Source organism: Pelomonas aquatica (assembly GCF_026712205.1).
Classification (GTDB): Bacteria; Pseudomonadota; Gammaproteobacteria; order Burkholderiales; family Burkholderiaceae_C; genus Pelomonas; species Pelomonas aquatica.
In genome coordinates, this window is sequence record NZ_JAPPUW010000003.1 from 162,783 (window position 1) to 219,125 (window position 56,343).

Annotated in this window: 48 protein-coding genes and 1 pseudogene (2 of these 49 running past the window's edge); 27 read left to right on the top strand and 22 right to left on the bottom strand. The window is 69.7% G+C overall.

What is annotated here, in order from left to right; all coding sequences use genetic code 11:
• From NYP07_RS04510 to NYP07_RS04520, 3 genes are all read left to right on the top strand, one after another.
• Window positions 1-282, top strand: partial view of a hypothetical protein gene (locus NYP07_RS04510; protein WP_268147890.1) — the 3' portion only. Its footprint begins 60 nt before the window's first position; only the last 282 of its 342 coding nucleotides appear in the window; its start codon lies off the left edge, out of view; it ends in the stop codon at window positions 280-282.
• Between the two features lie 208 nt (window positions 283-490).
• On the top strand, window positions 491-817 hold the full coding sequence (locus tag NYP07_RS04515; protein ID WP_268147892.1) for a hypothetical protein: 327 nt from the start codon (window positions 491-493) through the stop codon (window positions 815-817).
• Window positions 818-938: 121 nt separating this feature from the next.
• A complete protein-coding gene (locus NYP07_RS04520) occupies window positions 939-1,298 on the top strand; it encodes a hypothetical protein (protein WP_268147894.1) in 360 nt (119 codons plus the stop codon).
• A 3-nt stretch (window positions 1,299-1,301) separates the two neighbouring features.
• Here the strand turns inward: NYP07_RS04520 and NYP07_RS04525 are convergent, their stop codons facing one another.
• Window positions 1,302-2,732 carry a wax ester/triacylglycerol synthase family O-acyltransferase gene (locus NYP07_RS04525; protein ID WP_268148068.1) on the bottom strand — a complete coding sequence of 477 codons (1,431 nt, stop codon included), beginning with the start codon at window positions 2,730-2,732 and terminating at the stop codon, window positions 1,302-1,304.
• A 122-nt stretch (window positions 2,733-2,854) separates the two neighbouring features.
• Here NYP07_RS04525 and NYP07_RS04530 point away from each other — a divergent pair, with 122 nt between their 5' ends.
• The gene (locus tag NYP07_RS04530; protein WP_268147896.1) at window positions 2,855-3,106 is read left to right on the top strand and encodes an acyl-CoA-binding protein; all 252 of its coding nucleotides are present in this window, start codon (window positions 2,855-2,857) and stop codon (window positions 3,104-3,106) included.
• A 69-nt stretch (window positions 3,107-3,175) separates the two neighbouring features.
• Here the strand turns inward: NYP07_RS04530 and NYP07_RS04535 are convergent, their stop codons facing one another.
• A complete protein-coding gene (locus NYP07_RS04535; RefSeq protein ID WP_268147897.1) occupies window positions 3,176-3,502 on the bottom strand; it encodes a polyhydroxyalkanoic acid system family protein in 327 nt (108 codons plus the stop codon).
• Window positions 3,503-3,615: 113 nt separating this feature from the next.
• Between NYP07_RS04535 and NYP07_RS04540 the strand changes: the two genes are divergently transcribed.
• The 3 genes and pseudogenes from NYP07_RS04540 to NYP07_RS04550 all read left to right on the top strand — a co-directional run bounded on the left by NYP07_RS04540 (window position 3,616) and on the right by NYP07_RS04550 (window position 5,485).
• Entirely contained in the window at window positions 3,616-4,383 is a 768-nt protein-coding gene (locus NYP07_RS04540; RefSeq protein WP_268147899.1) for a tetratricopeptide repeat protein, read from the top strand.
• A 682-nt stretch (window positions 4,384-5,065) separates the two neighbouring features.
• Window positions 5,066-5,215 (top strand): annotated as a pseudogene (locus tag NYP07_RS24100) (hypothetical protein); the annotation flags it as partial.
• Window positions 5,216-5,269: 54 nt separating this feature from the next.
• On the top strand, window positions 5,270-5,485 hold the full coding sequence (locus NYP07_RS04550; protein WP_268147902.1) for a hypothetical protein: 216 nt from the start codon (window positions 5,270-5,272) through the stop codon (window positions 5,483-5,485).
• 407 nt (window positions 5,486-5,892) lie between these two features.
• Here NYP07_RS04550 and NYP07_RS04555 read toward each other — a convergent pair whose 3' ends face one another.
• Complete coding sequence (locus NYP07_RS04555; protein WP_268147903.1) at window positions 5,893-6,360, bottom strand: hypothetical protein; 468 nt, start codon at window positions 6,358-6,360, stop codon at window positions 5,893-5,895.
• A 242-nt stretch (window positions 6,361-6,602) separates the two neighbouring features.
• On the opposite strand from NYP07_RS04555, the gene NYP07_RS04565 reads away from it, so the two are divergent.
• The 3 genes from NYP07_RS04565 (at window position 6,603) to NYP07_RS04575 (ending at window position 9,306) form a co-directional block, all read left to right on the top strand.
• Window positions 6,603-6,905 (top strand): transposase, encoded by a 303-nt coding sequence (locus NYP07_RS04565; protein WP_268147904.1) that lies wholly within the window; start codon window positions 6,603-6,605, stop codon window positions 6,903-6,905.
• Window positions 6,902-7,693, top strand: coding sequence for an IS3 family transposase (locus NYP07_RS04570; RefSeq protein ID WP_268147905.1), 792 nt, complete (start codon window positions 6,902-6,904; stop codon window positions 7,691-7,693). The genes NYP07_RS04565 and NYP07_RS04570 overlap by 4 nt, the downstream gene beginning before the upstream one ends.
• Window positions 7,694-8,175: 482 nt before the next feature.
• Window positions 8,176-9,306, top strand: coding sequence for an IS1595 family transposase (locus NYP07_RS04575; protein WP_268147906.1), 1,131 nt, complete (start codon window positions 8,176-8,178; stop codon window positions 9,304-9,306).
• Here NYP07_RS04575 and NYP07_RS04580 read toward each other — a convergent pair.
• On the bottom strand, window positions 9,296-9,850 hold the full coding sequence (locus NYP07_RS04580) for a hypothetical protein (RefSeq protein WP_268147907.1): 555 nt from the start codon (window positions 9,848-9,850) through the stop codon (window positions 9,296-9,298). The genes NYP07_RS04575 and NYP07_RS04580 overlap by 11 nt on opposite strands.
• A 161-nt stretch (window positions 9,851-10,011) precedes the next feature.
• Between NYP07_RS04580 and NYP07_RS04585 the strand changes: the two genes are divergently transcribed.
• Window positions 10,012-10,941 (top strand): aldo/keto reductase, encoded by a 930-nt coding sequence (locus NYP07_RS04585; RefSeq protein ID WP_268148070.1) that lies wholly within the window; start codon window positions 10,012-10,014, stop codon window positions 10,939-10,941.
• A 10-nt stretch (window positions 10,942-10,951) separates the two neighbouring features.
• Here the strand turns inward: NYP07_RS04585 and NYP07_RS04590 are convergent, their stop codons facing one another.
• The 5 genes from NYP07_RS04590 to NYP07_RS04610 all read right to left on the bottom strand — a co-directional run bounded on the left by NYP07_RS04590 (window position 10,952) and on the right by NYP07_RS04610 (window position 16,249).
• Window positions 10,952-11,491 (bottom strand): GNAT family N-acetyltransferase, encoded by a 540-nt coding sequence (locus NYP07_RS04590; protein ID WP_268147908.1) that lies wholly within the window; start codon window positions 11,489-11,491, stop codon window positions 10,952-10,954.
• Window positions 11,457-12,515: an aminopeptidase gene (locus tag NYP07_RS04595; protein WP_268147909.1), complete on the bottom strand. Its 1,059-nt coding sequence runs from the start codon at window positions 12,513-12,515 to the stop codon at window positions 11,457-11,459. Before NYP07_RS04595 ends, NYP07_RS04590 begins: the two co-directional genes overlap by 35 nt.
• Window positions 12,512-14,542 (bottom strand): molybdopterin-containing oxidoreductase family protein, encoded by a 2,031-nt coding sequence (locus NYP07_RS04600; protein ID WP_268147910.1) that lies wholly within the window; start codon window positions 14,540-14,542, stop codon window positions 12,512-12,514. Before NYP07_RS04600 ends, NYP07_RS04595 begins: the two co-directional genes overlap by 4 nt.
• Before the next feature lie 61 nt (window positions 14,543-14,603).
• Window positions 14,604-15,503 carry an alpha/beta fold hydrolase gene (locus NYP07_RS04605; protein ID WP_268147911.1) on the bottom strand — a complete coding sequence of 300 codons (900 nt, stop codon included), beginning with the start codon at window positions 15,501-15,503 and terminating at the stop codon, window positions 14,604-14,606.
• Between the two features lie 11 nt (window positions 15,504-15,514).
• Window positions 15,515-16,249 (bottom strand): SDR family oxidoreductase, encoded by a 735-nt coding sequence (locus tag NYP07_RS04610; RefSeq protein WP_268147912.1) that lies wholly within the window; start codon window positions 16,247-16,249, stop codon window positions 15,515-15,517.
• A gap of 110 nt (window positions 16,250-16,359) precedes the next feature.
• Here NYP07_RS04610 and NYP07_RS04615 point away from each other — a divergent pair, with 110 nt between their 5' ends.
• Window positions 16,360-17,274 (top strand): LysR family transcriptional regulator, encoded by a 915-nt coding sequence (locus NYP07_RS04615; protein WP_268147913.1) that lies wholly within the window; start codon window positions 16,360-16,362, stop codon window positions 17,272-17,274.
• 1 nt (window position 17,275) lies between these two features.
• Here NYP07_RS04615 and NYP07_RS04620 read toward each other — a convergent pair whose 3' ends face one another.
• On the bottom strand, window positions 17,276-17,725 hold the full coding sequence (locus NYP07_RS04620; RefSeq protein ID WP_268147914.1) for a carboxymuconolactone decarboxylase family protein: 450 nt from the start codon (window positions 17,723-17,725) through the stop codon (window positions 17,276-17,278).
• Between the two features lie 93 nt (window positions 17,726-17,818).
• On the opposite strand from NYP07_RS04620, the gene pdxR reads away from it, so the two are divergent.
• Window positions 17,819-19,267, top strand: coding sequence for a MocR-like pyridoxine biosynthesis transcription factor PdxR (gene pdxR, locus NYP07_RS04625; protein ID WP_268147916.1), 1,449 nt, complete (start codon window positions 17,819-17,821; stop codon window positions 19,265-19,267).
• Here pdxR and NYP07_RS04630 read toward each other — a convergent pair.
• Complete coding sequence (locus NYP07_RS04630) at window positions 19,264-20,661, bottom strand: sensor histidine kinase (RefSeq protein WP_268147918.1); 1,398 nt, start codon at window positions 20,659-20,661, stop codon at window positions 19,264-19,266. The genes pdxR and NYP07_RS04630 overlap by 4 nt on opposite strands.
• Window positions 20,658-21,314, bottom strand: a complete 657-nt coding sequence (locus tag NYP07_RS04635; RefSeq protein WP_268147920.1) for a response regulator transcription factor — start codon at window positions 21,312-21,314, stop codon at window positions 20,658-20,660. The genes NYP07_RS04630 and NYP07_RS04635 overlap by 4 nt, the downstream gene beginning before the upstream one ends.
• Window positions 21,315-21,409: 95 nt before the next feature.
• Between NYP07_RS04635 and NYP07_RS04640 the strand changes: the two genes are divergently transcribed.
• Window positions 21,410-22,489 carry an ABC transporter ATP-binding protein gene (locus NYP07_RS04640; RefSeq protein ID WP_268147922.1) on the top strand — a complete coding sequence of 360 codons (1,080 nt, stop codon included), beginning with the start codon at window positions 21,410-21,412 and terminating at the stop codon, window positions 22,487-22,489.
• On the opposite strand, the gene NYP07_RS04645 is transcribed toward NYP07_RS04640, so the two are convergent.
• From NYP07_RS04645 to NYP07_RS04665, 5 genes are all read right to left on the bottom strand, one after another.
• Complete coding sequence (locus tag NYP07_RS04645; RefSeq protein WP_268147924.1) at window positions 22,474-23,379, bottom strand: glycoside hydrolase family 16 protein; 906 nt, start codon at window positions 23,377-23,379, stop codon at window positions 22,474-22,476. The genes NYP07_RS04640 and NYP07_RS04645 overlap by 16 nt on opposite strands.
• Window positions 23,376-24,749, bottom strand: a complete 1,374-nt coding sequence (locus NYP07_RS04650; RefSeq protein WP_268147926.1) for a GH1 family beta-glucosidase — start codon at window positions 24,747-24,749, stop codon at window positions 23,376-23,378. The genes NYP07_RS04645 and NYP07_RS04650 overlap by 4 nt, the downstream gene beginning before the upstream one ends.
• Before the next feature lie 5 nt (window positions 24,750-24,754).
• Window positions 24,755-25,573, bottom strand: coding sequence for a carbohydrate ABC transporter permease (locus tag NYP07_RS04655; protein ID WP_268147928.1), 819 nt, complete (start codon window positions 25,571-25,573; stop codon window positions 24,755-24,757).
• Window positions 25,570-26,466 carry a carbohydrate ABC transporter permease gene (locus NYP07_RS04660; protein ID WP_268147930.1) on the bottom strand — a complete coding sequence of 299 codons (897 nt, stop codon included), beginning with the start codon at window positions 26,464-26,466 and terminating at the stop codon, window positions 25,570-25,572. The genes NYP07_RS04655 and NYP07_RS04660 overlap by 4 nt, the downstream gene beginning before the upstream one ends.
• A gap of 119 nt (window positions 26,467-26,585) precedes the next feature.
• Window positions 26,586-27,854: an ABC transporter substrate-binding protein gene (locus tag NYP07_RS04665; protein ID WP_268147932.1), complete on the bottom strand. Its 1,269-nt coding sequence runs from the start codon at window positions 27,852-27,854 to the stop codon at window positions 26,586-26,588.
• 135 nt (window positions 27,855-27,989) lie between these two features.
• Here NYP07_RS04665 and NYP07_RS04670 point away from each other — a divergent pair, with 135 nt between their 5' ends.
• The 10 genes from NYP07_RS04670 (at window position 27,990) to NYP07_RS04710 (ending at window position 40,888) form a co-directional block, all read left to right on the top strand.
• Window positions 27,990-29,042: a LacI family DNA-binding transcriptional regulator gene (locus tag NYP07_RS04670; protein ID WP_268147934.1), complete on the top strand. Its 1,053-nt coding sequence runs from the start codon at window positions 27,990-27,992 to the stop codon at window positions 29,040-29,042.
• A gap of 361 nt (window positions 29,043-29,403) precedes the next feature.
• The gene (locus tag NYP07_RS04675; RefSeq protein ID WP_268147936.1) at window positions 29,404-32,418 is read left to right on the top strand and encodes a TonB-dependent receptor; all 3,015 of its coding nucleotides are present in this window, start codon (window positions 29,404-29,406) and stop codon (window positions 32,416-32,418) included.
• A 111-nt stretch (window positions 32,419-32,529) separates the two neighbouring features.
• A complete protein-coding gene (locus NYP07_RS04680) occupies window positions 32,530-34,062 on the top strand; it encodes a tryptophan halogenase family protein (RefSeq protein WP_268147938.1) in 1,533 nt (510 codons plus the stop codon).
• Window positions 34,059-34,787 carry a SapC family protein gene (locus NYP07_RS04685; RefSeq protein ID WP_268147940.1) on the top strand — a complete coding sequence of 243 codons (729 nt, stop codon included), beginning with the start codon at window positions 34,059-34,061 and terminating at the stop codon, window positions 34,785-34,787. The genes NYP07_RS04680 and NYP07_RS04685 overlap by 4 nt, the downstream gene beginning before the upstream one ends.
• Window positions 34,788-34,789: 2 nt before the next feature.
• A complete protein-coding gene (locus tag NYP07_RS04690) occupies window positions 34,790-35,797 on the top strand; it encodes a cupin-like domain-containing protein (RefSeq protein ID WP_268147942.1) in 1,008 nt (335 codons plus the stop codon).
• Window positions 35,794-37,341, top strand: coding sequence for a tryptophan halogenase family protein (locus NYP07_RS04695; protein WP_268147944.1), 1,548 nt, complete (start codon window positions 35,794-35,796; stop codon window positions 37,339-37,341). The genes NYP07_RS04690 and NYP07_RS04695 overlap by 4 nt, the downstream gene beginning before the upstream one ends.
• A gap of 346 nt (window positions 37,342-37,687) precedes the next feature.
• A complete protein-coding gene (fusA, locus tag NYP07_RS04700; RefSeq protein WP_268147946.1) occupies window positions 37,688-39,700 on the top strand; it encodes an elongation factor G in 2,013 nt (670 codons plus the stop codon).
• Window positions 39,701-39,855: 155 nt separating this feature from the next.
• Window positions 39,856-40,167, top strand: coding sequence for a DUF6968 family protein (locus NYP07_RS24105; RefSeq protein WP_378989522.1), 312 nt, complete (start codon window positions 39,856-39,858; stop codon window positions 40,165-40,167).
• Window positions 40,168-40,274: 107 nt separating this feature from the next.
• Window positions 40,275-40,568, top strand: coding sequence for a YlcI/YnfO family protein (locus NYP07_RS04705; RefSeq protein ID WP_268147948.1), 294 nt, complete (start codon window positions 40,275-40,277; stop codon window positions 40,566-40,568).
• Window positions 40,565-40,888 (top strand): type II toxin-antitoxin system RelE/ParE family toxin, encoded by a 324-nt coding sequence (locus NYP07_RS04710; protein WP_268147950.1) that lies wholly within the window; start codon window positions 40,565-40,567, stop codon window positions 40,886-40,888. The genes NYP07_RS04705 and NYP07_RS04710 overlap by 4 nt, the downstream gene beginning before the upstream one ends.
• Before the next feature lie 516 nt (window positions 40,889-41,404).
• On the opposite strand, the gene NYP07_RS04715 is transcribed toward NYP07_RS04710, so the two are convergent.
• The 5 genes from NYP07_RS04715 to NYP07_RS04735 all read right to left on the bottom strand — a co-directional run bounded on the left by NYP07_RS04715 (window position 41,405) and on the right by NYP07_RS04735 (window position 52,831).
• The gene (locus NYP07_RS04715) at window positions 41,405-43,246 is read right to left on the bottom strand and encodes a glycoside hydrolase family 35 protein (RefSeq protein WP_268147952.1); all 1,842 of its coding nucleotides are present in this window, start codon (window positions 43,244-43,246) and stop codon (window positions 41,405-41,407) included.
• On the bottom strand, window positions 43,243-44,958 hold the full coding sequence (locus NYP07_RS04720) for a DUF3472 domain-containing protein (RefSeq protein ID WP_268147953.1): 1,716 nt from the start codon (window positions 44,956-44,958) through the stop codon (window positions 43,243-43,245). Before NYP07_RS04720 ends, NYP07_RS04715 begins: the two co-directional genes overlap by 4 nt.
• 103 nt (window positions 44,959-45,061) lie before the next feature.
• Window positions 45,062-46,414: a Gfo/Idh/MocA family protein gene (locus NYP07_RS04725; RefSeq protein ID WP_268147955.1), complete on the bottom strand. Its 1,353-nt coding sequence runs from the start codon at window positions 46,412-46,414 to the stop codon at window positions 45,062-45,064.
• Window positions 46,415-46,419: 5 nt separating this feature from the next.
• Window positions 46,420-49,389 (bottom strand): TonB-dependent receptor plug domain-containing protein, encoded by a 2,970-nt coding sequence (locus tag NYP07_RS04730; RefSeq protein ID WP_268147957.1) that lies wholly within the window; start codon window positions 49,387-49,389, stop codon window positions 46,420-46,422.
• A gap of 31 nt (window positions 49,390-49,420) precedes the next feature.
• Window positions 49,421-52,831, bottom strand: coding sequence for a TIM-barrel domain-containing protein (locus NYP07_RS04735; RefSeq protein ID WP_268147959.1), 3,411 nt, complete (start codon window positions 52,829-52,831; stop codon window positions 49,421-49,423).
• Between the two features lie 465 nt (window positions 52,832-53,296).
• On the opposite strand from NYP07_RS04735, the gene NYP07_RS04740 reads away from it, so the two are divergent.
• The 3 genes in view from NYP07_RS04740 to NYP07_RS04750 are tightly spaced (at most 24 nt apart) and all read left to right on the top strand, a layout consistent with a single transcriptional unit that may run on beyond the window.
• The gene (locus tag NYP07_RS04740) at window positions 53,297-54,472 is read left to right on the top strand and encodes an SIS domain-containing protein (protein WP_268147961.1); all 1,176 of its coding nucleotides are present in this window, start codon (window positions 53,297-53,299) and stop codon (window positions 54,470-54,472) included.
• A complete protein-coding gene (locus tag NYP07_RS04745; RefSeq protein WP_268147963.1) occupies window positions 54,459-55,400 on the top strand; it encodes an ROK family protein in 942 nt (313 codons plus the stop codon). The genes NYP07_RS04740 and NYP07_RS04745 overlap by 14 nt, the downstream gene beginning before the upstream one ends.
• Window positions 55,401-55,424: 24 nt before the next feature.
• Window positions 55,425-56,343: the 5' portion of a D-tagatose-bisphosphate aldolase, class II, non-catalytic subunit gene (locus NYP07_RS04750; protein WP_268147965.1), read on the top strand. 428 nt of this gene lie beyond the right edge of the window; the window shows 919 of its 1,347 coding nt (coding positions 1-919); its start codon is at window positions 55,425-55,427; the stop codon falls past the right edge of the window.

The following is a 56,343-nucleotide window of genomic DNA, read 5'->3' on the forward strand; positions in this document are numbered from 1 at the left end:
AACGCGACGCCCGAGCAGGCCGAGCTGCGCGCCGAATGCGCGAAGAGCTACACCGACACGAGCAGCGTCGCCACGCCGGTCGCCGCCAACGAATACCAGTTCGTCTACGCCAACGGCAAGTACAAGGGCGAGGCCCGGCCGGGCAAGCTGCTGGCCTGCACCGAGCAGCAGTACGCCGCCTACCTGGACAAGGCCGACCCGGCCAAGGTGATGGCCGCCTACCCGACCGCCGCCGGCCGCCCGGCCGCCCCCAAGAAGAAGGCCGAGCCCTTCCGCCTCTGATCGGCCGACGGCTCCGCAAGCAGGGCGCTCCACGGAGCGCCTTTTGTTTGTCCGTCGCGCACGAAGGAAGTCCACAGAACTACCTAGCCGCCGGCCCGCAAGCCGTGGCGGCACGCGGGCCAGCCGCCTAATGTTTCCGCACCGGCGCCTTGACGCCGGAGCAGCGCCCGGCTCCGGGCGCTGCGGCAGTCACGCAAAGGGGGTTCCCATGAAGATCCGACTTCTGCTTTTCTCCGCCCTCGCCTTCACCTGCGGCCAGGCCCTGGCCCAACAGCCCGCCGCACCGGCGGCAAACGGCCAGCAGGGCAATGGCCGCCCGCCCTGCACGGCCTCGCACGACGCACCGGCCGCCACCGGCTGCGCCATGCCCGCCGACCCCGGCAAGATGATGGCGGATGAGCCCACGGCCGCCGGCCCGCGGACCGCGATGCCGACCCGCCAGCAGGTGGTCGCCGAGATCGACCGCGCCCGCCGTGCCGGCGAGATGGACTTCGCCGCCGCGGAGGTCAGCCTGGATTCGCCGCGCCACCGCTGAAGCCGCCCGGCCACTCCGCCGCAGGGGCGCGTCGAGCGCCTTTGCCTCCCGTCGCGCACGTGCATTTGCGGTTCGCCAGGCGTAATCTCACGCTCACCACCTTGCTGTATGGAGGTCAGCCATGAGAGCCGTCGCATTCGCATTTGCCGCTCTGCTTCCCATGCTGCCCGCCTCGGCCGCCGACACCCCCGCCGAGCGCGCCCAGGCCGAACTGCGCGAGGGCTGCGCGCAGAGCTATGCCAGCTACGTCGCCTACTACCCCGAAGGCAGCCAGGCGCCGGCCTTCAGCGGCGAGCGCTCCAAGGGCGACAACCGCTACTACAACGACGCCAAGCCCTGCAACGAGGCGCAGTACGCCGCCTATCTGCAGAAGGCCGACCTGGGCACCGTCGCGATGGCCTACCCCACGGCCGCAGGCAATCCCAAGGGCGGCAAGGCCAAGAAGCCCGCGGCCGGCGCATCGGCGCCCGCCAGGCCCTAGCCGTCAGCCCGCGTCGCGCTCCCAGGGCATCATCAGCGCCAGCAGCAGCAGCTTCTCGAACTCGGGCGCGAAGTTGGCGGTGATGGCCTCGGGGTCGGGGCACAGGCCGGTGTCGGTGATGAGGCCGAACTGCACGCGGCCGGCATAGGTCAGGATGCTTAGCCCCAAGCCGATGTCGCCGGACTGCGGCACCCAGAACATCAGCTTCTCGACCGTCGAGCCGCAGAACTTCAGCGCCTGGGCCGGGCCGGGCACATTGGTCATCACGGCCGTCGCCTTCTTCGCGAAGATGTTCAGCATCGCATGCTGCACCGGCTTGATGAGCAGGCCAGCCACCGACAGCAGCCCGAAGGCCATCACCGGCTGGAAGCTGCCCTTGAGCTCGTTCATGCGCGCGCGCACCGCGAACAGCCGCTCGACCGGGTTGGCGATGCCGATGGGCAGCACCAGCGGCACGAGGCCGAAGCGGTTGCCGAGCTGCCAGGCCTGCTCCAGCGGGCGCAGGTTCACCGGCACCATCGCGCGGATCTCCTTGCCCGCCGTGTCCTCGCCCTTGTCCGCCAGGTAGCGGCCGATGGCGCCGGCCGCGCAGGCCAGCAGCACGTCGTTGATCGACGCGCCCAGCGCCTTGCCGACGGCCTTGACCTCGGCAAGCAGAAGGCCGTCGTCCCAGGCCACGGTCTTCTTCGCGCCGGGCTTGCCCTTCAGCCGCGTGGGCGAGTCGTCCGGCATCAGCGCGAAGGCCGCCACGTCGGACACGGCCTGGTAGCCCAGGCGGGCCATCTCCAGCGACGAATCCATCGGCAAAGTCATTGGGTTGGTGCCGCTCATCACCGCGTCCACGCCCCTGGACATGCCCTTGCCCGTCAGCCCGATGGCCTTGACCGTCATGTTCGTCATCGGCCGCAGGAAGGCGTCCAGCAGCCAGTCCGCGTCGTGATGCGCCTCGGCCGGCGCGGGCTCGCGGCTGGGCGGCGCCTTGCCGCCATCGGTGATGGACAGCATCACCGCGATCAGCGCGATGCCGTCGGCGATGCAGTGGTGGATGCGGGCGATCAGCGCGCTGCTGCCGTCGCCCATGTCCTCGATGAGCTGGAACTGCCACAGCGGATGCGCCGGGTCCAGCGGCTGCGAGCACAGCTCGCCGACGCGCTCGCGCAGCACCTCGTCGCGGCCCTGGCCGCGCAGCGGCAGCGGCGCCTCGGCGACAACGTGGCGGGCGATGTCGAAGTCCCGGTCCGCCACCCACTGCGCGCCGACCAGCGAGTCCTCGACCACCTTCTGCCGAAAGCGCGGGTACTTCAGCAGCCGCTCGGCCACGCGCTCGCGCAGCGCCGCCAACGTGATGCCGGGGCGGATGGACCAGACGCCGACGATCATCATCAAGTTGGCCTCGGTGTCCATGCGCAGCCAGGCGGTATCCACCTTGGACATGCGTTCGCTGATCTGGCCCAAATCGGTCTCCTCGGAAGCGTCGTTCTTGCGGCCTAAACTCGTGGGCCTCGTTCGATCGATTGTCACCAAGTCGAACCCCTCGAATCAGCCTGGAGAACCCCGTGAGCCTGAAAGACCAATTCGAAGCCGCCGTCGCCGATTCGAAGAACCTGCCCGAGCGGCCCGACAACATGACGCTGCTGAAGATCTACGCCCTCTACAAGCAGGGCAGCGCCGGCGACGTCGACGGCAAGCGCCCCGGCTTCACCGACATGGTCGGCCGCGCCAAGTGGGATGCCTGGAACGAGCTCAAGGGCACGAGCAACGACGACGCGATGCAGCAGTACGTCGACCTGATCGAATCGCTGAAATAGTCGACCCCTCGCCCGCGGGCCGGCTTGGGAGCGGCCCGGCGCGCGGCCCGCGGTTTCAGGCAACCGGCCTCAGGCCGGTTTCTTTTTGGCCGGCGCCTTCTTCCTGCCGGCCGCCAGCAGCGTGTCGAGTTCCTTCTGGATCTCGCCCTCGATGCTCGCCTTGAACGCGCCGAGCAGGAAGCCCAGCTGGGCCACCAGCTCGAAGCGGTCGGCCGTGACGGTCAGCTCGCCCTTCACGCCAGAACGCGTGAACTCCACGGTGTCCTCGTCCTTGCCCTCGATCACCGTGCACTCCATGTCGAACCTCTGCTCGACATGCTCGGCCCAGGTCCAGGCAATTTCGCGGGCCTTCTTGAGCCCCAGGTCATGGTCTCGGTGGATGTGGATTTCGGCCACGGCGGCTCTCCTTGCTGTCGTGCGGCGCACTCTACGCGAGAAGCCCGTTTGCCCGCATACTTCGGCGCCGCAGAGCAGGGCCAGCCAAGCCCGCCGCCGCCCAGGGAGGAACCATGCGCCTTGTCGACCCGGACCCGCACAGCCTCGACCCGCTCGACGAGGGGCTGGCCCACTTCCGTGCGCCCGAGCCCGACCATGAGCAGGCCGTCTACTGGTTCCGCGTGTCGGCGGACTCGGGCAACACCGAGGGCCTGGCCATGATGGGCCTGTGCCAGCTCGAAGGCCTGGGCCTGCCGCGCGACCCCGTGCAGGCGCGCACGCGCCTGGAGCGCGCGTCCGCCGAAGGCAGCCTGACGGCCAAGTTCCACCTCGGCCGCATGCTCGTCGGCGGCTGGGGCGGCGACCCCGACGCGCCGCGCGGCGTGACCCTCTACACCGCCGCCGCCGCCCTCGGCCATGCCGACGCCACCTTCAACCTCGCCGGCTGCCTGGACGCCGGCTGGGGCTGCCAGCCCGACCGCCTCGCCGCCAAGGCCCTGTTCATGCGCGCGCGCAACCTCGGCAGCCGGATGAAGGCGCCGGGCCTGCGCATCCGCGAGCGCGAGCTGGACGCGGTGCGCGAGCTGGCGCGGCGCCTGGAGAGCGGCAGCGACCTGCCCCACCTCATCGAGGAACGCCAGCACGAGATCACGCTGATGCACGACCTCGCCCGCCACCCCGCCCGCAAGCCGCGCCTGAGCCGCCAGCAGCGCCGCCGGTTGCTGCGTCTGGCCAGCATCACCGCCATCGTCGCCGGCCTCGCCGCGGCCCTGGCCGGCCTGTTCGGCTGGCGCAGCAGCGGGCCGCTGGCGCATGATGCCGGCCCGAGCTCCATCGCATAACCCCAGCCTCATGGTCCGCCCCCTTCCGCTATTAGGTAGCAGGCGCCCCTAGAGCGCCTGTGCCCTGGCTCCTAACCTGGAGCCATGACTCAACCGACCGATTCTCTCCCTGGCGTTGAAGCCGACAGCAAGCCAAGCCGGCAAAAATCTAGCGCGGCCGCAGGCCATCGCATCACTTCATTGATCGGAGAGCTTCGTCAGCGCTCCCGGTATTCGGAAGCAGCGTCCAACGCACTGGCCTTCATGGAGCTCGTGGCGACCCACGGCAGCCTGCCCGAATCGCTTCAATCTTTCCGCCAGGCCTTGAATGCCGCGTTGTCACCCCGCCTGGGTGTGCGGCAACGTGCGGACCGGATCCGCAGCGCCGCGTCGCTGCTGGTTGGCCGCCCAAGGCGTGAAACCTGGGCTGTGGCTGTCGGGCTTCTCTTGCGCGAATACGCGGCGAGTCTGGATGCCCGGCCCGAGGAGCGCATGGAACTCATCCAGCTCTACTTCCGCGAGATGGACCAGGCACCGCTGGCCATCAATGCGGCGATTCCTCGCCTCGCCGTGCCGCCCAAGCAGTCCGTGCCGACCTTGGACGGGCTGACCGAGCTGATCGACGCCCAAGTTCAGGCCTTGTGCATGAGCGCATTGCACGAGGCTGCTGACCACGCACCAGTCGGCATCGGCCATCGTCATCCTGGACGAACTCGACAAGGCACACGACCATCAGCGCGATGGTGTCGGCATCCAGTCCTACCTGCTCGGGCTGGTGGAGCCGGAGACGGCAACGCGGCATCACGATGTCTTCCTGAAGACGGGATGCGACTTCTCCGGAGTTCTGTGGCTGGCAACGGCCAACAGGCTGAGCGACATTGCGCCGGCGCTGCGGACGCGCTTTAGGGTGCTGATGCTGCAGCAACCCAGTCCTGACCACCTTGAGGTGATCGCCCGGAACGCCATCGCCGACGTAGCGGACCGCTGGGGCGTCGAGCGGCAGGTGCTGCCGGACCTGGGAGATCTGGATCTGCCGCTGGATCGGCTGGGCAGCGCGAGACAAGTGCGGCTGGCGACCGAAGGGGCGATCACGCGGTGGGCGCGAGAGTTACAGCGGCATTGAGAGCGGTCGCGCGATGTCTCGGGATCTCTCAAGGCGACCAGCGCTTTAAGGAAGCTGGCTATGAAGAAAAGAGGAGCACTTGATGCGTGGGAATAGATGTCCAAATCGAAAAGGCGTGGCTGGCGCAACGCCGGGCCGATCAGCCGCTTCGAAACCAAGATCAACAAGTGGCGGCATGCACCGCTTCCACCGGGCTTCGAGCCGGTGCGCCTTGGGCAGCGGCTGTACTTTGTCGGCGAGCCGGGCAGGGTAACGGTACAGGAGTTTCCGAGGGTTTCAGTCAGCGGCCGTCTGTATTCCTGTCAAGTCAGGCGGATGACTTTGACGCTCGCGCGTTTTTGGCCGAGGACTCGGGGTAGTCAGCAATAGTGCGGACGCAGGTCAATTCAACTAGGTGGAGGCCGACCCTAAAAACTTCCAATGCGGTTCTTCTCGACCATCCGTGGATTTGACAGGCGATAACTGCATTCCTTGTCGAAGTGACTTCGAGTGAAGTATCTCCCGCCGGCGAAGGCAATCTTCCAGCCAGTCCAAGCATCGCGGTCACCTTTGATCTCGAGCGTCCCCACGTTGGCGTGGTTGGCAAGCTGGCGCAGTCCGTGCCACAGCGCCCAATCGTTCTCAAAGGTCTGCCCCAGGTGATTTAGCAGCTTGACCTCCTTCTCGAAGGACATGCCGCTGAAGAGCACCGCGAATTTAAGGCGCGCCCGCGTACCTTGAACGAAGAACTCTGAATCGGTATAGCTGACGGTCTGCCAGAGCGCGCGTGAAGCCTTTTGCGAGAAGCCCTCGCCGGGATCCAAGTGCTTGACCTCGATGCCGAAGTAGTCGTCGCGAAAGCCCAGGGCAATCAAATGCTGCTTGGGGTATGCCAAAAAGTCGACCTGATTAGTAATGTGCCTCAGCCCCGCCCCGAATCTCGCTGATGCGATGCGGCGAACAGCGTGCCGTGTCGACGATCAGCCGTGCGACGAGGCTGCGCAGATCGAAGCGGCGGTTGAAGCGGTAGGCGAAGGCGGCGAGGTAGGTGTCGGCATGCTGGGCCCAGCCCAGCGTGAACTGGCCCCCGAAAAACGGACGCCACGAGGTCTGCTATTTTTGACCTTGTGGAGGTCTTATGAAGACAGGACCCAATCGGAAGTACACGGCCGAGTTTCGGGCCGCGGCGGTGAGCCAGGTGCTCGAGGGTGGACGGTCGATGGCGGCCGTCGCGCGCTCGCTGGAGATGTCGAGCAAGTCGCTGGCGAACTGGATCTACAAGGCTCGCAGGGGCGAGCCTGCAGTCAAGCGTGAGCCGACACGGCCGGTGTCGGAGCTGGAGGCCGAGGTGAGCCGGCTGCGGCAAGAGAACGCGAAGCTGAAGATGGAAAAGGAAGTGCTAAAAAAAGCGGCAGCGTACTTTGCGCGCGAGTCGCTGTGAAGTACGCGTGGATCGAAGCGAACCGGTCCCGGTTTCCGACGGTGATGATGTGCGAGTTGCTGTCGGTGTCGCGCAGCGGGCTGGACGCCGCGCGCAAGCGGCTGCCGTCGAAGCGGGCGATCGATGACGCGATGCTTCTCAATCAAATTCGACAGGCCCAACGGCATCATCGCGGGCGGTATGGCCGGCGGCGGATGACGGCGGAGATCAGCGCAGCGCGGGGTCGCCCGGTCAATCACAAGCGCATTGCACGCGTGATGCGCGAGCACGGACTGCAAAGCCACAGGCGGCGCGCTTTCCGCGTGGTCACGACGGATTCCAAGCACGACCACCCGGTGGCGCCGAACGTGCTCGAGCGCGACTTCAAGGCCACGGCGCCGAACCAGAAGTGGCTGGCCGACATCACCTACGTGCCCACCGACGAGGGCTGGCTGTATCTGGCGCTGGTGCTCGACCTGTTCGCGCGCGAGCTCGTGGGCTGGGCGATGAGCGAGACGATGCCCCAGGAACTGACGCTGTGCGCGCTGGACGTTGCGCTCGGCCTGCGCGATCCGCAAGGGGCGCTCATCCATCACTCCGATCGCGGGTCGCAGTACGCGGCCAAGGACTACCGGGCCAAGCTCAAGGCAAGGGGCATCCAGGTGTCGATGAGCCGCAAGGGCGACTGCTGGGACAACGCCCCCATGGAGTCCGTCAACGGCACGCTGAAGGTCGAATGCGTGAACCGCGTGCGGATGACTTCAGCGTCAGTGCGTGGCTTCCGCCCCCGCCGCTCTCCGCCCCCTTGATGGCTGTCTTCGCTGCTCACGCCGCCGGTGCTCTCCGTGCCGAGCCTGAGGCGGCGGCTGATTCATGAAATTTGAATTTCTTGAATCATAGGCAGCTTTCCAAAAACCACCTTGTACTTTGGGCTGAAGGGGGACGCGTGCGCCGATTTTTGAGAGGAGCCCGGCGCGCCTCCCCCGAAAACTCGTCAGCCCGATCGGGCTGTGCAACAGCAGTTCAGTACAGGGGGCCGTCAATGACCTAGCAGCGCAAGCCTGAGGATTTCAGCGCACGCAAAAAGCACGAAGCCAGCAGCCCTTTGCAGAGGGGTGCTGGCTTCACTGGTGTGCAACCTGCCGGACGGGTAGGCGCAATCAGTATGTGCCACGGACTATGAGCTGTCAAGGCTCAGGGGGCTGCTCATCCTCAGCCGCCCCAGAACCCGGTGCGCTTCGTAGCGACCTCTCAACCGGTCGCTCCGCATCACTCGCACCAAGGGGTTCGGATGGCACAGCATTTTCTACTTTCGGCCGAGTGCCGAAACTTCTCCAGGCGACAACTCGAAAGCCTCAGTGATGAGCAGCACATTGCGCTGCTGGCGCGCTTGCGATGGGGCAGCGAAACCTGCCAAGTCTGCCCAGCATGTGGCCATATCGCCAAGCACTACTGGCGCACCAACCGTCAGCAGTGGCGCTGCAGAAGTTGTGAGCGCGACTTCAGCGTGACCTCGGGGACTGCGTTCCACGGCCACAAGCTATCAATCCGGGACATCCTCACCGCCCTCTACACGTTTATCAACAGCGCCAAAAGCGTTTCGGCAACGGAGCTGGCGCGGGAGCTGGGCTGCCAGTGGAAGACCGCGTGGCTGCTGACGCAGAAGCTGCGGGAGGCCATTCTCAAGAGCAACCGCTACACGCCAGTCGAGGACATTGCGCAGATGGACGGCGGCTACTTTTGCGGCAAGCGTCGCTCGCCCAACAGGCATGGGCAGCAGCGCGACGAGCGCGCCATCGCCGACAAGATCGAGGCATCGCGTTCTATGCGGAACAAGCGTCGGCTCCAACTGTCCGCCGGCGGTCGCGCCAATGCCAAGCGGAAGAAGAAACGACGGTGCGTCTGCGTTCTGCGTGAGGTCTCTCCCACCAGGGGCGAAGGCGCCCGCCGGACGCTCGTCTACATCGCGCGCAACGAGAATCAGGTAGACATGACCCAGTTCGCCACGTTGTATGCCGCGCAAGGTACCGTCATGATGACCGACGAGAGCAGCGCGTTCGCCGAGCTGCCACGATGGTTCGACCATTGCACGGTCGTGCATTCGCAGGAGTGGGTCAAAGCTGACGGTACGAACGACAACCAGGCCGAGTCGTACTTCTCCCGCCTGCGCCGAGCAGAGTACGGGGTCTTCCATGGCTTCCGGCCGATGTACCTCATCGACTACGCGAGCGAGTTTGCCTGGCGGGAAGACAACCGCGGTCGCACCATGCGCGAGCTCTTCGATGAGCTGCTACGCCTAGTGCTCAAGAACGGCCATTCGACCTGGTTCGCCAAGTACTACCAGGGCAACCGGCGCAGGGAGGAAATCATGGGGCCCGCCGATGGTAGGCGCTTCGCCCGGAAAGTCGCCGTCATGCAATAGGTCGTCCGGTCGGCCCCTTCGGGTGGCTCACGGGGCCAAACGTGCTTTCCCAAGGGATAGTTGGCGAGCTCGCGGACACCGGGTGACCTGCGGGCTGCCCGGTCGTCGGCCCCTTTGCGACGCCCGCATCCCGCCAGAGCCCCTCGGTATTGCTGTAAGGGGCGTGCAGCCGTGCGGCCCTGCCTTCTTTGACGAGGACCTTCAGGCGGTGTCGCACTCGATAGCGGATGTCCGCATACTCCTCTGCGTTGGGATGCAGATCGCAGCTCATGCACACTGCGGAGACGACGGCATACGTCGTCATCGCATGGGGCCGTGCTTGCGCCAGGGCGGCCAGAATGGCCCTGGTCATGGTTCCATGTTCAGTCAGGCGGGGAGAAAGCTGTACCCGTGTCGAGCCGAGCTTGGTGGTGTCGATCAGGATTTCGTGCAACCCGATCGTCTGGTCCAGGGCGGCGAGATCCCGCTGCAGCGCAGCGATCTCCGCGTCGTGTTGCTGCTGAAGCTTCTCATGCGCCGCTTGGCGTTGCTCGCGGCGTTTCATGGCCACGTTGAGAAGTCCGGCGACGGCGCGGCGGCGTTTGACGAGCCAGGCCAGAGAGGGGGGATGCGTGAAGACATGGGACGAAGGGTATGGAGCCCTTCGCCCATCATCTAGGGGCGTCTGCTACCTAATAGCGCCCCCTTCCCCTCCACGCCCACCTCATCGACGTCGGCCCCCTCGTCTACGGCTGCATGGCCCTGGGCGGCGACTGGGGCGACAGCCCCATCTCCGAGGCCGACATCGCCCAGGCCCACGCGGCCGTCGAGGCGGCGCTGGACATCGGCATCAAGCTCTTCGACCACGCCGACATCTACCGCCGCGGCAAGGCCGAGGCCGTGTTCGGCGAACTGCTCAAGCGCGACGCCGGCCTGCGCGGCCGGATCAGGCTGCAGAGCAAATGCGGCATCCGCTTCGCCGATGACGCCAACGTGGGTCGTTATGACCTCAGCGCCACCCACATCGAACGCAGCGTCGACGGCATCCTGAAGCGCCTCTCGGTCGAACGCCTCGACATCCTGCTGCTGCACCGCCCCGACGCGCTGATGGAGCCCGCCGAGATCGCTCACGCCTTCGGCCGGCTGAAGGCCGCGGGCAAGGTGGGCCATCTGGGTGTGTCCAATATGCATGCCGGCCAGATGCGCTGGCTGCAGACGGCCTTGAACGAACCCCTGGTCGTGAACCAGCTGGAGCTGAGCCTGGCCAAGCTGGACGCCATCGACGTCGGCACCACCTTCAACGACCCGCAGGCCGCCACGCGCCCCGGCGGCATCGCCTGGGCCGGCACGCTGGAATATGCGCAGCAGCACGGCGTGCAGCTGCAGGCCTGGGGCGCGCTGGCGCAGGGCCGCTTCAACGACCCGGCCGCGTCGGCCGCGGCCCAGGCCGTGCACGAGATCGCCGAGGCCCACCGCACGACGGCCAACGCCGTGCTGCTGGCCTGGCTGCTGAGGCATCCGGCGGGCATCCAGCCGGTCATCGGCAGCGGCAATGCGGAGCGGATTCGCGCCTGCGGCGATGCGGTGAGGATTCAGCTGAGCCGGGACGAGTGGTATCGGCTGTATGTGGCGGCGCGGGGGCAGGCCTTGCCGTGAATACGAATCCTCAGTCGCCTGCACCCCGCACCATCGGCTGCCTCGGATGCAGCCTCGCCATCGCCAGCACATCCTCGTAGACGCCGTTGCGCAGCCCATAGGCCTTGAGCCGCCCTTCGGGGGCGAAGCCGTGGCGCTCGTAGAGACGGATCGCGCGCTGGTTGTCGTGATAGACGGTCAGCTCGATGCGCAGGATCTGCGCCCAGTTGTCGGCGTAGTCGATCAGCGCGGCCATCAGCGCGTTGCCGACGCCCTGGCCCTGGCTGGCCTTGGCGACCGTGATGCCCAGCGACATCGCGTGGCGGCGGCGCACCGCCGGGCCGACGGGGTGCAGGCCGGCCAGGCCGACGGCCTTGTCGTCCAGCACGGCGGCCAGCACCATCTCGTTGGAACCGGCCGCGGGCGGGTTCATGCCGGCGATGCGTTGGGCCCAGAGCTCCTCGCTCGGGTAGGGCAGTTGCAGCGTGCCGCCGAACACATCGGGGTCGGCGAACTGCTCGGCAATCGCGGCGGCGTCAGCGGGTTTGACGCGACGAAGAACCAGACTCATGGGGGCCTCCTTGGCCCCGCAAGTTAGCACGGCGCTCCTCGCGCGACAGCGGCTTCAGCCGCTCGACGGCCGCGTGGAACTTCACCCAGTCCCGCCCCTCGCGCTCGAACAGCCTGATGAAGGCCGGCACCAGTTCGTCGTAGGCCGACAGGATGGCGAAGCTGGCGTTGTTGGCGCGCTGGAACCAGGCCTCGTAGCCGGGCGCCTCGTCCGGTGCGCGGGCGCGCAGCTCGGCCGTGACGGCGGCCTTGCCTTCAGCGCGCTGCGCGGCGGGGCCGGCGTAGACGGCGGCCAGGCGTTCGCGGCCCTGCCGGGCCAGTGCGAGGAAGCGCTCGCGCCGGGCGCGGCCATCCTCGAAGGCGGCCAGCGCCTCGGGCTTGGCCGCCAGCCATTCGCGCGCGCCGAGCAGCTCGACCGCGCTGGCATAGGCCTCGTTGAAGCCGGTGTCGTCGGCCACGTAGACGCGCTGGTGGGCCAGTTCGTGGAAGAGCATGGCCGCCAGCTCGCCCTCGGGGTAGCGGATGAAGGTGTTCAGCAGCGGGTCGCCGCCGAGGACGCGGCTCCAGCCCAGGCTGGAATAGGCGGGGATGGCCTGCACCTGCACCTCCCAGCCCTCGGCCTGCAGCGCATCGGCATGGGCCTGGGCCTCGTCGCGGCTGAACCAGCCCTGGTAGCCGGCGCATCCCATGACGGGGTAGCACCAGGTCTTCAGCTCGAAGCCGAACTCCGGCGCCGCGACGACGTTCCAGACCGCGGCCGGCCGATGCAGGTCGGCATAGCGGCGGTAGCTGTTGTTGTCGGGCAGCGCGAGGCGGCGGGTGGCGAAGTCGCGCATCTGCTGCGACAGCCGCAGGCGCTCGGCGAGGTCGGGCGCCGTGGCCGGGTCGGCCAGCCAGTCGTCCACCGGCCTGGCGGCACGCATCAGCGCCAGATGACCACCGGCGGCCTGGCTCCAGTGGCTGACGGCGCTGCAGCCACTCAGCGAAAGCGCCGCGACGGCGACGAGCAGCGCCCGGCGGATCAAGCGGGTTCCACCTCGACCAGGCAGTCGTAGAAGGCCGGCGCATTGCCCATGTCCGTCAGGCGCTGGTGGGTCACCTCGTTGACGTTGCTGCCCTGCACGCCGAGCTTACGCCACCACACGCCCAGGCCGTTGACGACGCCGGGCCGCGCGCGCGGGCTGACCTTGAGCTTGGCGACGTAGCGGCCGCGGTCGTTGAAGGCGGCCACCAGCGCGCCGTCGGCCAGGCTGCGCGCGGCGGCGTCGTCGGCGTGCATCTCGATGACCGGCTCGCCTTCGATGTCGCGCAGGCTTTTCACGTTGACGAAGCTGCTGTTCAGGAAGTTGCGCGCCGGCGGCGAGATCATGGCCAGCGGGTAGCGAGCGGCCAGCTCGGGTGCGCTGGCGGCGCTCTCGTAGTTGGGCACGAAGTCCGCACCGGCCGCCTGGGCGCGACCGTTGGGCGTGCGGAAGCCGCCGTTGGCGAACGGCGCCTCGGCCACGGGCAGGGGCTGCCAGCCCTGGCTGCGCAGCAACGCCAGGTCGATGTCGGCCGTGAAGGCCTGGGCGGCCAGCTCCTCGTCGGTCTCGCGCAGGGCCGGGTCGGTCAGGCCCAGGGCCGCGGCCAGCTCGCGGAAGATCTGCGTGTTGGTCTTGGCCTCGCCCAGCGGCGCGATGGCCGGCTGGTTCATCAGCACGTCGGTGTGGCCGTAGCTGGTGTGCACGTCCAGGTGCTCCAGCTGCGTCGTGGCCGGCAGCACATAGTCGGCGAGGTCGGCCGTGTCGGTCATGAAGTGTTCGAGCACGACGGTGAACAGGTCTTCGCGCTGGAAGCCCTTGACCACCTTGGGCGACTCCGGCGCCACGGCCACCGGGTTGCTGTTGTAGACGACCAGGGCCTCGATGCGCGGCCCGAACTCGGGCGAGGCCTCGGCCAGCAGCGCGTCGCCGATGGTGCTCATGTTGACCGTGCGTGGCTGCCGGCCGGCGAGCAGGTCGGGCCGCTCCAGCGCCGGGTTCTTGTAGGGCGCGAACCAGCCCGAGGCCGACAGCAGCACGCCGCCGCTCGGGTGGCGCCAGGCGCCGGTCAGGCAGGGCAGCAGCGCGATCAGCCGCACCGCATTGCCGCCGCCGCGCACGCGCTGCAGGCCGTAGTTCATGCGGATGGCGGCGGGCGCCGCCAGGACATCCCTGTCCGCGTAGTCGCGGGCCAGGCCGCGCACCTCGTCGGCCGTGATGCCGCAGGTCGCGGCGACGCGCTCCGGCGGCCAGGCCAGGGCCTTGTCGCGCAGTTCGTCCCAGCCGTCGACATGGCGCTGGATGTAGTCGTGGTCCAGCCAGTCGTGGGCGATCAGCTCGTGCATCAGGCCCAGGGCCAGCGCGCCGTCGGTGCCGGGCAGCAGCGCGATGTGCTGGTGGCATTTGTCGGCGGTCTCGGTCCTGCGCGGGTCGATGCAGATGAGCTTGGCGCCGTCGCGCTTGGCCTGGTTGGCATAGGTCCAGAAATGCAGATTGGACGTGATGCTGTTGCTGCCCCAGATGACGATGAACTTGGCACCGGCGAAGTGGCGCGTGTGCATGCCCAGCTTGTGGCCATAGGTGGCGGCCAGCCCGGCGCCGCCGGCCGAGGCGCAGATGGTGCGGTCCAGGCGTGCGGCGCCCAGCGCGTTCCAAAGCCGCCCGGCCATGGCCTCGCCCTGGATCAGGCCCATGGTGCCGGCATAACTGTAGGGCTGGATGGTCTGCGGGTCGCGGGCGGCGATGGCCTTGAGCCGGGCCGCGATGTCGGCGAGGGCCTCGGCCCAGCTGACCTGCACGAAGCGCGGCGCCTCGGTCTTCTTGCTGACGCGCTTGAGCGGGTGCAGCAGGCGCTCGGCGTGGTAGGTTCGCTCGGGGTAGCGCGAGACCTTGGTGCATAGCGCGCCGTGGGTGCTGGGGTGCTCGGCGCGGCCCTGCACCTTGACGACGCGTTCGTTCTCGACGGTGACCTGCAGCGCGCAGGTGTCGGGGCAGTCGTGGGGGCAGGCGCCAAAGACGGTGCGGGTGGACATGGCGGTCAGGCAATCGCAGAGCTGGGACAACGCCGCGATTGTCGCCACTCCGGGTGACCGCTCAGCGGCGGTTCAGGAAGTCCACCAGACGCGGAATGGTTTGCGCCGGAGCCTCCTCCATCAGCCAATGGCCCGAGCCCTTGACGACGACACCTTCGACCTTGCCGTCCACCAGCCGGGCCTGCTCGATCAGGAAGTTGCCCGAGGCCTTCTCACCGGTCAGCACCAGCATGGGCTGCTTCAGCGGCGTCCTAGCAAAGCCGGCGAAGTCGGCCGCATCCTGCTCGAAGGCCTTGAAGTAGCCGAAGCCCGCCTTCATGCCGCCCGGCTGGGCATAGGCCGCCGTGTAGAACTGCCGGTCGGCCTCGGACAGCGAGTGCGTGCGGTCGGCGGCGAAGTCGTTCCAGAAGTGCTCGAAGTAGATGCGCTCCCGGCCTTGCACCAGCTGCAGTGCGGTCTGGCCGTGGAAGTGGAAGTGCCACAGGTCGCGCAGCAGCCAGACGCTCTTCCAGTCGCCCACGCCAGGCAGGAAGGCGTCCATCAGCACGATTCTCTCGACCTCGTCCGGGTACTGTGCCGCGTAGGCATAGGCCACCATCAGGCCGATGTCGTGGCCGACGATCTTGACCTTGCGGTGGCCCAGGCCCTTGACCAACGCGTGCACGTCCTGGGCCAGCGTCTTCTTGTCGTAGACGCCGTCCGGCTTCGCGGAGCCGCCGGCGCCGCGCAGGTCGGGCGCGATGACGACGCGGCGGTCGGCGAGCTGGTCCATCAGCGGCAGCCACATGTGGCTGGTCTCGGCGTAGCCGTGCAGCAGCACGACGGGCGTGTCACTGCCGGCGCCGGCCTGCAGGTAATGCAGCTGCACGCCGTTGGCGGTGGCGCTGTGGTCTTCAATCGTGGCCGCCTGCACGCCGACGGCGAGCAGCAGCGCGGCCAGGGCGGAGATGAGTCGCTTCATGGTCGTGCTCCTCAAAGTTGACTCATGCCGCCGTCGACGATGATTTCCGTGCCGACGATGAAGGCCGATTCCGGCGCGCTGAGGTGCAGCACGGTGGAGGCGATCTCCTCGGGCGTGCCAAAGCGGCCCAGCGGGATCTGGCCCTGGATCTGCGTGGCGACCTGCTTCAGCGTGTCGGCATCGAAGCCCAGCTTGCCGTAAAGCGGCGTGGTCACCGGGCCGGGGCTGACGACGTTGACGCGCGCGCCCTGCGGCAGCAGTTCGGCCGACAACGTCTTGGCCAGCGAGATCAGCGCGGCCTTGCTGGCGGCATAGATGGCCGAGTTGGGCATGCCGATGCGCGCGTTGATGGAGCCGTTCAGCACGATGGACGCGCCCTGGGCCAGCACCGGGCGCAGCGCCTGGATCAGGAAGAAGGCACCGCGGGCATTGGTGCCGAAGGTGCGGTCCCAGAGATCTTCGGTCGCATCGGTCAGCGAGGCGAACTCGGCGATGCCGGCGTTGACGAACACGGCGTCGAGCTTGCGGCCGGCGGCAGCCAGGTGGGCGCCCAGCGCGCGGGCGCCGATCACGTCGGCCGCGTCCAGCGGCACCAGTTCGAAGCCGTCGTCGGCCTCGACCTTGCGGCCCGGGCGGGCCGTGACGATGACGTGGGCGCCCTCGGCGGCGAAGGCGCGGGCCGTGGCCAGGCCGATGCCGGAGGTGCCACCGGTGACGAGGACGGTCTTGTTTGCGAAGCGGGACATGATGGTTTCCTTGCTGGGGATGCGGCGGGTGTGCCGTGGACTCGATACTCGGATCGCGCATCCCTTTTGACGTCCGGCCCCGTTGGCCGACTCGTGCAAGGCTTTCGAACATGCTCAGCGACGACGAGATCCAGTTGATGGAAGCCATCCTCGACAGCGGCAGCCTCTCGCGCGCCGCGGCCAGCCTGGGCAAGGCACCGTCCACCGTGTCGTACACGCTGCGCCAGATCGAGGGCCGCTTCGACGCCCTGCTCTTCGACCGCCGCCGCTACCGGCTGCAGCTCACACCCGCCGGCGCGCTGCTGGTGCGCGAGGCGACAAGGCTGCGCGACGACATGCAGCGCCTCACGCGCCGCGTCACGCAGGTGGCCAAGGGCTGGGAGGACCGGCTGTGGATCGTCACCGACGAGATCATCGAGTTCGACTCGCTGCTGCCCCTCATCCAGGACTTCGACAAGCTGGACTCGGGCGTGAGCCTGCGCGTCACGCACGAGGTGCTGGGCGGCACCTGGGAGGCCCTGGCCGAGGGCCGCGGCGACCTCGTCATCGGCGCGACCAACGAGCCGCCGGCCGGCCTGGGCGTGCAGTGGCGCGAGCTGGGCGAGATGCGCTGGGTCTATGCCGTCGCGCCGCGCCACCCGCTGGCCAAGGCCAAGGGGTCGCTGACGGCCGAGCAGATGCGGGCCCACCGCGCCGTCGTCGTGGCCGACACCTCGCGACGCGGCGATGGCCGTGCCTATGGCCACGGCGCCGGCCAGGCCCGGCTGGCCGTGCCCAGCATGGCCGCCAAGATCGCCGCCCAGCGCGCTGGCCTGGGCGTGGGTTGGCTGCCCGAGGTGCGCGTGGCCTCGCTGCTCCTGCGCGGCGAACTGGTTGCCAAGGCGGTGGCCGTGCCGCGCGAGCCCAACACGCTCTATGTCGGATGGCGGGCCGGCGACGGCCGGGCCCTGGCCTGGTGGCTGGAGCGGTTGGCCGAGCCGCGACTGTGCGCGCGGCTCGTCGACGGCGTGGACCGCTACGCCTGAATCATTGCTCCACCGGCAGCGCCTTGCGGAAGCCGATGGCGAAGCGGTTCCAGGCGTTGATGGTCGTGATGGCCAGCGTCAGGTTCACCAGCTCGGCGTCGCTGAACTCGCTGCGGGCGAGGTCGTAGTCGGCGTCCGGCGCATGGCCTTGGGTCACCAGGGTCAGCGCCTCGGTCCAGGCCAGCGCGGCCTGCTCGCGGCGGCTGAACAGCCCGGTCTCGCGCCAGGCCGGCAGCACATGAAGGCGCCGCTCGCTCTCGCCGGCCTTGCGCGCGTCGCGGGCATGCATGTCCAGGCAGAAGGCGCAGCCGTTGATCTGCGAGGCGCGCATCTTCACCAGCTCCAGCAGGCTGTGCTCCAGGCCCAGGTTGTTGACGGCGGCGGACATGGACAGCATGGCCTTCATGGCGGCGGGAGAGGCGGCGTGGTAGTCGATGCGGGGCGTGCTCATAGGATGCGTGCGGACAGAAGGTTGGGGTGAACGAATGGTGTGTCCGGCCACACCATCGCCGCCAGTCCAATCCAGCGCATTTCGACCAAGCCAATGGATCTCCACATCGTCATCGACCCCGGCCAGCCGCGCGGCGAGCAGCTGCTGCGCCAGCTGCGCAGCCTGATCCGCAGCGGGCGCCTGGCCGCCGACACGCAGCTGCCGCCCACGCGGCTGCTGGCCGAACAGCTGGGCCTGGCCCGCCAGACGGTGGCCGAGGCCTACGAGCGGCTGGCGCTGGAGCAGCTCATCGACGCGCGGCGCGGGCGCGGCAGCTTCGTGCGGGCGCTGCCGGCGCCGGCCGACGACACGCCGCCGCCCGCCGCGCCGCCGCCGCGCCTGGCCAGCGTCGAACGCATCACCGCCTTCCAGGCCCTGCCGCTGCCGTTCCTGCGCATGGCCGGCAGCCCGCTGGCGCGCTACGACTTCGTCGGCGGCTCACCCGAGCCGGCGCTGTTCCCGCACGCCGACTGGCGGCGCCATCTGCACGCGGCCCAGCGCCAGCTCGGCCAGGGCGGCGCGCATGCGCCGCCGGCCGGCTTGGCCGGGCTGCGCGAGGCGATCGCCGAACATGTCGCCTTCGCCCGCGGCGTGCGCTGCTCGGCGGCCGACGTCATCGTGACGCAGGGAGCGCAGCAGGCCTTCGACCTGCTCGTGCGCGTGCTCGCGGGCCCGGGCGACGTGGCGGCGCTGGAGTCGCCGGGCTACCCGCCGCTGCTGGCGATGCTGCAGGCCCAGGGCGCCCGCGCGGCGCATGTGCCGGTGGACGGCGAGGGCCTGGTCACCGATGCGCTGCCGGCCGACGCCCGCCTCGTCTACACGACGCCGGCCCACCAGTTCCCGCTCGGCGTCGCGATGAGCGCCTCACGACGGCAGGCCTTGCTGGCCTGGGCCTCGCGCAGCGGCGCCGTCGTCATCGAGGACGACTACGACAGCGAATTCCGCTTCGAGGGCCAGCCGCGCGACAGCCTGCAGGGGCTGGACGCCGAAGGCCGGGTCGCCTTCGTCGGCAGCTTCTCCAAGACGCTGGCGCCGTCGCTGCGGCTGGGCTATGTCGTCACGCCGCCCGGCCTGCCCGCGTTGCGCGAGGCCCTGCTGAACGCCAAGCACCTGGCCGACGTGCACGGCCCCAGCCTGCTGCAGAACGCGCTGGCCCGCTTCATGGCCGAGGGCGCCTACCGCAAGCATCTGCGCCGCTGCGTGGCCGAGTACGCGCAGCGGCGCGAGCGGCTGATGGCCGGCTTCGGCACGCGGCTGGCGCCATGGCTGACGCTGCTGCCCGCGGAGGCCGGCTTCCATCAGGCGGCCCTGCTGAAGCCGGGCCTGGCCGTCGACGCCACGCGGCTGGCGGCGCTGGCCCGGCGCGTGGACGTGGGGCTCTACCCGCTGCAGCGCTTCGGCGCGGCCCTGGACGGCCTGCTGATGGGTTTCGGCCGCATCGCGCCGGACGACATAGCCACGGCGCTCGGCCGGATGGGCGAGCTGCTGGAAGCTGCGGCTTAGTTCATCAAAGGCAAGGTCAGCCGCGCAATGCAGCCCCGCGGCGCGGCGGGCAGCAGCTCGGCGCTGCCGCCGTGGCGCTCGGCGATCTCGCGAGCTATGGCCAGGCCCAGGCCGCAGCCCTCGCCGTTCGGCGCGCCGCGCACGAAGCGCTCGAAGGCGCGCTCGCGCAGCGCCGGCGCCAGGCCGGGGCCGTCGTCCTCGACGTCGATCCACACGTCGTCGCCCGCGCGCCTCAGCCTCACGGTGACGGTGGCGCCCGGGCCGGCGTAGCGCAGCGCGTTGTCGACGAGGTTGGCCAGCGCCTCGCGCAGCAGCAGCTCGACGCCCTGCACGGCCAGGCCCTCGTGGGCGACTTCGACGCCCAGGTCGCAGCCGGCTGCCCGCGCACGCGGCACCCCCTCGGCCGTGACCTCGCGCACGAGACGGGCGCAGTCCACCGCCGCCCAGCCCTGGGCCGCCATGGCCTCGGGGTCGGTGCGGGCCAGCACCAGCAGCTGCGACACGAGGCGGGCGCCGCGCACGGCGCTCTCATGCACGCGCGCCAGGCGCTGGCGCAGCGCGGGGTCCGAGGTGGCATCCACCGCTGCGAGCGCGAGCTCGGTCTGGCTCTTCAGGCCGGCCAGCGGCGTGCGCAGCTGGTGGGCCGCGTCGCTGATGAAGCGGCGCTGCACGGCCAGGCTCTGCTGCACCTGGCCCAGCAGCTCGTTGACGGCGCCTGCCAGCGCGCCCACCTCGGGCGGCGCGGACCGCAGCTGCACCGGGTCCAGCGCGTCGGCGCGGCGGCCCTGCATCTGCCGCTGCAGCTCGGCCAAGGGCTTCAGGCCCTTGCGGATCCCGGCCCACACGCCCATGCTCATCAGCGCGATCAGCAGCGACAGCGGCAGGGCCGTGTCCAGCAGCATGCGCCGCGCCAGCAGCTCGCGCGGCGCGCTGGAGCGGGCCACCTGCACGCGCAGCGTCGAATCCGCCGCGCCGGCCGCGCCCAGGTGCAGGTCCAGCGAGACCAGGCGCAGGCGCTCGCCCTTCAGCACCGCGTCGAAGAACACCGGCTCGTCGAGCCGCGGCCGGCCGGGTGGCGGCGGCAGGCGGAAGTCGCCCAGCAGCAGCGCGCCCGGCGGCGAGCCGACGAGGTAGAGCACGCGGTCGTCGGGGTCGGCGGCCAGGATGTCCTGGGCCGAGCGCGGCAGGTCCACGAACAGGCCGCTGGCCGTGGGCTTGATCTGCCGCGCCAGCGCCCGGGCCGACTGCAGCAGGCTGGCGTCGATCAGCTCGTCCGCATGTCGCGTGGCCAGCCGGTAGGCCCCGAAGGCCGCCACCAGCCACAGCACGATCTGCGGCAGCAGCAGCCAGAGCAGCAGTTGCCGGTGCAGGGACCGGCCGGCCGGGGCGGTCACGACGCGGTCGCTTCGAGCAGATAGCCCAGGCCGCGCACGGTGCGCACGGCCAGGCCCGAGCCTTCGAGCTTCTTGCGCAGGCGATGGATGTAGACCTCGATGGAGCCGCCCTCGTCGACCCCCCAGGCCTCGACGATCTGCGCCTTGGTGACGACGCGGTCGCGCTCGGTCAGCAGCAGGTCCAGCAGCGTCCATTCGCGCGGGCTCAGCTCCAGCGGCTGGCCGGCCACGCTGGCGCGGCGCGCGCCGCGGTCCAGGCTCAGGCCGCGCAGCTGCACGGCGGCGCCCGCGGGCCGGCTGCGCCGCAGCAGCGCATGCAGGCGGGCCTCCAGCTCGGGGAAGTCGAAGGGCTTGGTCAGGTAGTCGTCCGCGCCCGCCTGCAGGCCGGCCACGCGGTGCTCCAGCGCGTCCAGCGCGGTCAGCACGAGGATGGGCAGCGTGCGGCCGGCCTCGCGCACGCGCTTGAGCACGGTCAGGCCGTCCACCATGGGCAGGCCCAGGTCCAGCACGGCGACGTCGAAGTCCTGCTTGCGCAGCAGGTATTCGGCCACGGCGCCGTTCTCGGCCCATTCGACCTTGAACGCGGCGTTCATCAACTGCTGCTGCAAGGCATCGGCCAGCAGGGTGTCGTCTTCGGCGAGCAGCAGGTTCATCGTGGGCCGACTGTAGCCGCGCCGGCCCTCATGGTTAATACGATATTAAGTTCATTAATTTCAAGTAATCATGCCGGACCCATGAGGAGACCGTCTTGACCCGCGTTCACATCCAGGACCTTGGCATCCGTTTCGGCAAGCACGAGGTCATCCAGGGCCTCGACCTCGACGTCCACAGCGGCGAGTTCCTGGTGCTGCTCGGCCCCTCGGGCTGCGGCAAGTCCACGCTGCTGCACACCATCGCCGGGCTGAACCCGGTCAGCGCCGGCAGCATCCACATCGGCGGGCAGGACATGACCCACGCCGAGCCCAGCCGGCGCGGCGTGGGCATGGTGTTCCAGAGCTATGCCCTCTATCCGACGATGACGGTGAAGGAGAACCTGGCCTTCCCGCTGAAGATGGCCAAGACGCCCAAGGCCGAGCTCGAGAAGCGCGTGGCCGCCGCGGCCGGGATGTTGCAGCTGACCGCGCTGCTGGACCGCCGGCCCGGCCAGCTCTCCGGCGGCCAGCGCCAGCGCGTGGCCATCGGCCGCGCCGTCGTGCGCGAGGCCAAGGTGCTGCTGCTGGACGAGCCGCTGTCCAACCTCGACGCCAAGCTGCGCACCGACCTGCGCCGCGAGCTCAAGACCCTGCACGGCCGCCTGGGCAACACGATGATCTACGTGACGCACGACCAGGTCGAGGCCATGACGCTGGCCACGCGCATCGTCGTCATGCACCAGGGCGTCATCCAGCAGGTCGGCACGCCGGCCGAGGTCTACGACCGGCCGAAGAACCTGCGCGTGGCCGGCTTCGTCGGCTCGCCGGCCATCAACCGCATCGACGGCCGGGTGGGCGAAGCCGGGCAGTTCGTGTCGCCGGCCCTCGCGCTGCCGCTGCCGGCCGCGCTGGCCTCGCGCCAGCCGGGCGAGGCGCTGACGCTGGCCGTGCGGCCGGAACACCTGCGCCTGGGCGCGGACCAGCCCTTCGCGGCCGAGATCCAGCTCGTCGAGCCGCTGGGCAACCAGCATGTGGTGTGGCTGGGCAGCGCCGGCGCCACGCTGTCGGCCGTGCTGCCGGGGCAGCCGGCAGTGGCGGAGGGTGCCGCGCTGCGCTTCGGCTTCGATGCAGCGAAGGCGCTGTGGTTCGACGCGGCCGGGGAACGGATCGAGGCCTCCGCTCAGTTTTCCTTGTAGACCCTCACCCAGTCCACCTGCATCTGCGCCGGGAAGACCGTCGCCGCGTCGGGCGAGCCGGGCCAGTCGCCGCCGATGGCGAGATTGAGGATGATGAACATCGGCTTCTCGAAGACCCAGCTGCCGCCAGCCGGCAGCGACGTGGGCGTGATGCGGTGGTACTGGGCGCCATCCACCAGCCAGATCACCTCGTTGGGCCGCTTGATCAGCGTGTAGGTGTGGAAGTCGCCGGCCACCGGGCCGCTGAAGCCATAGGGCTTGCCGATGCCGTTCGCGCCCGAGTAGCCGGGGCCGTGGGCCGTGCCGTAGACGGTGTTGGGCGTCTTGCCGACGAATTCCATGATGTCGAGTTCGCCGGAGGCCGGCCAGCCAACACTGGCGAGGTCGGCGCCCAGCGCCCAGAAGGCCGGCCAGATGCCCTGGCCGGCCGGCAGCTTCATGCGCGCCTCGACCTTGCCGTAGGTGAAGCCAACCTTGCCGTTGGTGTGGATGCGGGCCGAGGTGTAGCCGCAGGGGCTGCCGTTCCAGCAGGGGCCGGGGTTGACGGCCTTGTCGGCGGTGATGACGAGGTGGCCGTTGCCGTCGGTCTGCGCATTGCGCGCGCTGGACGTGTAGTACTCCAGCTCGTGGTTGCCCCAGCCGCTGGCCTCGGCGTTGCCGAGGTCGTAGCTCCAGTTGGCGGGGTTGGGCAGGGTGCCGGCCGCATCGTTGAACTCGTCGCTCCAGACCAGGGTCCAGCTGCCGGACGGCGCAGGCGCGGGGGCGGGTGCCGGCGCGGGTGCCGGGGCCGCGGTGGCCGAACCACCACCGCCGCCGCAGGCCGTCAACACGGCGGCAAGGGCGGGCAGCAGGCCGCGCAAGGGGCTGGGTGGGCGGGTGATGGCGTTCATGGATTGGTCTCCGGGGTGGTCTTGTGAAGTGTCCAGCCGCGCCAGGCGGCGAGGAAGTCGCGGTACCACTCGGCGCTGGCCTTGGGCGTGCGCGCCTGGGTGGCGTAGTCGACGTGCACGATGCCGAAGCGCTTCAGGTAGCCGCTGGCCCATTCGAAGTTGTCCAGCAGGCTCCAGACCATATAGCCGGCCATGGGCACGCCCTGGCGCATGGCGCTGGCGACGGCGGCGATGTGGTCGCGCAGATAGGCGATGCGGTCGTCGTCCTGCACGCGGCCCTGGGCCAGCTTGCCGTCCTTGAAGGCGCCGCCGTTCTCGGTCACGTAGACGGGCGGCAGGCCGGGGTAGTCGCGGTGCAGCAGCAAGAGCAGGTCGGTCAGGCCGGGGGCGTAGACCTCCCAGCCCATGTCGGTGACGGGCAGGCCGCGCTCCTTGGCGTCCCACTCCTGGCCGCCGGCCGACACGACGGTGCGGGTGTAGTAGTTGACACCGAAGTAGTCCATGGGCTGGGCGATCAAGCCCATGTCGCCGGCCTGCACGACGGGCGCGTCGGCGCCGAGCTCGGCCAGCACCTCCTCGGGATAGCTGCCCTTGAACAGGGGGTCGGCATACCAGCGCCGGCCGCGGGCGTCGGCCAGGGCCGCGGCGGCGATGTCCTCGGGCATGGCCGTGGCCGGCACGCAGGAGGACAGGTTGAGCACGATGCCGAGCCGGCTCCTGGCGCCGTCGGCGCGCAGGGCCTGCAGGGCCAGGCCGTGGCTGAGCAGCAGGTGGTGGCAGACCTGGGCCGCGATCCTGCGGCTCTTGATGCCGGGCGCGAAGCTGCCCTGCTCGTGGCCCAGCACGGCGACGACCCAGGGTTCGTTGTGCGTGGTGATGCCGTCCAGCCGGTCGCCCAGGCGGGCCTGCACATGGCGGGCGTAGTCGACGAAGCGGTGCACGGTGTCGCGGTCGTTCCAGCCGCCGCGGTCCTGCAGGCCCTGCGGCAGGTCCCAGTGGTTCAGCGTCGCGAAGGCCCGGATGCCGCGCGCCTTCAGGCCATCCACCAGGCGCTCGTAGAAGTCCAGGCCCCTGGCATTGAACTCGCCGTGGCCCAGGGCCTGCACGCGCGGCCAGGCGATGGAGAAGCGGTAGCAGTTGACGCCCAGCGAGGCGATCAGGTCGAGGTCGCTCTCCAGGCGGTGGAAGTGGTCGCAGGCCACGTCGCCGTTGCTGGCGTCGGCGATGGCGCCGGGCTGCCTGCAAAAGGCGTCCCAGATGGACTCGCCCTTGCCGTCTTCATGCGCGGCGCCCTCGATCTGGAAGCTGCTGGTGGCCACGCCCCAGACGAAGTCGGGCGGGAACTGTCGGTGCAGGGGGGCTTGGGTCATGGGTTTCACTTGACGGCACCGGCGGTCAGGCCCGCGATCAGTTGGCGCGACGAGACGACGAAGAGGACGAGCAGGGGCAGCGTGGCTATTGCCGACCCCGCCATCAGCGCGCCCCACTCGGTGCTGGTGGTGCTGAACAGGCTGCGCAGGGCCAGCGGCAGCGTGTAGTTGTCGGCGCTGCGCAGCACGATGAGCGGGCTCATGAAGTTGTTCCATGAGCCGATGAAGGTGATGAGGCCCAGCGTGCCCAGCGCCGGCTTCATCAGCGGCAGTGCGATGCGCCAGTAGATGCCGAGCTCGCTGCAGCCGTCGATGCGGGCGGCGCTGAGCAGTTCCCTGGGCACGGTGCTGGCCGCGAACTGGCGCATCAGGAAGATGCCGAAGGCGCTGGCCGCGCCGGGCAGGTAGAGGGCGCGGTGGGTGTCGATCCAGCCCAGCGCGTCCATGACCATGAAGCTGGGGATCATGTTCATGAAGGCCGGCACCATCAGCGTGCCCATGACGAGTGCGAACAGCGCCCGCTTGAAGCGGAACTCCAGCATCGCGAAGGCATAGCCGGCCATGGAGCAGAACAGCAGCGTCAGCGCCGTGGACATCAGGCCGACGTAGAGGCTCCAGCCGACGTTCTTCCAGAACGGCAGCCGGGTGGTGAGCAGCCTGATGTTGTCCAGCAGCTCGCCGCCGAACCCCAGCGGCGGCGGCACGTTGAAGATGTCGGTGCGCGACTGCGTCGCGAACACGAACATGAAGTAGAAGGGCGCGAGCATGATGAACGCGCCGACGAGGACGATGGCATAGGCCGCGTACTTCGGGATCGTCCTCATGGCTGCGCCCGCCGGTCCCCGAAGGCCTTGTTGGTCAGCCAGGTCAGTAGCGCGATGAGGCCGAACATGATCCAGGCCAGCGCGCTGGCGCCGCCGAAGTCGCTGAAGTCGAAGGCCAGGCGGTAGAGGTAGATGGCCACCGTCATCGCCGCCTGGTCGGCACCGCCCTTGCCGTTGGTCAGGATGAAGGGCTCCTCGAAGAGCTGCATGCCGCCGATGACGGACAGCGTCACGCCGAACAGGATCATGGGCTTGAGGCCGGGCAGCGTGATGCGCAGGAACTGCTGCCAGGGGCCGGCGCCGTCGAGCTTGGCGGCCTGGTAGAGGTCGTGCGGCAGCGTCTGCAGCGCGGCGAGGTAGAGCACCAGATTGAAGCCGACATAGCGCCAGAACACGATGATGGCCACGGCCGGCTTGATGGCCTGCGGCGAGCGCATCCAGTTGATGTGCTCGGTGCCGAAGAGGGCGTGCAGGGCCTGGTTGACGAGGCCGTAGTCGGTCGAGAACAGCGAGCCGAACAGCATCGCGATGGCGACCGTGGACGTGATGTAGGGCAGGAAATAGGCGCCCGAGAACAGGCCGCGCCAGCGCCCGAAGGCCTGGTGCAGGAAGACGGCCAGCGGCAGCGCGACGAGGTGCTGGGGCAGGCCCGCCGCGACGGCCAGCCACAGCGTGTTGCGCAGCGCCTTCCAGAACCAGCCGTCGGTCAGCGCGAAGACGAAGTTCTCGAGGCCAACGAACTTCATCGACTCGATGCCGCTCGTGGGCTCCCAGGACTGGAAGGCCAGCCACAGCGAGAACAGCAGCGGGAACAGGCCGAAGACGGCGAACAGGATCAGGAAGGGGCTGACCAGCAGGTAGGGGGCCCACGATGAAGGAATGCGCAATTGCATGTCAGTCAGCGGGATGCGATGGCGGAAATGCAACCACAGAGGCACAGAGACACAGAGGCAATGCATGGCGGCTGCTTCTCTGTGCCTCTGTGCCTCTGTGGTTGCATCTGTGTTCCATGTCAGCGATTCGCCCGATGCACCAACAGCGCCTGCGCGTCTTCCAGCGCCTGTGGAATTGGCTTGCCGTACTCCAGCACGTTGTCGAGCTCGGCGTTGACGACCTCGTCGGCGAACTTGTGCTGCCTGTGCATCCGCACGACCGGGATGCGGTGCGCCGCCTCGCGCCACAGCTGGCGCGCCTTCTGGCCGCCGAGGAAGGGCAGCGGCACGTCGAAGAACGGCCCCTCCTGCGCGGCCAGCAGCGCCGGGAAGGCGTCCTGGGACTTGAAGGCGTCCAGCTGGCGCTGGCGGTCCAGCGTCAGCTCCTGGATCAGCTGCCAGGCGAGCTGCTTGCGCTCCGGTGCCGAGCGGCGCGGGATGGCGTAGTAGGTGCCGCCGTAGGAGCAGTAGGCGTTCTCGGGCAGCTGGGCCACGCGCCATTTGCCGGCCGTGCCGGGCGCCACCCAGTTGGCCATCTGGCCGGCCATCCAGCCGCCCGACATCTCGGTGGCCAGCCGGCCGCGCTTGAGCATCTCGGCCCAGTCGTTGAACCAGACCTCGACGCGCGCGTCCAGGCCCAGCCGCCGCACCTTGCGCGCCAGCTCGAAGGCGCGCAGGAAGCGCGGCGACGTGAGCTGCGCCCGCCCCTGACCATCGAAGAACTGGCCCTCGCCCGGCGGCGTGCCGGCGCGCACGACGATGTCCTTCAGCAGCCGCACGTCGCCGATCAGGTAGGCGCCGGTCCTGGCCTTCAGCTCGGCGCCGGCCTCGACGTAGGCGTCCCAGGAGCGCGTCAGGTCCGCCTCCTTCAGCCCGGCCCGGGCCAGCAGGTCGGCGCGGTAGAACAGCGAGCCCGGCCCGATGTCGGTCGGCATCGCGACGACGTGGCCGTCGCGGTTGCGCGCCGTCTCGAAGGCGAAGGGCACGAAGCCGTCCTTGAAGCGCTCCGCGCCAAAGGCCGGCGCCGACAGGTCCTCCAGGCCCGAACCGAGCGAGAAGCGCCCCAGGTAGCTCGCCTCCAGCGCGATGACGTCGGGCAGGTGGCCGGACGTGGATAGCGCTGTCGTCATCGCCGTGTGGTGGTCGTCGTACTGGCGGCTGATGACTTCGGCACGCACCTCGGGATGGCTCCGGCTCCAGCCCTTGAGCACGTCCCTGGCGATGGCGTCGACCAGCGGGAAGGCCGCCACCGTCAGCGGCGGCCGTTCGGCGGCCCGGCCCAGGCCGGTCGCCGCGCTGGCGGCAGCGGCGAGCAGGTGGCGGCGGTTGAGGAGAGCGAGGTTGGACATAATTTGAAAGCGCTTTCAAGATTGTGCCGCGCGACGCCCGGGCACCCCAGCCGCACAAACCCTAGGACGCCGGCCGGAGCCTCCACCGCAACGGGCGCGACCGGCCCCTACACTCGCGGCACTGCCCGCCCGCCCATGACCGACAAGCCGCCCCCCGCCAAGAAAGCGCCTTCAATCGCCCGCCCGGACGGCGTGGTGACGCTGGAGCAGGTGGCCGAACTGGCCGGCGTGTCGCCGAGCACGGTGTCGCGCATCCTGAACGGCACCGCGGCCGTCAGCCAGGCCAAGAAGGACGCGGTGCAGGCCGCCATCCAGGAGCTGGGATTCCGCCCCAACCCGGTGGCGCGCGGCCTGGCCGGCGGGCGCACGCTGTCCATCGGCGTCGTCACGCAGATCATCTCCAGCCCCTTCTACGGCGAGGCCCTGCTCGGCATCGAGCGCGAACTGGAACGCGCCGGCTATGTGCCGCTGTTCGTGTCGGGCAACTGGCACGAGGACGACGAGCGCAAGGCCATCGAGACGCTGCTGTCGCGGCGCGTCGACGGCGTCATCGTGCTGGCCGGCCGGCTCTCCGACGGCGAGCTGGCCAAGGTGGCCGACAGCCTGCCCGTGGTCGTCGTCGGCCGCCAGCTCGGCGGGCCGCAGCTCTACAGCTTCAGCTTCGACAACCGGGCCGGCGCGCGCGCGGCCACCCAGCACCTCGTCGACCTGGGCCACCGGCGCATCGCCTTCATCGCCGGCGACCTGCTGCACGACGATGCCGTCGAGCGCCAGAACGGCTATCTGGACGCGCTGACCGCGGCCGGCATCCCGGCCGACCCCGGCCTCATCGTGCAGAGCGACTACACCGAGGCCGGCGGCCTGCTGGCCGTCAGCCGCCTGCTGGAGCGGGACAGCCACTTCACGGCGCTGTTCGCATCCAACGACCAGATGGCCATCGGCGCCTGCCTGGGCCTGCACCGGCGCAATCTGCGCGTGCCCGACGACGTGTCGCTGGTGGGCTTCGACGACCTCATCATGGCGCGCTACGCCATGCCGCCGCTGACGACCATCCGCCAGTCCGTCTACGAGATCGGCAGCGAGGCCGCGACCGCCATGCTCGAGATGCTGCGCGGCGGCAGGCCCAGGGCCCAGCTGCCCGAGCCCGAGCTGGTTTTGCGCGAGAGCACGCGGCGCATGCCGCGCTGAGCCGCCGCCAGCTCCTCCGCTCCCGTCGCGGCCATGCCGCCGGCCAGACGGCCGTTGCACGGCGCGGGTAAACCATGTGGCCGATCCCTGAGCCGAAGCGCATCATCATTTGAAAGCGCTTTCAAAAGCCTCATCGGATTGCCGCTTTTCAACCCCGCAAGCGCCGGCTCCACCCATCGCAGCTTTCCTCACTGGGAAGACTGCGGAGGCGCTGGCGACGCGCGGCCCCTGCACTCGCGGTCCGGCGTCGCGACGGCGCCGCAGACCAAGGGTGTTGCCTAGTTTGAAAGCGCTGCCAATGACGTATTGTTGAAAGCGCTTTCAGTTTTCGCGCCACAAGACCTACTCTGGAGACAACTGAATGAGAAAGCCACGCCCCGCCCTTCGCCTCACCAGCCTGGCCGCTGCCAGCGGCCTGCTGTTCGCCGGCGCCGCCGCCCATGCGCAGGCCACCGCACCGGCCGCCGCGGCCAGTGCGCCGCAGGCCCAGCAGCTCGAAACCGTCGTCGTCACCGGCATCCGCAAGAGCCTGGAGACCTCGGTCAACCTGAAGCGCTCGGCCGCCGGCCTGGTCGACGGCATCGTGGCCGAAGACATCGGCAAGTTCCCCGACACCAACCTCGCCGAGGCCATGCAGCGCATCAGCGGCGTGTCCATCGACCGCAGCAACGGCGAAGGCACCAAGGTCACCGTGCGCGGCATGGGGCCGGACTTCAACCTGGTGCTGCTCAACGGCCGCCAGATGCCCGGCTCCAACATCGACGGCAGCGCGCCCAGCTCGCGCTCCTTCGACTTCTCCAACCTGGCCTCCGAAGGCGTGTCGGCGCTGGAGGTCTACAAGACCAGCAAGGCCAGCACGCCGACCGGCGGCATGGGCGCGACGATCAACATCCGCACGCCCCGCCCCTTCGACAGCCGGGAGACCGTCGCCAGCGTCGGCGTGAAGATGGTGCGCGACAGCACCGCGCGGAACCTGCCCGCCGAGGAGCAGGGCAAGCAGCTGACGCCCGAGCTGTCGGGCATCTACAGCACCCAGTTCGCCGACGGCATGTTCGGCATCGCGCTGATCGGCAGCTACCAGGTGCGCGACTCGGGCTACAACCAGGCCGCCGTCACCAGCGGCTGGCACACCTTCAAGGGCAGCGACAGCGGCTGGGGCCCGCTGCCCAACCCGGCACCCGAGGTCAAGAACCGCCCGGGGCCGAACGACATCTACAACGTCCCGCAGAACCTGAACTACGCCTTCACCGGCATCCACCGCGAGCGCAGCAACGGCCAGCTGGTGTTCCAGTTCCGGCCCGTGAAGGACCTGGTCGGCACGCTGGACTACACGATGTCGGAGCAGAAGTTCCGCCAGAAGCGCAACGACATTTCCGCCTGGTTCAATTTCGGCGGCCAGTTCGGCGAGTACACGCCCGGCCCCATCGCGACGCCGCTGGTCTACGGCGAGCACATCCCCACCGGCAACGCCGACGTCGCCATGGGCACGTCGCGCACGTCGACCAGCAACAGGAACAGGTCCGTGGGCCTGAACCTGAAGTGGAAGGCGACGGACGCGCTGAACTTCGACTTCGACGCCCACCACTCCACCGCCACCTCGGGCGCGGACGACCCGCTGGGCACCAGCGTGACGCTGGGCACGGCCTCCTTCAACCGCGGCGACACGGCGGCCGACTTCAGCAACAAGTTCCCGGTGCTGAGCATCGCCAACGCGCCTTTGGACCCGACGCTGCAGGAACTGGAGGGCTCGGTGTTCGGCAACAGCTACCAGCGCAACGAGATCAACCAGGCCCAGGCCAGCGGCAAATGGAAGATCGACGCCGACAGCAGCCTGGACTTCGGCATCAGCCTGACCGACGTGAAGAACCGCTCGGCCTACACCAACGTCCAGCGCAACACCTGGGGCCACAACGCCGGCTCGGCGGGCGGCCCCGCCGACATGCCCGACAACATCTGGCACGCCGACTCCATCGGCAAATACTTCGGCGGCGTGCCGGGCCACGACAGCAGCAAGCTCTACAACCAGTTCTTCTATTTCAATTTCGACGACGTGCGCAATGCCGCCATCAAGGCGGTGGGCAGCAACCTGCCCTATCTGGCGTCCTTCGACTTCGACAACTCGCAGAACTACGCGGCCAAGCTGGCCGGCCTGCCCAACGTCGGCTACAGCTTCCAGGACATGCGCACGACCGAGAAGACCCGGTCGCTCTATCTGCAATACAACCGGGCCTGGGAATGGGGCATCCCCTTCGACGCCTCGGTCGGCGCACGCTACGAGAAGACCGACGTGACCTCGCCGACCCGCCAGTCCATCCCGCAGTCCGTGCAGTGGGCGTCGACGAACGAGCTGTCCATCGTGTCGGGCGACGTCACGTCCTTCTCGCTGTCGGGCAAGTACAGCTATCTGCTGCCCTCCATCGACCTCAGCGCCGACGTGACGCCCGACACCAAGCTGCGCCTGAGCTACGGCGAAACCATCGGCCGCCCCGGCTGGGCCAACCTGCAGGGCGGCATCACGCTGAACAACCCGGGCCGCATCGCCGGCAACGTCGGCAGCGTCGGCAACCCCGACCTGAAGCCGCTCAAGTCCAGGAACTTCGACTTCTCGGCCGAGCACTACTACGACAAGGGCAGCTACATCAGCGCCAGCTATTTCCGCAAGGACCTGAGCGACTACATCGAGCCCGTGTCCGTCGCCCAGACGCCGTTCAACCTGCACACGCCGGCCGGCAGCGCGATGTTCAACGAGGCCATCGGCAAGGGCGGCTGCGGCGCCACCGCCTCGGACTGCATCCGCCAATACATCTTCAAGAACTACCCGACGGCGCCGGGCGTGAACGTGGCGACGCAGACCATCACGGGCCAGCCCGGCGACCCGCTGATGGTCTTCCAGATGGCCACGCAGGCCAACAGCTCGCGCAAGGCCAGCCTCAACGGCATCGAGCTGAACGCCCAGCACAGCTTCCGCAACGGCCTGGGCTTCTCGGCCAACTTCACGCGGGTGCGCTCCAGCGCCGCCTACCAGGACGGCGTGGTGGGCCAGGAGTTCGCGATCGACGGCCTGGGCGACTCGGGCAACCTGGTCGGCTTCTACGAAGACACGAGCTACAGCGCCCGCCTGGCCTACAACTGGCGCGGCCGCTACCTGATCACGCACTTCGGCGGCACCGACGGCGCCCAGCCGCTGTACGTGGAACCACGCGGCCAACTGGACCTGAGCCTGGGCTACAACCTCAACAAGCAACTCTCGCTGCAGCTCGAAGCCATCAACCTGAACGACGCCATCGTCCGCACCTATATGCGGGCGCAGCAGCAGGTCGGCTCGGTCACCCAGCTGGGGCGTCGCTACATGATCGGAGCCCGCTACAAGTTCTGAGCTCCGAGGCAAAGCCTGGTACGGCGGTGCTCGCGCCCTGGGGCGCCGCCCTTGTTCGCCGATTGGCGAGGCCGCGCGAGCGGCCCTTTTTGTCTGAACTCGGGAATGGCAGTGGACGACAGACTTCGCGACGTGGCGGTACTCGGCGGCGGCTCGGCCGGCTGGCTGGTCGCCGCGCTGCTGGCGGCCGTGCACGGCGGGCCGCGCGGCGGCCTGCGCGTCACGCTGGTCGAATCCAGCGAGGCGCCGCCCATCGGCGTCGGCGAGGGCAGCTGGCCGAGCATGCGCGACACGCTGCGCCGCATCGGCCTGGCCGAGGCCGACTTCGTGCGCCGCTGCCAGGTGAGCTTCAAGCAGGGCTCGCGCTTCGACCGCTGGCGGCAGGGAGGCGGCCCGGATGACCGCTACTACCACCCCTTCATGCTGCCGGTCGGTTTCGGCGACGCCGACCTCGTGCCGGCCTGGCTGGCCACGCAAGGCCAGCGCGCCTTTGCCGACGTCGTCAGCCCCAGCGTGCAGGTCTGCGAGGCCGGCCTCGCCCCCAAGCAGGTGCAGACGCCCGAGTTCGGCGCCGTCGCCAACTACGCCTATCACTTCGATGCCGGCCTGTTCGGCCAGGTGCTGCGCGAGCACGCCATCGCCCGTCTCGGCGTGCGCCACGTCGTCGCCCATGTCGACGCCGTGCTGGCCCGCGACGACGGCGACCTCGCCGCGCTGCAGACCCGCGGCCAGGGCCGCATCGAGGCCGACCTCTTCATCGACTGCTCCGGCCTCGCGTCGCGCCTGATCGGCCAGCACTTCGGCGTGCCGCTCAGGAGCGAGCGCGACGTGCTGTTCAACGACGCGGCGCTGGCCGTGCAGCTGCCCTACGACCGGCCGGATGCGCCGCTGGCCTCCTGCACCATCGCCACCGCCTGGGCCAAGGGCTGGATCTGGGACATCGCGCTGCCGTCGCGGCGCGGCGTCGGCTGCGTCTACTCGCGCGCCCATGCCGGCGACGACGAGGCCCAGGCCGCCCTGCTGGCCTATCTGGACGACACCGGCACGCCGGCCGAGCGCCCCGCGCCCCGGCCCATCCGCTTCGAGCCCGGCTATCGCGAGCGTTTCTGGGTGCGCAACTGCGTGGCCATCGGCCTGGCTTCGGGCTTCATCGAGCCGCTGGAGGCCTCGGCCCTGGCCCTGGTGGAGCTGTCCGCCGCGCGGCTGTGCGACGAACTGCCGATGACCCGCGCGACGATGGACGGCGTGGCGCGCCGCTTCAACGACGACTTCGGCTACCGCTGGGCCCGCGTGATCGACTTCCTGAAGCTGCACTATGCGCTGAGCGAACGCGACGACAGCGGCTACTGGCGCGCCCACCGCGACCCCGCCACCTGGCCTGAACGCCTGCGCGAGCTGCTGCCCGCCTGGCGGCTGCGCCCGCCGGCGCGGCACGACTTCGGCCGCATCGACGAAGTCTTCCCCGCGGCCAGCTACCAGTACATCCTCTACGGCATGGGCTTCCGCCCCGAGGCCCAGCCGCTCTCCGCCCGCCGGCTGCAGGCCGCCCAGGCCTGCTTCGACGAGGCGGCCCGCCAGGCCCGCCGCTTCCTCTCCGGGCTGCCGGGTCACCGCAGCCTGATCGACCATCTGCAAGCGCCATGACCCGCCCCGCCCTGCTCGACAACGTCACCCACCGCCACCTGCGCCTGCACACCGGCCGCTCCGCCGCCCTGGGCGATGCGCGCCAGTCGGCGCTGGCCCTGCCGGCCGAATTCCGCCAGCTGCAGGCCCACTTCCCCATCGTCTTCCAGCGGGTCGACGGCCAGGACGGCGGCAGCGCCTTCCAGCCCATCGCGCTGTTCGGCCTGGAGGAGGGGCAGAACCTCTTTCTGAGCGACGCCGGCTGGGACGCGCCCGTCGTGCCGATGGCCCTGCAGCGCGACCCCTTCATGATCGGCCGCAATGGCGACACCCTGCAGCTGCACATCGACCTCGACAGCCCGCGCATCGTCGGGCCCGGGCAGGGCGAGGTCGGCACCGCCGTCTTCCTGCCCCACGGCGGCCACAGCGAATACCTGGACCATGTCGTCAGCCTGCTCGAACACCTGCACGCCCATGCCCAGCAGCTGCCCGCCTTCATCGCCGCGCTGACCCAGCACCAGCTGCTGGAGCCCTTCGTTCTGGACGTGGAACTGGCGGACGGCAGCCAGAGCCGGCTGTCGGGCCTGTACACCGTGCACGAAGAGCGCCTGGCCGCGCTGCCCGGCGCCGCGCTGCAGGCACTGGCCCGCGACAACCACCTGCTGCCCATCTACATGCAGCTGGCCTCGCTGTCGCAGCTGCCCGGTCTCATCGAGCGCCACAACCGGCTCCACGCGATCGGCTGAGCATGCGCGCCGTCCCCGACTGGCCAGCCGCCTGCGATCCCGAGGCCCTGCCCGAGGCGCTGCTGACGGCGGACCGGCCCTACGTCATCCGCGGCGCCTTTGCGCACTGGCCGGTCGTGCAGGCGGCCCGCCAATCCGGCGAGGCCCTGGCCCGCTACCTGATGGGCCTGTACAACGGTGTGCACGTCGGCCTCTTCCAGCTGCCGCCCGAGGCCCGCGGCCGCGCCTTCTATGCGGACGTGGGCCTGAGCCGCTTCAACTTCAGGCGCCACATCGCGACGCTGGATCAGGTGCTCACCGGCCTGCTCGGACTCGCCGGCACGGCCGAGCCGCCGGCCCTGTATGTCGGCAGCACGACCGTGGAAGCCGTGCTGCCCGGCTTCATGGCCGCGAACCGCCTGGGCCTGGGCGCGCGCGATTCGCTGGCCAGCCTGTGGCTGGGCAACCGCAGCCGCGTCGCGGCCCACTACGACCTGCCGGACAACCTCGCCATCGCCGCCGCCGGCCGGCGCCGCTTCACGCTGTTCGCGCCCGGGCAGATCCACAACCTCTACATGGGCCCGCTGGACCCGACGCCCGCCGGCCAGCCCATCAGCCTGGTGGACTTCGCCGCGCCGGACTTCGAGCGCTTCCCGCGCTTCGCGCAGGCGCTGCAGGCCGGCGAGGTCGCCGAGCTCGACCCCGGCGACGCGATCTTCATCCCCAGCATGTGGTTCCACCACGTCGAAGGCCTGGAGCCGATCAACCTGCTCATCAACGCCTGGTGGCGCCAGACGCCCGAGTACATGGACTCGCCCGTCAGCGCCCTGCACCTCGCGCTAATGACCCTGCGCAAGCTGCCCGAGAAGGAACGCCGCATCTGGCAGCAGCACTTCCAGCACTTCGTCTTCGACGCCGACGCCAGCACCTGGGCCCACATCCCGCCCGCCGCCCGCGGCCTGCTCGACGGCGCCGACGACACCACCTCGCGCCAGGCCCGCGCGCAACTGCTGAGTCAATTGAAACGATGAACACGCCCACGACCCAACCCGTACGCCGCGTCGTCATCGCCGGCGGCGGCACCGCAGGCTGGATGATGGCCGCGCTGATGAGCAAGCTGCTCGGCAGGCAGCTCGACATCAAGCTCGTCGAGTCCGAGGAGATCGGCACCGTCGGCGTCGGCGAGGCCACCATCCCGGCCCTGCACACCTTTCACAACCTGCTCGGCATCAACGAGGCCGAGTTCATGGCCGCGACCAACGCGACCTTCAAGCTCGGCATCCATTTCGAGGGCTGGAAGGACATCGGCGAGGACTATTTCCACTCTTTCGGCTCGACCGGCAACGACCACTGGAGCGCCGGCTTCCAGCATTTCTGGCTCAAGGGCGTGGCGGAGGGCCTGGCCAGGCCCTACACCGACTACAACCCCGAGACGGTGGCGGCCTTTGCCAACCGCTTCGCCCACCTGCCGCGCAACGGGCTGAACTACGCCTACCACCTGGACGCCGGCCGCTACGCCCGATACCTGCGCGCGATGAGCGAGGCCCACGGCGTGCAGCGCATCGAAGGCAGGATCGCCGCCGTGCTGCAGGACGGCCCGCAGGGCCGGGCGGGCGACATCACCGCGCTGCAGATGCAGGACGGCACGCGCATAGCCGGCGAGCTCTTCATCGACTGCACCGGCTTTCGCTCCCTGCTGCTGGGCGAGACGCTGGGCGTGGGCTACGAGGACTGGTCCTGCTGGCTGCCCTGCGACCGCGCGGTGGCCGTGCAGACCGCCTCGGTGCGCGAGGCCTGGCCCTACACGCGGGCCATCTGCCACCCCTTCGGCTGGCAATGGCGCATCCCGCTGCAGAACCGCGTCGGCAACGGCCTGGTCTACAGCAGCAGGGAGCTCAGCGACGCCGACGCGCCCGAGGTGCTGAAGCAGCACGTCGAGGGCGAGCTGCTGATCCCGCCGCGCCTGCTGAAGTTCACCCCCGGCCAGCGCGCCAAGGCGTGGGAGCGCAACTGCATCGCCGTCGGCCTCGCCAGCGGCTTCGTCGAGCCGCTGGAATCCACCAGCATCCACCTGATCCAGCGTTCCGCCATCCGGCTGATGCAGCTCTTCCCGGGCGGCGGCATCAAGCCGGCCGACATCGAGGAATACAACCAGCAGTCCAGACGCGAGCTGGAGCACATCCGCGACTTCATCGTGCTGCACTACCACGTCAACGCGCGCACCGACTCCCGGCTCTGGCGCGATGTGCGCGACATGGAGCTGCCGGCCACGCTGCGCCACCGCATCGAACTCTTCCGCGCCAGCGCCCGCGTCTTCCGCCCCAGCGACGAGCTGTTCGCCGAGAACTCCTGGATCCAGGTCATGCTCGGCCAGGGCATCGCGCCGCAGGCCTACCACCCGGTGGCCGACCTGATGGGCCGGCCGGAACTGAGCAACTTCCTCGGCGACATCCAGCTCAAGGTCTCGCGCACCGTGGCCGGCCTGCCCGGCCACCAGGCCTATGTCGAGCAGCTGTGCGCGCCCTACCGCAGCGCGTCGACGGCCCAGCTGGCCGCCACGCCGCTGCGGGCTTGAAATCCCCACGGCCGGCCCGACATTTCAGCCCGACGGACAATTCCATCCAACATGAAGCTCAACCCCACGACCCAAGCCCGCCTCGACACCTAAGGCGTCTTCGACCGTGTTCGGAAGGCGCAAGGCCTTCCGGTTCAGCACTCAACCCCGGCAGGCCCGCAGCTCCCGGGGTTTTGTTTTTCCAACTGGGTTCAACCGTGTTCAACCGCACCTTCGACAAGCTGATCGCCACGATTCCCGAGCGCCGGAGCGCGGCTTCGCTGCGCCTGCGCTTCGGCGTGCTGCCCACGCGCTAGCCCGGTGGTTCCACTCCGGGCTGGCATGCCAACCCGAATCAGGAACCACCATGAACTCGAACAACCTCCGCAATCTGCGCAACATCGGCGTCATCGCCCACGTCGACGCCGGCAAGACCACGACCACCGAACGCATCCTGTTCTACACGGGCGAGAACCATCGCATCGGCGAAGTGGACGACGGCAGCACGACGATGGACTTCGACCCCCAGGAGCGCCAGCGCGGCATCACCATCCACAGCGCGGCCACCACCGTGCACTGGCAGGGCACGCAGATCAACCTGATCGACACGCCCGGCCACATCGACTTCAACATCGAGGTCAAGCGCTCGCTGCGCGTGCTGGACGGCGCCGTCGTCGTCTTCGACGGCGTGGCCGGCGTGGAGCCGCAGACCGAGACCAACTGGCGCCTCGCGGACGACTACCGCGTGCCCCGCATCGCCTTCGTCAACAAGCTGGACCGCGCCGGCGCGGACTTCCCGCGCGTCGTCTCGATGATGCGCGAGCGCCTCGGTGCGCGCGCGCTGCCGCTGCAACTCCCCATCGGCGCCGAGAGCGAATTCCGCGGCGTCGTGGACCTGCTCGCCCTGCAGGCCCTGGTCTGGGACCGCGACGACGCGAAGGAGCCCCCGCGCGTGACGGAGATTCCGCCCGAGCTGATGAGCGCTGCCCAGGCGGCCCGTGCACGCCTGGTCGAGGCCGTCGTCGAGCGCGACGACGCGCTGCTGGACGCCTGGCTGCGCGGCGAGAGCCCCGGCGTCGACGCGCTGCGCGCCGGCCTGCGCGCCGCCACCATCGCCGGCGACATCGTGCCCGTGCTGGCCGGCTCGGCCTTCCGCAACCGCGGCGTGGAGCCGCTGCTGGACGCCGTCGTCGCCTACCTCCCGCGCCCGGGTGAAGCCCCCGGCGCGGCGGACACGCAGGGCCCGCTGTCGGCCCTGGCCTTCAAGCTGAGCGCCGACGACCACGGCGCGATGGTGTTCGTGCGCGTCTACAGCGGCGTGCTCAAGCGCGGTGACACGGTCTTCAACGCGAGCACCGGCAAGGCCGAGCGCGCGTCGCGGCTCTACGAGATCCACGCGGACCGCCGCGTCGAGCGCGACGAACTCGTCGCCGGCGACATCGCGGGCATCGTCGGCCTGAAGGACGTGCTGACCGGCCACACGCTGGCTTCCGCCAAGGACGCGCCCGTGCTGGAAAGCATCGAAGCGCCCGAGGCCGTCATCGACGTCGCCATCGAGCCCCGCAGCCAGGACGGCACGGCCGCCCTCGCCAAGGGCCTGGCCGTGCTCGTCCGCGAAGACCCGTCGCTGCGCCTGCGCCAGGACACCGACTCGGGCCAGACCCTGCTGTCCGGCATGGGCGAGCTGCAGCTGGAGGTGGCGGTGGAGAAGCTGCGTTCGCGCTTCGGCGTCGAGGTGCAGATGGGCCGCCCGCAGGTCGCCTACCGCGAGACCCTCACGGCGGCTGCCGAGGTGCACCACCTGCACCGCAAGCAGAGCGGCGGCCCCGGCCAGTTCGCCGAGCTGACGCTGCGCGTGGCGCCGCTGCCGCGCGGCGCGGGCATGCGCTTCGACAGCACGGTGGTGGGCGGCGCGATCCCGCGCGAGTTCATCCCGGCCGTCGAGGTGGGCGTGCGCAAGGCCGCGCTGGCCGGGCCGTTCGCCGGCTACCCGCTGGTGGACTTCGAGGCCGTGCTCGTCGACGGCAGCCACCATGTGCGCGACTCGTCGGCGCTGGCCTTCGAGCTGGCGGCGGCGGCGGCGCTGCGCGAGGCGGTGCTGAAGGCCTCGCCGGTGGTGCTGGAGCCGCTGATGGCCGTCGAGGTCATCACGCCGGCCGACTACCTCGGCGACGTCATCGGCGACCTGCTGCGGCGGCACGGCCATGTGCAGGGCCAGGACGCGCGCGGCAACGCGGTCGTCGTGACGGCCCATGTGCCGCTGGCGCAGATGTTCGGCTACATCGGCCATCTGCGCGCCCTCAGCTCGGGGCGCGCGCAGTTCACGATGCAGCTGAGCCACTATGCAGAAGTGCCGGCGCGCGCCGCGCTGGCGGCATGAGCCGGGGGCGGGAGGCGGGCCGACGGGGCCTGCCTTCCGCCTGTGCGGCAGGTCACCCGACCGGGAGGGGCGACTGCACGCTTCGTAGCGAATTGCGGTCAGTCAGGCTGCGGTGGTAGCGTGCCGGCCATCCTTCATCTAAACCTCGGTGTGCCATGCCGTCCCAAATTTTCGCCGCTGAGCGCATTTGGTTTGCAGTCGCGCCAGATGGCACGGAACACGAGGTTGTAGTCGCCATAGGTCCGCCCACAAAGGCGGAGCGTGGTGAGTGGCGATCCGTAGCGTCGGTCGGGTGCTTAGAAACAGCAACCCATTCCATCGCTGGCATCGATTCTTGGCAAGCAATCGAATTGGCTATGCGATTTTCAGCAAGGCGTATCGGTCATTTCGCCGAGATTGGATGGCGGTTCTATTGGGAGCGCGGCGGTGAGCTTGCAACAGCGCAGGACCTGGCATGTGTCTCGTGATGGACAGGACTCGGCCACGAGCTGACAACGGCGCACCTCAGCCTCGGGGCCGCCTGCGCATCTGATCGCAACACGTGCACGAATCACATTTGCATTACACTTTGCGCATGAAGACTGCCACTCTGCCGGCCGTGCGCGTCGAGCCTGCGCTGCGTAGCGATGCCGAAGCTGTGCTTGACGAGGGTGAATCCCTCTCCGACTTTGTCGCTTCATGCGTCCGCGGCGGCGTGGCTTGGCGGCGGACTCAAGACGCCTTTCTCGCGCGAGCCCGAGACGCCGTCGAGCGATCTGAGCGCGAAGGCAGCGGGTTCTCGCCGCAGGAAGTGCTGCGGCGGATGGATGAACGAATCGAGGCGGCCCGTCAGCGCCTGGTCGCAACGAAGCCGAGCGCGAAGCGGTGACCCTCTACCGCGTCGTGTTGACCGAGGAGGCCACCGACGACTTGATGAGGATCGAGGGCTTCATCATCGAACGTGAACTCGCCAGCGCGACACCTGACCTCGACGTCGTGCGGCGCCTCAGGGACGCAGTCGACCGTGCGCTCCGATTGTTGGAGTTCTCACCGCACTCATGCCGCCGGGCCGCCCGCGCCCTGAATGACGCGCAGCGTGAGCTGATCGTTCCCTTTGGGAGCTCCGGGCTCGTCGCAGCCTTTGAGGTCCGTGGCGAGGTGGTCCGCATCGGTGCCATTCGCCATCAGCTGGAGCAGGATTACCACTGACCCTGATCGAGTGGGCCCAACGGCCCGACAGGCATCTCGGCTTTCCACTTTGAGGCGCTTGTCGGCCGACCGCAGATGGTCGTGAGGAGCGGTCATGGATGGCCCTTGATCCCGACCTTGCCAGCGGAGCCCTCAGGGCATCGGTGCGCTTGGGGCCGACGCGCTTCGACTGGGTTCAACCTGGCAGAGCCTCATACGGGTTTGCAATCAAAGTGATAACAAGGCGCGAAGCCGCAGACAGTGCTTTAGCACGGCAAGGCGAAGCAACGCAGTTAGCGCTTTGATTGCGAAGCTGTATCACACCATGAACCCCAGCCTCCTTATTCAGTCTTACCAACCGAATTTTCTGTCGCAGCTCAGCGGCCCGGGAACCGCGACCGCCTCCTGTATCCATGCCGTTCGATGCAGTCATCGCCCCTGCACTGCGGCAACTTGCCCGAACAATCAATTCGCCAGCCACCCGTCCTGCACACTGAATCCGGCCCGCCACCCAAGGATGCCCAGCCGAGCAGAGGGTCAATGCGTCTCATAGACCGGGTCGGCCAGGCCCTGCATCATGGCCCGGCCCGCTGTCGGCGGCTCGGTCGTGAAGACCAGCACCTCGTTGGCGCCCGCCTTCAGCCACGAGGCCGGCAGATAGAGGGTCTGCTGCGGGCCGACGGACCAGAAGCGGCCCAGGTGGTGGCCGTTGACCCAGACCTGGCCCTTGCCCCAGCCGCGCGTGTCCAGGAAGCTGTCGACGGGCCTGTCCAGCTTCAAGCTGCCGCGCCAGAAGCCGGGCAGCGTCGCGTCGCCGGCCTCACCCGCCGGCAGGCGCTGCAGCGCCGCGGCGTCCAGCGGCAGCGGGTAGACCGTCCAGCCCTCAAGGTCCTCCTTGTCGACCCGCACGGCGCGCGTGATGCCCTTGTTGTCGTCGACCAGCCGGGCACCGAAGCCGATGCGGCCCATGGCCTCGACGAGCAGGTCGAGCTGCGTGCCCGCGGGCAGGTCCACGGCCAGCGTCTTCTCGCCGCGCCTACGGTCCAGCCGGCCGATGACGCGGCCGTCGGCCAGCACGGTGGCCTGGTCGCGCAGCTCGTCCAGCACCAGCTGGCCCCTGGCCGGCGCTTCGAGGCGCTTGCGGTACAGGATGTAGCCGTAGTTCTGGCCGAACTCCTCCATCGGGCGCACCCAGCGCGAGCTGCGCGCTTGGGACAGCACCTCCAGGCGCGCCAGAAGATTGCCGGCCGGCTTCAGCGCGAAGGCGGGCAAGGCCTGCGGCTGCGGCTGCGGCTCGGGCACGGGCGGCAGCGCCTCGCCGGTGTAGCTGGCGATGACCTCGCGCAGCGCCCGGTATTTGGGCGTCGGGCGGCCGGCCTCGTCCAGCGCGGCGTCGTAGTCGTAGCTCGTCGTGCCGGGCTGGTAGGGCTCGGCGGCCGAGTAGTTGGCGCCGGCCAGCCAGCCGAAGCTGCTGCCGCCGTGGAACATATAGAGGTTGAAGGAGGCGCGCTGCGACATCAACCAACCCACCGTGCGCGCGGCCTCCTCGGGGGGCTGGCGGTGGTGCAGCTCGCCCCAGTGGTCGAACCAGCCGGCCCAGTATTCGCCGGCCATGCGCGGGCCGTTGGGGCGCCAGTCGTCCAGGGCCTGCATCGATTCCCGGGCGTCGTCCGCGCCGCCGCCGAAGTTGACGGCGGCCGGCACGTCGGCCAGCGTGCCGGCGTCCAAGAGCCGGGCCGCGCCGCCGTCGGACGTGAACAGCGGCGCGTCCAGGCCCGCCTCGCGCATCTGCGCGCGCACGGCGCCCAGGTAGTCTTGGTCGCGGCCGAAGGAGCCGTATTCGTTCTCCAGCTGCAGCATCAGGATGGGCCCGCCGCGGCTGCTCTGCAGGTCGCCGATCTCCTGGGCCAGGCGCTTGAAGTAGCGCGCCGTGGCGGCCAGGTAGCGCGCGTCCATCGAGCGCACGCGCAGCCCTGGCGTGCGCAGCAGCCAGGCCGGGAAGCCGCCAAAGTCGACCTCGGCGCAGACATAGGGCCCCGGCCGCAGCACGACGCCCAGGCCCTCCTCGGCGGCCGTCTGCACGAAGGCGCGCAGGTCGTTCTGGCCGGAGAAGTCCCACTGCCCCGGCTCGGGCTCGTGCTGCGACCAGAAGGCATAGGTCGTCACGGTGTTCAGACCCATGGCCCTGGCCATGCGCAGCCGCTCGCGCCAGGCCGCGCGCGGGATGCGCGGGTAGTGCATCTCGCCGGAGCGGATCTGGAACGGGCGGCCGTCGAGCCTGAACTGCGCGCCGTCGATCTCGAAGCGCGCCGCGGCCTGTGCGCCGCCAACCGTCAGGGCCAGCAGCACAGCAACGGCGGCATGGATCCACGTCTTCATGGCGCGAGCGACGCGAAGCTCCATTCCTGCGTCGGGCTGCTTTCCGGCGTCGCAATGACGACCGGCGTCAGCGCGCCGATCGCGCCGCCCTGGGTGTCCAGCACCAGGCCGCTGGCGACGTGGACGAGGGCATAGACGCCGCTGCGTACCGGCACGATGCGCCACTGCTGCACGGCCGTGCCGTCCGGCGGCTCGATGCTGACGCGCGAGCCGGCCGCCGTCGCGCCGCCGGCAACGGCCAGCGCCAGGCCGCTGCGCGGGTTGACGAGGGTGTAGATGCCGCTGCCGGCCAGCGTCTCGGCGACGGTCCACTGCTGCGCGACACCGCCGTGCGTCGGATAGATCTCGACCTTGGTGCCGGGCGTGGTGGAGGCGGCCGGGATGTCCAGCGCCGAGCCAAGCGCGCCCTGGCTGCCGACGACGTTGAGGCCGGGAACCAGCGGCGGCGGCGCGACGGGCGGCTCATAGGGCATGGGCACGGCGCGCGGCACGCCGGGCAGGTTCAGCGGCCGGCCCACGTTCTGGCCGCCGGTGCTGAGGCGGAAGCGTCCGTCGTCCAGGTATTCGAAGCGGTAGTTCGCGCAGACCTCGTTGTGGTCGGGCGTGTAGACCGCATCGCCCAGCGCCTTCTTCACGTCCACCCAGACGCCGTCCGCGCCCTGGTAGCGCACGCGGCCATAGGTGGCGGCGCGCACCGGGTTGCCGAGGCAGGACTTGGCCGTGTCGGACCAGTCCTCGACGAAGCCGTAGGCGCCGGACTGCGCCAGCACCTTGGGGCTGCGCAGCGTGCCCAGCTTCTTGCGCTGGCCGTCGCGCGGGTCGGTGAAGAACATGCTGTAGTCCTGCCGGCCGTCGGCCAGCGCGGCCACCTCCAGCTCGAAGCGGTAAGTCGCCCCGACCTCGGGCGTATAGGCCGCCTCGCACTTGATGCCCGTGCCCTCGCCGCCGAAGTTCGTGCAAGCGGAGATGCCGGGGTCGACGACGACGGGACTGACGCCGCCGACGTCCCACAGCGAGAACAGCAGCTGCTGGCTCTGGATGCCGCCATAGCCGCCGTTGAAGCCGATGACCTCGTAATAGGTCGTGGCCGGCCAGCTGTGCGGCGTGACCTCGGCGCTGAACTTCTGCCAGGCCGGCGTCTTCCAGCTCACATGGATGGAGTTGGCGCGCGTGACGTGGCCGCGCGACTGGCCGCGGATCTCGACGGCCGCAGCGCTGCCGTCCGCGCGGCGCAGGCCCACGTCCAGCGTCTGGCGGTTGGCGCGGCCGGCCGTCCACCAGGCGCTGGCGATGCCGTTGAAGTCGGTCGTCGGCGCGTCGGGGAAGACCCAGCCGCTGCCGTCCTTGTCCGCATTGCCGTTGTCGCGCGGCAGCCAGTTCACCGCGCAGCCCTGCACCGGCTGGCCGCCCAGCGTGACGCGCACCTTGAGCTTGCGCGGCTGGTGCGTCGTGTTGCCGGACTCGATGGTCGGGTCGTAGAGCGTCGCCGAGAACACCGAGCCGTCGCGGGCCTGGCCGGCGTCGGGCGTCAACGCGGCCAGCACGGCGCCGGCCGGGCAGCCACCCTGCGGCTGCGGCGCGGCGGCGGCCAGGGCATGGGCCGTGGGGGCCACGGCGGCGCGGGCCTCGGGCGGTGTAGCGCTGCCGCCGCCGCAAGCGGCCAGGGATGCCGCCAGCGCGAGGGCGCAGGCCGCGGTGTTCGTGATCTTCATGGCATTCACTCCTTGGAGGGATCGGGAACACGCCCACCTTGCGCGGGCAGCAGCCGGCCACGGCCCCGTCCCGGACGGGGCCGCGCGGCACAACGGCAGGGGATCAGTAGCGATCGTCGAACGCGAAGATGGGCTTGCGTGTCTTCCACCGGCCTTCCGTGAAATCCGGGAAGGGCAGCGTCTTGTTGTCCTCGGCGATGGACTGCTCGGACAGCGGCGTGATGGCGCTCCAGGCCACCGCGTCGTAGATGTCGATGGGCATGGGCGCGTCCGCCTTCAGCGCCTCGACGAAGGCATGGATGACGAAGAAGTCCATGCCGCCATGGCCAGCGCCCTCGGCCGCCGCCGCGTATTTCTTCCACAGCGGATGGTCGAACTTGTCGCCGTATTTCTCGAACGGCTCCCACTGGTGCGGCGGGCTGATGCCCTCGACGTGGACCGAGTGGTTGACGTCCATCCACAGGCCGTGGGTGCCCTGCACGCGAAAGCCCAGCGAATAGGGCCGCGGCAGCGAGGTGTCGTGCTGCAGCAGGATGGTCTCGCCGTTCTCGCAGGCCAGCGTCGTCGTGACGACGTCGCCGAGGCTGAACTTCAGCTGCGCGCTGGGATGCTGCTTGCCGCCCTGGGCCTCGGCGTACTCATGCAGGCCGCGCGCCTTGGTCGCGAAGCTGTTGATCCGCGTGAAGCGGTTGCCGCGATGGATGTTGGTGAACATCGCGCAGGGGCCGATGCCGTGGCTGGGGTAGAGCTCGCCGTTGCGCCGCACCGAGTGCTCGGTGCGCCAGCGCGCCTCGCTCCAGCCCTTGGCCCCGAACTCGGCGCCGCCGCCATAGGGCCTGGCCGGGTCGCCGCTGTTGAACTTCACGGCGCGCAGATCGTGCTGGTAGCCGCCCTGCAGGTGCACGAGCTCGCCGAACAGGCCGGCGCGCACCATCTGCAGCACGGCCATCACGTCGCGGCGGTAGCAGACGTTCTCCAGCAGCATATAGGGCGTGCCGCTGCGCTGCTGGGTGCGCAGCACGTCCCAGTGGTCCTGCAGCGTGATGCCGGCGACGACCTCGCAGCCGACCGCCACCCTGGCCTGCATCGCAGCTATGGCCATGGGCGCATGCCACTCCCAGGGAGTGGCGATGATGACGCCGTCCAGGCCCTCGACCTCCAGCAGCCGGCGCCAGGCCTGCGGGTCGCCACCTTCGCCAAAGGTCTGCGGGCCCGGCTTGCCGGCCTTCCCGACCTGGTCCAGCGCGCGCTTGAGCATGAAGGGCTCGATGTCGCACAGCGCGACGACGTCGACATCGTCGCGGCGCAGCAGTTCGCGCAGCAGCACCTGGCCGCGCATGCCGGTGCCGATCATCCCCAGGCGCAGCCGCGGGCGGGCCGCCGCCCGCGCGCCATGGAAGCTGGCGGCGGCCAGCGCCGCCAGCGAGCCGTTGCGCAGCCAATCTCGACGCTGCATCCTCATCACCAGAACTTGTAGCTTGCCGACACGTTGTAGCTGCGACCGAACAGGTTGAGGCTGTGGTCATAGCCCTCCCAGCCGTTCGGATCGTAGTAGGGCATGCGGTTGAACAGGTTCTTGATGTTCAGGCCCAGGTCCAGGTTCTTCACCGGCTTCCAGTTGAAGCCGAGGTTGACCGTGTGGTGGGCCGGCGCGCCGTTGCACAGATTGGCCGGCATCGCGACATCGGCGGCCGTGCAGCTGCTCGGGTTGTTGTTGGCCTCGTCGTTCGGGTCATAGGCCCACTTGGTCTTGCCCGTGTAGTTCACGAACAGGCTGGTCACGAGGTTGCCGTAGCTCCAGTCGGCGTTCAGCGTCGCGCGCAGCTTGGGCGAGCCGTAGTAGCCGACGTAGTTGTTGCTGAAGCCTTCGCCGTCCTCGTAGTTGTAGGTCTCGCGCATGCGGATGGACACGGCGGCGCCCAGGCCCAGCTTGCCCCAGGAGCCCAGCGAGTGCTTGCTGCGCGCGTCGATGTCGAAGCCGTCGACCAGCGTGCGGCCGCGGTTGAGGTAGCTGGTCGTCAGGCCGGCCAGGTTGCCCACCGAGTAGCCCGGCAGCGCGCCCTGGCAGGCCGCCGCGTTGGCCGGGTTGGCGCACATCGCCGCGACGGCCGCGACGTTGGCGCGGTCGGTGTCGGAGATCGGGAAGCGCACCGCCTGGCTGGCGCCGTTCAGCGCCGGGCCGTATTTCTCGACCAGCTTGCGCAGCAGCTCGCTCGGGTCCTGGCGGATGATCTCGTCGCGGCGGTAGACGAACCAGTAGTCCAGCGACAGGCTCACGTCCTTCCAGGGCTCGAACACGAGGCCGACCGTCGAGATCTTGGCCGTCTCGGGCTTGAGGTTGGGGTTGGGCGGCGTCAGGCCGCCGATGGTGCGGCTGCAGTCGACATTGGTCAGGTTCTTGCCGAGGTCAACGTCGGTGGCCGACACCGACTTCTTCAGCAGCGCGGCGATGGCATTGGTCTCGTCGCAGCGCAGCTGGTCCTTGATGCCGCCGAACTGCGCATAGACGCCGCCCTGGCCGGCCTCGGCCAGGCTGGGCGCGCGGAAGCCCTCGGAGTAGGTGCCGCGCAGCAGCAGCTCCGGCATCGCGCGGAACTTCAGGCCGATCTTGGGCGCCAGGTTGGCCTTGAAGTTCGGGTATTTGTCCAGACGCGCGGCGGCGTCGAGCTCCAGGCTCTTCGTGAGCGGCACGATGGTCTCGCCGAACACGGCGCCCACGGTGCGCTTGCCGTCGAACCAGGAGCCGCCCTGCTGCGTGATGAGGCCATTGGCCGCGTCGGCGTTGCCCGGCGTGTAGAAGCTCTCGCGCATCAGGTTCAGGCCGAAGGCGGCGCGCACCTCGCCGGCAGGCAGGCGGCCGATGGTGCCCTCGACCTTGGCGTCCCAGCTGATGAGCTTGGTCCAGGACTGGATGTCGAAGGTCGGGTAGGCCTGGCGGATCAGCGCGGCGTTGGCGTCGCTGATGACACCGAACTGGTAGGCCGGGTTGTCGGCGATATAGGTGCGGCCGGTGACCGGGTCCTTGGTGAAGGGGCCGAAGGCCTTCTCGAAGCCCTTCAGGTTCACGTTGATGGTCTGGAACAGCGTCGAATGGCTGCCGGCCACGCTGAGCGCGCTCTCGAAGTCCCAGTCGCCGAAGACGGTGCCGCGCACGCCGGCCAGCGCACGGTAGTTGTCGTCGGTGTTGCGCTGGCCGAAGTGGCCGGTGGCGTCCTGCAGCAGATAGCTCAGGCCGGCCGCGCCGCCCATCTTGGCGGCCATGTCGGGGTCGAGGTGGGCCTTCGCGTAGACGTTGTTGGGGCCGAGGAAGGGAATCTTGAAGGTGTTCAGCGTCGTGCCGGTATTGCGCGAATACCAGCTCGACGGATTGCCCGTCGTGGAGTTGAAGCTGCGCGGGCCGTTCTGGCCATGCATGTCGATGTGGGTGTAGGCCGCCTCGGCAAAGCCTTCCCAGTCGCCGCCGAGCTTCAGCCGGCCGTTCAGATAGCCGGTGGTGCGCTGGGAGCTGGGGCCGGTGTCGAGCTGGTAGGGCAGCGTGTCCCAGACGCAGCTGGTGCCGCCGGAGGTCGGGATGGCGGTCGGGCAGCCGCCCACGGCGCGCCGGACGATGGCGTTCTTGTTGGCCGCATCGACGACGAACAGCGTGCCGGGGTTCATCACGCCGGGCTCGCTGCCGACGCCGATGCGCATGTTCTTGATGAAGTTCGGATTGTTGACGTAGAACTGGTCGGGCCGCTTGTCGTAGGTGTCGGCCAGCGCGATGCGGTCGCGCTTGTAGAGGTTGAGCGAGCCATACAGGCTCCAGCCGTCGCGGGCCAGGTCGCCCTTGCCGAACAGCACGCTGCCCTGGTGCTCGCCATAGGCCTTCACGTTGGACGACCAGTCGGTGCCGGCGCGCACCTCCAGGCCCTCGTAGCCCTTCTTGGTGATGACGTTGATGACGCCGGCGACGGCGTCGGAGCCGTAGACCGCCGAGGCGCCGTCGGTCAGCACCTCCATGCGCTCGATGGCGGCGGCAGGGATGGCGTCGATGTTGACGAACATCGTCTGGAAGCCCATCGGCGCGCCGTAGTAGGACAAGCGGCGGCCGTTCAGCAGCACCAGCGTGCCCTGGGCGCCCAGGCCGCGCAGATTGGCCGACGAGGCACCGTCGGAGCCGGTGAACATGGAGCGGAAGTCCTGCTGCTGCGCGGGGCGGGCCGCGGGCAGGTTGTCCAGCACCTGCAGCAGCGTGCGCGCGCCCATGTTCTCGATCTGCTTGGCGTCGATGACCTGCACGGGCGACGCGGTCTCGGCATTGATGCGCTTGATGCTGGAGCCGGTCACTTCCACGCGCTCGATCTTCTGCGGCGCCGCGTCCTCTTCGGCGGCCAGCAGCGGGGTGCACAGGCCGGCGCTCATCAGCACGACCATCAGCTTCGTCGGTTTCATCTCATCTCCTCGTTGAATCTCTGAACTCGGCTCAGCGCGGCTGCGCCGGGCCCTTGCTTCTCTGCGAAGGGGCGGCGGCCGGCAGCGGCCGCACCTCGTCGCCCTGCTGACCCAGCAACAGGGCGTTGGCCCAGTTGCCGCAGACCCGTTGCGGCTGCGCGCCGCGCGCGGCCAGCGTGCGCAGCGAGAGCTGGCGCAGGCCGCGCACGTCCAGCTCCGGCTTGACGACCGCCGGCGCCTGCACGAGGCCGCTGTCGTAGAGCAGGCGGCCGTCGCCCCAGACCTGGAACTGCAGGCCGCCGCCCGCACGGCAGCTGTCGTCCACACCGAGGTCGGCGCGGAAGGTCTGCCAGCGACCGGCGAGTTGCAGCTCCAGTTGCTGGCCAGGCTTCATGCCCAGCCCCTTGCGGAACTGCAGGCCGTTCATGCGCATCGCCGCGGCACCGCTGGCGGGCCTGTCCCGGCCGATGCCGGCCGGCAGGCTCAGGTCGGACAGCACGCGCTGCTGCAGCCGGCCTTCGGGCGCGGGCACCTCCAGCACCTTGAAACTGGACAGCGTGATCGGGCCGACATCGACCGGCACGAAGGCGTTGAAGGCCTTGGCCGGCGCCTGCGCGGCGGCGCTGACCATCGGGTCGCTGGCCGCTGCGGCCTCGCCCTCGGGGTTCTGCACCGACAGCACGCGAAAGCGCAGCAGGCGCCCGGCCGTGGGCCCGAATTCGATGCGTTGCGCCGGCTGCTGCAGCTTCAGCCGGCCGCGCGCGACGGGCTCGCCCCAGTCGCCGTTGTTGTCGGCCAGATAGACCTCGTAGTCGCGCACCTGGCCGTACTTCCAGTGCTGGTCGTTGCGCGGCGCGAGCTCGATGCCGTCGATCAGGCGGCGCTCGCCCAGGCCCAGCACCCACTCGTGCGGGCCGCTGCGCAGGGCCTGGTTGCGGGTCGTGCGGAACCAGGCCTGGGGCTTGTCGCTGAGCTTGTCGTTCAGCGCGTTCTCCAGCGGGTGGCCGGGCTCCTCGGCCGGGCGGTTGACGACCGTCAGGCTGTCGGCCGGCACCGCGCGGCCGGCGGCGGGCGCGGCGGGGAAGTCGTCGTCCGCGGCGGGCGCGGCCTGCACGCCGCGCAGCGCGAAGGCCAGGCCGGCGCGGATGTCGCGCTTGACTGTCTTCACATGGAGGCTGCCGTGGCGGTCGGCGGCGTCGAAGGCCCAGCCCTCGTCCACCGCGTCCAGATCGGCAACCTGGGGCAGGGCCTTGCCATCGAGCTCGACGGCGGCGGGCGCCTGCCGGCTGGCCACGCGCAGCGAATAGGCGCGCGCGGCCTCCTGGCCGTCGTAGCGACCCTGGACCGGCTCCAGCGTCACGCCGAGCACGTCGCCGTCCAGCTGCATCGCGATGCGCTGGGTGCTGAAGGCGCCGCCCTGATAGCGGCGCGTCAGGCCATCGTCCTCATAGAGCTTGAACTCGGAGGGGCGGCTGGCATCGGGGTAGAGATCCAGCGTCAGCCTGTCCTTGGGCTTCTGGCCGTCGAACAGCACTTCGGGGTACATCGGCAGGATGGCACCGGCACGGACGAAGACGGGGAGTTTGTCGAGGGTGACCTGCAGGTCGATGTCGCGGCCCGCGGGGCCGACGCTCAGCTGGCGGCCATCCCAGTAGTCGAGCCAGCGGCCGCCAATGGGCGATCCGGGCAAATGGATGCCCTTGCGCCAGCCCTGGCTGGCCGCCTGGCTGCGGAACACGGGCGCCACGAGCAGGTCCGGCCCGAGCAGGAACTGGTGCTTGTAGGCCTCGCCGGCGGCCTGCGGGTCGCCGGCGTGGTCCCACATCAGGCCGCGCACCAGCGGGGCGCCGGTCTGCTCGGCCTCGCGGGCCAGCGTGTACATCAGCGGCGTCAGGCGCAGCTTGAGCTTGAGGTATTTGCGGTTGATGGAACGGTAAGGTTCGTCGAACCACCAGGGGTGCTTGCGCTCGGCCTCGGCCCAGCCGGACATGCCCATCAACACCGGCGTGAAGCTCTTCCACTGCAGGTCGCGCGTGAAGGTCTCGGGGCTGCCGCCGAAGATGGCGTCCACGTCGCCGCTGGCATAGGCCTGGCCCGACAGACCGGAGCCGATCAGCGTCGGGATGTGCCAGCGGATGTAGTCCCAGCTGGCCGACTGGTCGCCCGTCCACGTCACCGCATAGCGCTGCGTGCCGGCCCAGCCCATCACGGTCCACAGGAAGGGGCGCGCGTCGGAGTTGTCCAGGATGCCGTCGTAGGCGGCCTTGTTCGCGTCCAGCGAGAACTGGTAGCCCTGGCCCGTCCAGGCCACGTCGAGCTTCTGCGCGCGGGTGCCGGCGGTGCCGACCTCCCACTTGATCTTGTCGACGCCGTTCTCGGTCCACAGCCCGGTCTTGAAGCCGTACTGCGCCAGGCCCTGCACGACCTTGGGCAGGTCTGTGTAGCCGCAGCCATAACCGTCGTTGGGCAGGATCCAGCCGCCGGGCATGTCGTGCTCGCGGTACTTCTTCGCGACGCTGTCGACGACGTCGGGCGTCTTGCCGGTCGGGCCGTCGCTCCAGCCCTTGGGCACGGTGCCGGGCTTCTTGACGTTGTCGCCGTCGTTGTAGCAATCGGCGTCGCCGTATTCCAGCGCCCAGCGCGGCAGCAGCTTGGCGCGGCCGGTCAGCTCGGTGTAGGCGGCCAGCACGTCTCTCAAGCCGGCGCCGGCAAAGTAGTAGGCGTCGAAGCGGCCTTCCTCGTGCTCCAGGCTGGCCTGCTCGTCCAGCCGCAGGTCGTAGCTGCCATCGCTCCAGGTGTTGCGCAGCATGCCCCAGCCGCGCGAGCTCATCAGGAAGGGCGCGGGGCTGGGCCGGTCGCCGTCTTCCCAGCCGCCGGAGTAGGAGATGTCGAGCTGGCGGCCCTTGAACTCGAAGCGGCCGTTCTGCTGGCCGCCGCCGTAGAAGCGCTCGCCGGCCGTGCTGGACAGCGTCTGCACGGCGCGCTTGGCCGCGAGGTCCAGCGGCTGCAGCTCGCGCCACAGCGGCTCGGCCTCGCCCGCGCGCAGCAGCTCCAGGCGCAGCGGCTTGCGGTGGATGCGCAGCGTCAGCGCGGCGGTCTGGATCTCGACGCGGTCGGCCCGCTCGACGACGCGGTGCGCCACCGCCTCCCAGCGCCGCGGCAGCACGATGGGCGCGGCCTTGTCGCCGGCCGGCGTGAGCTGGCCGTTGGCGCCGGCCTGCACATGGAAGAGGTCGGCGCGCAGCAGGCTCACGCGCAGCAGCACGCCGGCGTCGGTGCGCAGCTCGAACGCGGTGGCGGCGCCGTCCTCGCCGACGCCGCCCGCGGCCGCGGGCTGCAGCGACAGCAGCCGGCCGACCGGCGCGGCCAGCGCCACCGGCGCCAGCGCCGCCAGCAGGCCACCCGCCAGCAGCAGCGCCGCCACGCGCCCGCCGCCCGTCATGCCCCTGCCCCGCCTTGCCCGCTCCACTGCTTTCATTCGCTGCCCTTGCGCACCGCCCGAGGCGGCTGTCTGGAATCAATGCGCAAACTCTAGAAACCACATCAAAAGAAGTCAACAAATCGAAACTTAAAAGCGAAAGTTAAGCCTTTGGATACGGGAAATCCATGACGAGAAACTGCGACCCGTCTTTCGATAGCTCGCAAAATCGACGCAGCATCTTTTCATTCGCTGGGAAAAAGCAACGCCCCTCGTCGCCATCGAGGTTCCCAGCCCATCGAGACATCTCGGCAACGCCTCGCCGGGCAGCACACTTCCGCGCCAATCGCCGCCCGGCTCCGCCGCCAAGCCGCCCTTCCTTTGACAAGGGATTCGCCAACATAACTTTCGTTTTAACCTTTATTTTCTTTCTTTGTTTGACAATTCGAAAGTCAGGCGATATCGTTTCGGCAGCACTTGAGATTGGCAATGACTTCACTTCTGCACCGCGAGCGACACGACTGGCAACGCCTGGGTGGCCTGCACACGGCCGAGGAGATCGAGCACCAGCCGGCGCTGTGGCGCGCGCTGGCCACGGCCCTCGAAGCCCAGCAGCCGCGCATCGACGCCTTCCTGGGCGACTGGCTGCGCCAGCCTGGCCACCTCGTCATCCTGACCGGCGCCGGCAGCTCGGCCTATATCGGCGAGATGGCGGCCGACTCGCTCAACGCCGCCTGGCCCGCCGAGGTCCGCGCGGTGGCCAGCACCAGCCTGCTGACCCATCCCGAGCTCTATCTGACGCGCGGGCAGCCGACGCTGCTGGTGTCATTCGCGCGCAGCGGCAACAGCCCCGAGAGCCTGGCCACCGTCGAGCTGCTGCGCGCCAGCGTCGACGCGCCGCGCTTCCTGAACATCACCTGCAATGCCGAGGGCGAGCTGCTCAGCGGCAGCGCCGGCCGCGCCGACACGCTGAACCTGCTGATGCCCGAGGGCAGCTGCGACCGCGGCTTCGCGATGACGAGCAGCCTGACGACGATGCTGCTGGCCGCGCTGGCCGTGCTCGGCGCCGGCGCCTGGCCCGAGCGCCTGGGCCGCATCCGCAGCCTGGCCGGCCTCGCCGACACCGCGCTGGCCGCCTGGGCCGCGCCCGTGCAGGCCCTGGCCCAGGCCGACGTGCGGCGCATCGTCTACCTCGGCAGCGGCGCCCAGGAGGCGCTGGCCAGGGAGGCCGCGCTGAAGGTGCTGGAGTTGACCAGCGGCCGCGTGATGGCGGTGGCCAACACGCCGCTGGGCTTCCGCCACGGGCCGAAGTCCATGCTGGACGAGCACAGCCTCGTGCTCGTGCTGCGCAGCCGCGGCAGCGTGGCGCGGCGCTACGAGCACGACCTCGTGCAGGAGCTGCGCGCCGACGGCATCGCCGCCCGCGTGCTGACGCTGGGCCCCGAGGACGAGGCCGAGCATCTGCCCGCCTTCCTGCCGGTGCCGCCGCTGCCGCAGGACGGGCTGGACGACAGCTGGCTGACGCCGCTGTGGCTGATCGCCGCCCAGCTGCTGGCACTGAACAAGTCGGTGGCCCTGGGCCTGACGCCCGACAACCCCTTCCCCGACGGTCGCGTCAACCGCGTCGTACAGGGCGTGACGATTCATAACCATGACCCGCGCTGAGCTGTACTTCGGCCTCGACATCGGCGGCACCAAGATCGAGCTGGCCGCCTGCGACGCCGCGCTCGCCGTCGTGCACCGCCAGCGCATCGCGACGCCGGCGGCCGACTTCGACGACTTCGTCGCGCAGACTGCCGCGCTGGTGCGCGACGCCGAAACCGCGCTGGGCCGCAGCGCCACGGCCATCGGCCTCGGCATGCCCGGCGTCGTCGACCCGGCCAGCGGCTACCAGCTCAGCTCCAACGTGCCGGCGCTGAACGGCCGCCAGGTCGCGCCCGCGCTGGAAGCCGCGCTGGGCCGGCCCGTGCACATGGGCAACGACTGCCAGTGCTTCGCGCTGTCCGAGGCGCAGGGCGGCGCGGCGGACGGCCTGCCCAGCATGTTCGGCGCCATCCTGGGCACCGGCGCGGGCGGCGGCTACTGCGTCGGCGGCCGGCTGGTGGCCGGCTACAACGGCCTGGCCGGCGAATGGGGCCACTGGCCCGTGCCGGCCGCGCAATTGCTGCAGCACGACCTGCCGCTGCTGGACTGCCCCTGCGGCCTGCGCGGCTGCCTGGAGCGCTATGTCTCCGGCACCGGCCTGGCCACGCTGCACCGGCTGCGCAGCACCGACTCCGAGCCCGCGGCCGATGCCGCCGCCGTGCACGCGCTGGCCGCCGAGGGCGACGAGGCCGCCACCGACGCACTGGCCATCCACCTCGACCTGCTGGCCCAGGGCCTGGCCGGCCTCGTGCTCGCGCTGGACCCGCACGCCATCGTGCTCGGCGGCGGCCTGTCCAAGCTGCAGCGCCTGTACGACGAGCTGCCCGCCGCGATGGCCCGCCACCTGTTCCGCGGCGCGCGGGTGCCGCCGCTGCTGCCGCCGCGCTTCGGCGATGCCGGTGGCGCGCGCGGCGCCGCGCTGCTGGCCCGCCAGCGCTGCGGCGCCTGAACCCTCTCGCTTTCACGCTTTGCCATGGCCTCTTCGTCTCCCATCCAGGACCGCATCGCCGCGCACCGCCGCGGCGAGCCTATCGGGCTGACCAGCGTCTGCTGCAGCAGCACCTATGTGCTGGAGGCCGCGATGCAGCTGGCCGTGCGGCGCGGCAGCCTGCTGCTGGTCGAGTCCACGTCCAACCAGGTGGACCAGTTCGGCGGCTACACCGGCATGACGCCGCCGCAGTTTCGCGACGGCGTGTTGACGCTGGCGGCTGCCTGCGGCCTGCCGGCCGAGCACCTCGTGCTGGGCGGCGACCATCTCGGCCCCAACGCCTGGCAGCACCTGCCGGCGGCCGAGGCCATGGGGCACGCGAAGACGCTGATCCAGGCCTATGCCGCCGCCGGCTTCAACAAGATCCACCTCGACTGCAGCATGGCCTGCGCCGACGACCCGGCGCGCCTGCCCGACGAGGTCGTCGCGCAGCGCTCGGCCCAGCTCGCCGAGGTGGCCGAGGCCGCCGCGCGCGGCGCCGGGCTGCCGCCGCCGGTCTATGTGATCGGCACCGAGGTGCCCATCCCCGGCGGCGAGTCGGCCCTGGCCGGCGGCGTGGCCGTCACGCGGCCGGAGGCCGCCGCGCAGACGCTCGAAGTGCACCGCCAGGCCTTCGCCGCGCGCTCGCTGCGCGAGGCCTGGCGGCGCGTCGTCGCGATGGTCGTGCAGCCCGGCGTGGACTTCGACCACAGCGCCGTGCAGCACTACGACCGCGCCGCCGCAGCCTCGCTGTCGCGCTTCATCGAGGGCCAGCCCGGCCTGGTCTACGAGGCCCATTCCACCGACTACCAGACCGAGGCCTCGCTGCATGCGATGGTGCGCGACCATTTCGCGATCCTGAAGGTCGGCCCGGCGGCCACCTTCGCCTTGCGCGAGGCCTGGTTCGCGCTCGCGATGCTGGAGC

Coding starts and splice junctions, on each gene's coding strand:
- NYP07_RS04515 (WP_268147892.1), top strand. CDS start 491: ATGAAGATCCGACTTCTGCTTTTCTCCGCCCTCGCCTTCACCTGCGGC.
- NYP07_RS04520 (WP_268147894.1), top strand. CDS start 939: ATGAGAGCCGTCGCATTCGCATTTGCCGCTCTGCTTCCCATGCTGCCC.
- NYP07_RS04525 (WP_268148068.1), bottom strand. CDS start 2,732: ATGTCCAAGGTGGATACCGCCTGGCTGCGCATGGACACCGAGGCCAAC.
- NYP07_RS04540 (WP_268147899.1), top strand. CDS start 3,616: ATGCGCCTTGTCGACCCGGACCCGCACAGCCTCGACCCGCTCGACGAG.
- NYP07_RS04565 (WP_268147904.1), top strand. CDS start 6,603: ATGAAGACAGGACCCAATCGGAAGTACACGGCCGAGTTTCGGGCCGCG.
- NYP07_RS04575 (WP_268147906.1), top strand. CDS start 8,176: ATGGCACAGCATTTTCTACTTTCGGCCGAGTGCCGAAACTTCTCCAGG.
- NYP07_RS04580 (WP_268147907.1), bottom strand. CDS start 9,850: ATGAAACGCCGCGAGCAACGCCAAGCGGCGCATGAGAAGCTTCAGCAG.
- NYP07_RS04590 (WP_268147908.1), bottom strand. CDS start 11,491: ATGAGTCTGGTTCTTCGTCGCGTCAAACCCGCTGACGCCGCCGCGATT.
- NYP07_RS04600 (WP_268147910.1), bottom strand. CDS start 14,542: ATGTCCACCCGCACCGTCTTTGGCGCCTGCCCCCACGACTGCCCCGAC.
- NYP07_RS04605 (WP_268147911.1), bottom strand. CDS start 15,503: ATGAAGCGACTCATCTCCGCCCTGGCCGCGCTGCTGCTCGCCGTCGGC.
- NYP07_RS04610 (WP_268147912.1), bottom strand. CDS start 16,249: ATGTCCCGCTTCGCAAACAAGACCGTCCTCGTCACCGGTGGCACCTCC.
- NYP07_RS04615 (WP_268147913.1), top strand. CDS start 16,360: ATGCTCAGCGACGACGAGATCCAGTTGATGGAAGCCATCCTCGACAGC.
- NYP07_RS04620 (WP_268147914.1), bottom strand. CDS start 17,725: ATGAGCACGCCCCGCATCGACTACCACGCCGCCTCTCCCGCCGCCATG.
- pdxR (WP_268147916.1), top strand. CDS start 17,819: ATGGATCTCCACATCGTCATCGACCCCGGCCAGCCGCGCGGCGAGCAG.
- NYP07_RS04635 (WP_268147920.1), bottom strand. CDS start 21,314: ATGAACCTGCTGCTCGCCGAAGACGACACCCTGCTGGCCGATGCCTTG.
- NYP07_RS04645 (WP_268147924.1), bottom strand. CDS start 23,379: ATGAACGCCATCACCCGCCCACCCAGCCCCTTGCGCGGCCTGCTGCCC.
- NYP07_RS04650 (WP_268147926.1), bottom strand. CDS start 24,749: ATGACCCAAGCCCCCCTGCACCGACAGTTCCCGCCCGACTTCGTCTGG.
- NYP07_RS04655 (WP_268147928.1), bottom strand. CDS start 25,573: ATGAGGACGATCCCGAAGTACGCGGCCTATGCCATCGTCCTCGTCGGC.
- NYP07_RS04660 (WP_268147930.1), bottom strand. CDS start 26,466: ATGCAATTGCGCATTCCTTCATCGTGGGCCCCCTACCTGCTGGTCAGC.
- NYP07_RS04665 (WP_268147932.1), bottom strand. CDS start 27,854: ATGTCCAACCTCGCTCTCCTCAACCGCCGCCACCTGCTCGCCGCTGCC.
- NYP07_RS04670 (WP_268147934.1), top strand. CDS start 27,990: ATGACCGACAAGCCGCCCCCCGCCAAGAAAGCGCCTTCAATCGCCCGC.
- NYP07_RS04675 (WP_268147936.1), top strand. CDS start 29,404: ATGAGAAAGCCACGCCCCGCCCTTCGCCTCACCAGCCTGGCCGCTGCC.
- NYP07_RS04685 (WP_268147940.1), top strand. CDS start 34,059: ATGACCCGCCCCGCCCTGCTCGACAACGTCACCCACCGCCACCTGCGC.
- NYP07_RS04690 (WP_268147942.1), top strand. CDS start 34,790: ATGCGCGCCGTCCCCGACTGGCCAGCCGCCTGCGATCCCGAGGCCCTG.
- NYP07_RS04695 (WP_268147944.1), top strand. CDS start 35,794: ATGAACACGCCCACGACCCAACCCGTACGCCGCGTCGTCATCGCCGGC.
- fusA (WP_268147946.1), top strand. CDS start 37,688: ATGAACTCGAACAACCTCCGCAATCTGCGCAACATCGGCGTCATCGCC.
- NYP07_RS24105 (WP_378989522.1), top strand. CDS start 39,856: ATGCCGTCCCAAATTTTCGCCGCTGAGCGCATTTGGTTTGCAGTCGCG.
- NYP07_RS04705 (WP_268147948.1), top strand. CDS start 40,275: ATGAAGACTGCCACTCTGCCGGCCGTGCGCGTCGAGCCTGCGCTGCGT.
- NYP07_RS04715 (WP_268147952.1), bottom strand. CDS start 43,246: ATGAAGACGTGGATCCATGCCGCCGTTGCTGTGCTGCTGGCCCTGACG.
- NYP07_RS04720 (WP_268147953.1), bottom strand. CDS start 44,958: ATGAAGATCACGAACACCGCGGCCTGCGCCCTCGCGCTGGCGGCATCC.
- NYP07_RS04725 (WP_268147955.1), bottom strand. CDS start 46,414: ATGCAGCGTCGAGATTGGCTGCGCAACGGCTCGCTGGCGGCGCTGGCC.
- NYP07_RS04730 (WP_268147957.1), bottom strand. CDS start 49,389: ATGAAACCGACGAAGCTGATGGTCGTGCTGATGAGCGCCGGCCTGTGC.
- NYP07_RS04735 (WP_268147959.1), bottom strand. CDS start 52,831: ATGACGGGCGGCGGGCGCGTGGCGGCGCTGCTGCTGGCGGGTGGCCTG.
- NYP07_RS04740 (WP_268147961.1), top strand. CDS start 53,297: ATGACTTCACTTCTGCACCGCGAGCGACACGACTGGCAACGCCTGGGT.
- NYP07_RS04745 (WP_268147963.1), top strand. CDS start 54,459: ATGACCCGCGCTGAGCTGTACTTCGGCCTCGACATCGGCGGCACCAAG.